Source organism: uncultured Muribaculum sp. (assembly GCF_910583865.1).
Taxonomy (GTDB): domain Bacteria; phylum Bacteroidota; class Bacteroidia; order Bacteroidales; family Muribaculaceae; genus Muribaculum.
Map to the genome: position 1 here is coordinate 1 of NZ_CAJTYX010000014.1, position 57,671 is coordinate 57,671.

The 57,671-nt window shown below is 53.6% G+C and carries 49 protein-coding genes and 1 tRNA gene (1 of these 50 running past the window's edge); 32 read left to right on the forward strand and 18 right to left on the reverse strand.

Translation table 11 applies throughout. The features are described from left to right. Positions 1 to 355: 355 nt before the first annotated feature. The 3 genes from QZ303_RS04525 to QZ303_RS04535 all read right to left on the reverse strand — a co-directional run bounded on the left by QZ303_RS04525 (position 356) and on the right by QZ303_RS04535 (position 1,180). Positions 356 to 434: transfer RNA gene (locus QZ303_RS04525), tRNA-OTHER, on the reverse strand. A gap of 90 nt (positions 435 to 524) precedes the next feature. Further along, positions 525 to 890: a hypothetical protein gene (locus tag QZ303_RS04530; RefSeq protein WP_295729733.1), complete on the reverse strand. Its 366-nt coding sequence runs from the start codon at positions 888 to 890 to the stop codon at positions 525 to 527. Between the two features lie 17 nt (positions 891 to 907). Further along, positions 908 to 1,180: a hypothetical protein gene (locus QZ303_RS04535; protein WP_295729736.1), complete on the reverse strand. Its 273-nt coding sequence runs from the start codon at positions 1,178 to 1,180 to the stop codon at positions 908 to 910. 170 nt (positions 1,181 to 1,350) lie between these two features. On the opposite strand from QZ303_RS04535, the gene QZ303_RS04540 reads away from it, so the two are divergent. The 4 genes from QZ303_RS04540 to QZ303_RS04555 all read left to right on the forward strand — a co-directional run bounded on the left by QZ303_RS04540 (position 1,351) and on the right by QZ303_RS04555 (position 3,258). Beyond that, positions 1,351 to 1,707 carry an XRE family transcriptional regulator gene (locus tag QZ303_RS04540; protein WP_295729739.1) on the forward strand — a complete coding sequence of 119 codons (357 nt, stop codon included), beginning with the start codon at positions 1,351 to 1,353 and terminating at the stop codon, positions 1,705 to 1,707. After that, the gene (locus QZ303_RS04545) at positions 1,704 to 2,135 is read left to right on the forward strand and encodes a hypothetical protein (RefSeq protein ID WP_295729742.1); all 432 of its coding nucleotides are present in this window, start codon (positions 1,704 to 1,706) and stop codon (positions 2,133 to 2,135) included. The genes QZ303_RS04540 and QZ303_RS04545 overlap by 4 nt, the downstream gene beginning before the upstream one ends. Positions 2,136 to 2,353: 218 nt before the next feature. After that, positions 2,354 to 2,779: a helix-turn-helix domain-containing protein gene (locus QZ303_RS04550; RefSeq protein WP_295729745.1), complete on the forward strand. Its 426-nt coding sequence runs from the start codon at positions 2,354 to 2,356 to the stop codon at positions 2,777 to 2,779. Between the two features lie 92 nt (positions 2,780 to 2,871). Next, positions 2,872 to 3,258: a DUF3127 domain-containing protein gene (locus QZ303_RS04555; RefSeq protein ID WP_295729748.1), complete on the forward strand. Its 387-nt coding sequence runs from the start codon at positions 2,872 to 2,874 to the stop codon at positions 3,256 to 3,258. A gap of 133 nt (positions 3,259 to 3,391) precedes the next feature. Here QZ303_RS04555 and QZ303_RS04560 read toward each other — a convergent pair whose 3' ends face one another. The 12 genes from QZ303_RS04560 to QZ303_RS04615 form a co-directional block, all read right to left on the reverse strand. Next, the gene (locus tag QZ303_RS04560; RefSeq protein ID WP_295729751.1) at positions 3,392 to 4,783 is read right to left on the reverse strand and encodes a DEAD/DEAH box helicase; all 1,392 of its coding nucleotides are present in this window, start codon (positions 4,781 to 4,783) and stop codon (positions 3,392 to 3,394) included. 616 nt (positions 4,784 to 5,399) lie between these two features. Further along, positions 5,400 to 6,836 carry an alpha-amylase family glycosyl hydrolase gene (locus QZ303_RS04565; RefSeq protein ID WP_295729754.1) on the reverse strand — a complete coding sequence of 479 codons (1,437 nt, stop codon included), beginning with the start codon at positions 6,834 to 6,836 and terminating at the stop codon, positions 5,400 to 5,402. A 97-nt stretch (positions 6,837 to 6,933) separates the two neighbouring features. Then, entirely contained in the window at positions 6,934 to 7,602 is a 669-nt protein-coding gene (locus tag QZ303_RS04570; protein WP_295729758.1) for a cell division ATP-binding protein FtsE, read from the reverse strand. Between the two features lie 15 nt (positions 7,603 to 7,617). Further along, on the reverse strand, positions 7,618 to 8,220 hold the full coding sequence (gene hisIE, locus QZ303_RS04575; RefSeq protein ID WP_295729761.1) for a bifunctional phosphoribosyl-AMP cyclohydrolase/phosphoribosyl-ATP diphosphatase HisIE: 603 nt from the start codon (positions 8,218 to 8,220) through the stop codon (positions 7,618 to 7,620). Next, positions 8,217 to 8,972, reverse strand: a complete 756-nt coding sequence (gene hisF / locus QZ303_RS04580; RefSeq protein ID WP_295729764.1) for an imidazole glycerol phosphate synthase subunit HisF — start codon at positions 8,970 to 8,972, stop codon at positions 8,217 to 8,219. The genes hisIE and hisF overlap by 4 nt, the downstream gene beginning before the upstream one ends. After that, positions 8,966 to 9,697: a 1-(5-phosphoribosyl)-5-[(5-phosphoribosylamino)methylideneamino] imidazole-4-carboxamide isomerase gene (locus tag QZ303_RS04585; protein WP_295729768.1), complete on the reverse strand. Its 732-nt coding sequence runs from the start codon at positions 9,695 to 9,697 to the stop codon at positions 8,966 to 8,968. Before QZ303_RS04585 ends, hisF begins: the two co-directional genes overlap by 7 nt. 6 nt (positions 9,698 to 9,703) lie before the next feature. Continuing rightward, positions 9,704 to 10,297 carry an imidazole glycerol phosphate synthase subunit HisH gene (hisH, locus tag QZ303_RS04590; RefSeq protein ID WP_295729888.1) on the reverse strand — a complete coding sequence of 198 codons (594 nt, stop codon included), beginning with the start codon at positions 10,295 to 10,297 and terminating at the stop codon, positions 9,704 to 9,706. 60 nt (positions 10,298 to 10,357) lie between these two features. Next, a complete protein-coding gene (gene purU, locus QZ303_RS04595; RefSeq protein ID WP_295729771.1) occupies positions 10,358 to 11,227 on the reverse strand; it encodes a formyltetrahydrofolate deformylase in 870 nt (289 codons plus the stop codon). Positions 11,228 to 11,322: 95 nt separating this feature from the next. Beyond that, positions 11,323 to 13,506 carry a DNA helicase RecQ gene (gene recQ / locus QZ303_RS04600; protein WP_295729774.1) on the reverse strand — a complete coding sequence of 728 codons (2,184 nt, stop codon included), beginning with the start codon at positions 13,504 to 13,506 and terminating at the stop codon, positions 11,323 to 11,325. A 91-nt stretch (positions 13,507 to 13,597) separates the two neighbouring features. Further along, a complete protein-coding gene (clpX, locus tag QZ303_RS04605) occupies positions 13,598 to 14,851 on the reverse strand; it encodes an ATP-dependent Clp protease ATP-binding subunit ClpX (RefSeq protein WP_295729777.1) in 1,254 nt (417 codons plus the stop codon). Between the two features lie 9 nt (positions 14,852 to 14,860). Continuing rightward, entirely contained in the window at positions 14,861 to 15,550 is a 690-nt protein-coding gene (gene clpP / locus QZ303_RS04610; protein ID WP_295729780.1) for an ATP-dependent Clp endopeptidase proteolytic subunit ClpP, read from the reverse strand. A 212-nt stretch (positions 15,551 to 15,762) separates the two neighbouring features. After that, the gene (locus QZ303_RS04615; RefSeq protein WP_295729782.1) at positions 15,763 to 17,124 is read right to left on the reverse strand and encodes a trigger factor; all 1,362 of its coding nucleotides are present in this window, start codon (positions 17,122 to 17,124) and stop codon (positions 15,763 to 15,765) included. A 471-nt stretch (positions 17,125 to 17,595) separates the two neighbouring features. Here QZ303_RS04615 and purL point away from each other — a divergent pair, with 471 nt between their 5' ends. The 28 genes from purL to QZ303_RS04755 all read left to right on the forward strand — a co-directional run bounded on the left by purL (position 17,596) and on the right by QZ303_RS04755 (position 52,661). Continuing rightward, a complete protein-coding gene (gene purL, locus QZ303_RS04620; protein ID WP_295729785.1) occupies positions 17,596 to 21,297 on the forward strand; it encodes a phosphoribosylformylglycinamidine synthase in 3,702 nt (1,233 codons plus the stop codon). Positions 21,298 to 21,323: 26 nt separating this feature from the next. After that, entirely contained in the window at positions 21,324 to 22,727 is a 1,404-nt protein-coding gene (locus QZ303_RS04625) for an amidophosphoribosyltransferase (RefSeq protein ID WP_295729787.1), read from the forward strand. Positions 22,728 to 22,770: 43 nt separating this feature from the next. Continuing rightward, positions 22,771 to 23,643, forward strand: coding sequence for an electron transfer flavoprotein subunit beta/FixA family protein (locus QZ303_RS04630; RefSeq protein WP_295729789.1), 873 nt, complete (start codon positions 22,771 to 22,773; stop codon positions 23,641 to 23,643). Positions 23,644 to 23,654: 11 nt separating this feature from the next. Next, entirely contained in the window at positions 23,655 to 24,683 is a 1,029-nt protein-coding gene (locus QZ303_RS04635) for an electron transfer flavoprotein subunit alpha/FixB family protein (RefSeq protein WP_295729791.1), read from the forward strand. After that, positions 24,683 to 26,389 carry an acyl-CoA dehydrogenase family protein gene (locus tag QZ303_RS04640; RefSeq protein ID WP_295729793.1) on the forward strand — a complete coding sequence of 569 codons (1,707 nt, stop codon included), beginning with the start codon at positions 24,683 to 24,685 and terminating at the stop codon, positions 26,387 to 26,389. Before QZ303_RS04635 ends, QZ303_RS04640 begins: the two co-directional genes overlap by 1 nt. Before the next feature lie 214 nt (positions 26,390 to 26,603). After that, positions 26,604 to 30,488: a pectinesterase family protein gene (locus QZ303_RS04645; RefSeq protein WP_295729796.1), complete on the forward strand. Its 3,885-nt coding sequence runs from the start codon at positions 26,604 to 26,606 to the stop codon at positions 30,486 to 30,488. Between the two features lie 160 nt (positions 30,489 to 30,648). Next, entirely contained in the window at positions 30,649 to 31,395 is a 747-nt protein-coding gene (locus tag QZ303_RS04650) for a nitroreductase family protein (protein ID WP_295729800.1), read from the forward strand. 120 nt (positions 31,396 to 31,515) lie between these two features. Continuing rightward, entirely contained in the window at positions 31,516 to 32,475 is a 960-nt protein-coding gene (locus QZ303_RS04655) for a DUF5119 domain-containing protein (protein ID WP_295729803.1), read from the forward strand. A gap of 105 nt (positions 32,476 to 32,580) precedes the next feature. Beyond that, on the forward strand, positions 32,581 to 33,621 hold the full coding sequence (locus tag QZ303_RS04660; protein WP_295729805.1) for a fimbrillin family protein: 1,041 nt from the start codon (positions 32,581 to 32,583) through the stop codon (positions 33,619 to 33,621). Between the two features lie 192 nt (positions 33,622 to 33,813). Further along, complete coding sequence (surE, locus tag QZ303_RS04665; RefSeq protein WP_295729807.1) at positions 33,814 to 34,596, forward strand: 5'/3'-nucleotidase SurE; 783 nt, start codon at positions 33,814 to 33,816, stop codon at positions 34,594 to 34,596. A gap of 114 nt (positions 34,597 to 34,710) precedes the next feature. After that, on the forward strand, positions 34,711 to 35,283 hold the full coding sequence (locus tag QZ303_RS04670) for a DUF4199 domain-containing protein (protein ID WP_295729809.1): 573 nt from the start codon (positions 34,711 to 34,713) through the stop codon (positions 35,281 to 35,283). 16 nt (positions 35,284 to 35,299) lie between these two features. Then, a complete protein-coding gene (locus QZ303_RS04675; protein WP_295729812.1) occupies positions 35,300 to 36,250 on the forward strand; it encodes a glycosyltransferase family 2 protein in 951 nt (316 codons plus the stop codon). A 53-nt stretch (positions 36,251 to 36,303) separates the two neighbouring features. After that, on the forward strand, positions 36,304 to 36,828 hold the full coding sequence (locus QZ303_RS04680; protein ID WP_295729814.1) for a nitroreductase family protein: 525 nt from the start codon (positions 36,304 to 36,306) through the stop codon (positions 36,826 to 36,828). After that, positions 36,813 to 37,418 (forward strand): DUF6452 family protein, encoded by a 606-nt coding sequence (locus tag QZ303_RS04685; protein ID WP_295729817.1) that lies wholly within the window; start codon positions 36,813 to 36,815, stop codon positions 37,416 to 37,418. Before QZ303_RS04680 ends, QZ303_RS04685 begins: the two co-directional genes overlap by 16 nt. Next, complete coding sequence (locus QZ303_RS04690; protein ID WP_295729820.1) at positions 37,415 to 38,329, forward strand: DUF6048 family protein; 915 nt, start codon at positions 37,415 to 37,417, stop codon at positions 38,327 to 38,329. Before QZ303_RS04685 ends, QZ303_RS04690 begins: the two co-directional genes overlap by 4 nt. Positions 38,330 to 38,416: 87 nt before the next feature. Then, positions 38,417 to 39,610: a pyridoxal phosphate-dependent aminotransferase gene (locus tag QZ303_RS04695; protein ID WP_295729889.1), complete on the forward strand. Its 1,194-nt coding sequence runs from the start codon at positions 38,417 to 38,419 to the stop codon at positions 39,608 to 39,610. 42 nt (positions 39,611 to 39,652) lie between these two features. Beyond that, entirely contained in the window at positions 39,653 to 40,390 is a 738-nt protein-coding gene (locus tag QZ303_RS04700; RefSeq protein WP_295729823.1) for a polyprenol monophosphomannose synthase, read from the forward strand. Next, on the forward strand, positions 40,387 to 41,736 hold the full coding sequence (locus QZ303_RS04705; RefSeq protein ID WP_295729826.1) for a dihydroorotase: 1,350 nt from the start codon (positions 40,387 to 40,389) through the stop codon (positions 41,734 to 41,736). Before QZ303_RS04700 ends, QZ303_RS04705 begins: the two co-directional genes overlap by 4 nt. Before the next feature lie 50 nt (positions 41,737 to 41,786). After that, positions 41,787 to 43,643: a 2-oxoacid:acceptor oxidoreductase subunit alpha gene (locus QZ303_RS04710; RefSeq protein WP_295729829.1), complete on the forward strand. Its 1,857-nt coding sequence runs from the start codon at positions 41,787 to 41,789 to the stop codon at positions 43,641 to 43,643. Positions 43,644 to 43,655: 12 nt separating this feature from the next. Then, complete coding sequence (locus QZ303_RS04715; RefSeq protein WP_295729831.1) at positions 43,656 to 44,669, forward strand: 2-oxoacid:ferredoxin oxidoreductase subunit beta; 1,014 nt, start codon at positions 43,656 to 43,658, stop codon at positions 44,667 to 44,669. 185 nt (positions 44,670 to 44,854) lie between these two features. Further along, positions 44,855 to 45,502, forward strand: coding sequence for a LysE family transporter (locus QZ303_RS04720; protein ID WP_295729833.1), 648 nt, complete (start codon positions 44,855 to 44,857; stop codon positions 45,500 to 45,502). Then, complete coding sequence (locus QZ303_RS04725) at positions 45,502 to 46,170, forward strand: carbohydrate-binding family 9-like protein (RefSeq protein ID WP_295729835.1); 669 nt, start codon at positions 45,502 to 45,504, stop codon at positions 46,168 to 46,170. The genes QZ303_RS04720 and QZ303_RS04725 overlap by 1 nt, the downstream gene beginning before the upstream one ends. 33 nt (positions 46,171 to 46,203) lie before the next feature. Then, complete coding sequence (locus tag QZ303_RS04730; RefSeq protein WP_295729838.1) at positions 46,204 to 46,890, forward strand: DUF4923 family protein; 687 nt, start codon at positions 46,204 to 46,206, stop codon at positions 46,888 to 46,890. A 109-nt stretch (positions 46,891 to 46,999) separates the two neighbouring features. Further along, entirely contained in the window at positions 47,000 to 47,671 is a 672-nt protein-coding gene (locus tag QZ303_RS04735; RefSeq protein ID WP_295729841.1) for an ABC transporter ATP-binding protein, read from the forward strand. Between the two features lie 14 nt (positions 47,672 to 47,685). Next, on the forward strand, positions 47,686 to 48,906 hold the full coding sequence (locus QZ303_RS04740; RefSeq protein ID WP_295729844.1) for an ABC transporter permease: 1,221 nt from the start codon (positions 47,686 to 47,688) through the stop codon (positions 48,904 to 48,906). A 27-nt stretch (positions 48,907 to 48,933) separates the two neighbouring features. After that, entirely contained in the window at positions 48,934 to 50,187 is a 1,254-nt protein-coding gene (locus tag QZ303_RS04745; protein WP_295729846.1) for an ABC transporter permease, read from the forward strand. 51 nt (positions 50,188 to 50,238) lie between these two features. After that, positions 50,239 to 51,339, forward strand: coding sequence for an efflux RND transporter periplasmic adaptor subunit (locus tag QZ303_RS04750; RefSeq protein WP_295729848.1), 1,101 nt, complete (start codon positions 50,239 to 50,241; stop codon positions 51,337 to 51,339). 11 nt (positions 51,340 to 51,350) lie between these two features. Beyond that, positions 51,351 to 52,661 (forward strand): TolC family protein, encoded by a 1,311-nt coding sequence (locus tag QZ303_RS04755; protein WP_295729852.1) that lies wholly within the window; start codon positions 51,351 to 51,353, stop codon positions 52,659 to 52,661. 110 nt (positions 52,662 to 52,771) lie between these two features. Here the strand turns inward: QZ303_RS04755 and QZ303_RS04760 are convergent, their stop codons facing one another. The 3 genes from QZ303_RS04760 to QZ303_RS04770 all read right to left on the reverse strand — a co-directional run. Next, positions 52,772 to 53,359 (reverse strand): YigZ family protein, encoded by a 588-nt coding sequence (locus QZ303_RS04760; RefSeq protein ID WP_295729854.1) that lies wholly within the window; start codon positions 53,357 to 53,359, stop codon positions 52,772 to 52,774. Positions 53,360 to 53,401: 42 nt separating this feature from the next. Continuing rightward, positions 53,402 to 55,831 (reverse strand): ferrous iron transport protein B, encoded by a 2,430-nt coding sequence (feoB, locus tag QZ303_RS04765; RefSeq protein WP_295729856.1) that lies wholly within the window; start codon positions 55,829 to 55,831, stop codon positions 53,402 to 53,404. 246 nt (positions 55,832 to 56,077) lie between these two features. After that, positions 56,078 to 57,671, reverse strand: partial view of a hypothetical protein gene (locus tag QZ303_RS04770; RefSeq protein WP_295729859.1) — the 3' portion only. The gene runs 998 nt beyond the window's last position; only the last 1,594 of its 2,592 coding nucleotides appear in the window; its start codon lies off the right edge, out of view — the gene reads right to left on this strand; the stop codon is at positions 56,078 to 56,080.

Sequence of the window (57,671 nt, forward strand, 5' to 3'; positions counted from 1 at the left end):
ACAAATTATTTCCAAGGGTCAAATCAACCTTGGCCCCAGGGGGCATCCGCGCCTGGGTTTTCCAATAAGCACGGAGAGCTCTTTCTTATCGCGGTACCGACCCGTCTCAATGTGGTTTTCGACCTTTCGGATCTACTCGCCTGCATATTTATCGGCTATCGCTCATCGCTGACTCTTCCGGTGGTCTCCCGTCCGGGCGGTATCAGCGGAATTTCCAGACTTGTCAAGGTACTCTTCTTTGGTTGCGAGAATGGCAGGAATCGAACCTGCACCTACCGGATCCTCGTTGCGCTACCATTAAGCTACATTCTCGGGGCTAAAGCCCTCGGCCTAATCGATGTCAGCCGTCCTTATGTGGGAGTAGCAGGAGTCGAACCTGCAGCCACTCGCTTTCGTTAGCGGGCCTCTACCAAATTGAGATTATCGATACTCCCGAATTGAACCCCTTTCGGGGCCGGGTCTCTCTTGACCCTCGGCATTGCTCACTCCTGAGCACCGTAGTTGGGTGGTTTGACTTTGGCGGATTAATCTTCAAAGAATTTTGCTACATATCCTTCGAGGGTTACAGCAACGGCAGCTTGTGCAACGGAGATTTCCTGCTTGTCATCAAGGTTGCCTTTGGTGCGCTGTTGGTAGGCGTGGAACCGGATATGGCCCTCCATACGCTTGAGCGGTTCTCCGCTGTCAACGGTAAATCCGTTGATTTTGCGGAGGTATCCGGCTACATAGCAGTTTAGACCGAATTGCCAGTTTGCTTGCTTATATTCTTCGGGAGATATATTCATCTTCTCCAGTTTGGCAAAAGCCTTTTCTGCACGGTTTACATGGTCATTGATGTCGTGCTCAAAAGCAGCACGGATATCATCAAGTTTTGTTTCTGTTGTTGCCATATAGGTACGATTTATTATTAGTCTGAAATTTCGTCAAGGGTCTCAGTAATCACATACCATTCATAGCGACAGCCTTTCAGTTGCTCGTCAGAGAGGGAGCAACAATGCTTGGTGGCGTAGAAATAGAGAGCTTTAGTTGTTGTGCCATCCTCGTTTTCAATGACCCCGAAAGAGCGGTCACGTTTTTTGAAACCGAGCTTTTTCAATTCCTCCCAAGTGGTCAGCAGCGCGGGGCGATGGCCTCCCCAAATGGGTGCGCTGATTTCTTTACCTTTGATTGATGTAGCCATATCTGGTCGTTTTTAGTTGATTATGTCCTTGTTACTCTCAATCAAAATCACTAATTTTGTAATGTTTGATTTAAGATATTGCAAAAGTAATCGTATTTACGTTTATATCCAAACGTAAATACGATTGTCAGTGTAGTTTTAAATATTATTAACGCTTTTACGTTCACAGCATGACTTCTCTCAACGCAAAAATTCGAGATATAATCTCTGCCTACAAATTGTCTGACAGACAGTTCGCAATTAAGATAGGGGTAACCCAGTCTGTCATTGGTTCAATGTTTCAAAAGGGTACAGAGCCATCATCCAAAGTAATCCGAAATACTTTGACTGCTTTCCCAGAAATTTCAGCCGATTGGTTTCTACGCGATTCGGGGGAGATGCTGAAATCTCAAAGCAAAGAGATTGAACGCATTAATTCTTTGCTTGATACTATAACCACTCTTCAACAAGCAATTAATGCAAAATCAGATACAATAGCAGCACTCAACGAACGTATCAAACAACTCGAAAACCAACTCAACAAATGAAGAATATCTTAACATTGACAACACTCATCTGTTGCTTACTTTTGACAGCCTGTAGCTCGGACGATGAGCCTCAAGCAGAATATACCGGCCCTTGGGTTGTGATATATTATGAATCATATCACGGCATGCACAATAACAGTGAAGAATTCATGGTGTGGTTTCAAAACCACATTGGCGATTTTGATGCAGCCATATTTGAGAAGTCAAACGGAGAGTCGTGGATTCTTCAAGCTTCCAACGATGATTGGATAGAGTTAAACGATTATGGCAATTGGTATAATGGAGAAATCCAATGGATTGAAACAATCGACAAAGCTTCAGAGGAAGATATTAAAACAAAGGCCGCTGAATTTGAATCATTCAGCATAACGGATGAAATAAGCAGACATTACGATTCTTTCAAAGCGCATTATCAAAGAATGAAGTAACTTCCAGCAAAACATTTCCGTATTATTGTCGGCACGGAATTAAAACCTATTGAAAGAACAAGTATTTCAGTCGACTACGCGGATATACGGCAAATTTTCGTTAATTTTACAGCGCAAAATTAGGTGAGAATCAGCGGCAAAGCAATAACTTACCGGTTGGTTTGACCCTTACCGAAAAGTTTGTTTTGCACAAAATCAATAAGTTCCGACATCGAGAAATGGCAAAAAAATTGGACTACGAATATTGCAAGGCTGCTCCCATGCTTGAATGGATGGGCAACAAATGGGCCTTGGTGGTGCTCCTGAAAGTTTCGGAGAATGAGCCTGCGCGGTTCAACGAACTTTATCGGACAATCCCGGCTATATCAGAAAAAGTCCTCTCGCAAGTCCTGCGCCAGTTATATACCGACGGTATTCTTGACCGTCAGCTCTATCCCGATGTACCTCCGAGGGTAGAATACTCAGTTTCCGATTTCGGCAAGACGTTGTTGCCGCTCGTTCAGAATCTTATTACTTGGGGTCAGGAGAATTTCGACACGATAATAAAGAATCGACAAGATAGAGAAATAATACTTAATCCGCCAAGCCGAAATAGTTTGCAATTTGTCGGCTCAAAATTTGTGGCTGGGAGCGAAATTGACTAACTTTGACAAGTTAAAGAGGCTCGAAAGGGTATCGCTTTAAATTTCCCATCTTTGAAGAACGTACATATATAATTGTCATACAATAAAATACAATGGAAGTAGAAGGTAAAATCATATTGGCTCTTCCCGAGCAGTCGGGTGTGTCGCGTGCCGGAAACAACTGGAAAAAACGTGAATACGTTTTGGAGACGCATGAGACTTATCCTAAGAAGGTGTTCTTTGTGCTTTTCGGTGACCGTGCCGACCAGTATCCTCTTAATGTAGGCGACGAGATACGTCTGAGCTTCGACATCAACAGCCGCGAGTATAATGGACGTTGGTTTACTTCGATCGACGGATGGAAGGTTGAGCCGGCCACCGCACCTGCGGCTCCCGGCGCTCCCGCGCCCCAGACTTACGCCCAGGCTCCCGCTTATGGCGCTCCTGCCGCTCCTGTGCCCGATCTCACTCCTGAACCCAACGACGATCTGCCGTTCTGATTTCGCACTTCGTGTCGTGCGGCGACATGACGCGGACATATATAAGCATATAGAAACAATGCGCCGAATCATGCGAGAGTCTGTAGATGACGATGCGTGATTCGGCGCAGTGTTTTACTGTGGCGTGCCGGGGCTATGACGCGGGTGTGCCGTCCGTGCGGTCTTTGGGGGAATCTGCTTTGTCTTTGCCTGAGGAGGGGCGGCGATGCTTGTAGCGCCGGTTTCCGTGTTTCTTGCCGGAGTTCCCCTTATCGGTTTCCTTTTCTGCGGTTTCTTTGTCGGTGGTCTCCGGTGCGGACGATGCATTCGGCGTGCCAGGGCGTGCGCCTTTCGGTGCATCTTGCTTCTTTTGTCGTCGTCGATCCTTGGTGGCGGAACGGTCACTACGTCCAGCGTCGGCTCCTGGGACTGCGTCCTCCAGGGGTATCTTTATTTTCAATGTGGATTCCACGCGTGAGAATGCACGTTTGTCGCGCGGCGACACGAGGGTGACGGCGGTGCCTTCGGCGTTGGCGCGACCGGTGCGCCCTACGCGGTGAACATAATCCTCCGGTTCGCGGGGAACGTCGTAATTGACCACCATGGATATGTCGTCTATGTCGATGCCTCGGGCGAGCAGGTCGGTGGCGACGAGCACGTCGAGGCGTTCTGCTCGGAAGTCGTGGATAGTGTCGTCGCGTTCTTTCTGTCCGAGGTCGGAGTGTATCTCTGCGGCTTTTATTCCGGATCGGCGCAGTGAGCGGGTGAGGTCGCGCACGCCGAGTTTCGAAGAGGCGAACACTATGACTTTCGAGCCGTGGCGCTCCTTCAGCAGGCGCAGCAGCACTCCATCTTTCTGGGCGTCACCGCACATTATGGCCGACTGGGCTATCTTTTCCACGGGGCGCGAGGGCGCGATTTTTATTTCCACGGGATCGCTGAGGATGTCCTTGGCGAGCTTTCGTATGCGAGGGGGCATTGTGGCCGAGAACAGCAGTGTCTGGCGTTCCGTAGGAAGTTGGGCGGCGATGCGCATGATATCGTCGTAGAATCCCATGTCGAGCATCCTGTCTGCCTCGTCGAGGATGAAGTATTTGACTTTTCCGAGATTGATGCCGCCCATCTGCAGGAGTGCCTGGAGGCGTCCGGGTGTGGCGATGACCACGTCGGCACCTTCGCGCATTGCACGTTGCTGGCGGGCGAAAGTGGCGCCGTCAGTGCCGCCGTAGATGGCGAGTGAGGAGATTGGGAGATAGTAGGAGAATCCGTCCATCTGCTGCTCGATTTGCTGTGCAAGCTCGCGGGTGGGGGCCATGACTATGCAGTTGACCCCGGCATCCGGCGCGGGAAGGTCCGCGAGGAGGTCAATCACCGGGAGGAGGTAGGCGGCGGTCTTGCCTGTGCCGGTCTGGGCTATGGCTATGAGGTCGCGTCCTTGCAGTACGATCGGGATGGCTTGTTCCTGTATAGGAGTGCACTCGTCGAAGTGCATCGCGTAGATAGCGTCGAGTATATCGTCGCTTAAATCAAGATCTTCAAAATGCATATCGCAAATTTAACAAATATATACGGATTGCGCAACCTGTGGCGTTGCATTTGGGGTAGGGGGATAAAAAAATAAGACTACCTCACGGCACCCTTATTTCTCGCTTGTTGCTTGTTGAATATCTATTCTGTCTTTATTGGAAAGTTACGTATGAAAAAGTATTCTGTTTACCTTTGTATTTGTTGTTGGTGTTGTTTCGGTGGTTGTCAGATTTCTTAGATTAGCTAAGAAGATTTCTTGTCAAGCGGGGGTCTTTGTTTCCCTCTTGCGTTGCAAAGGTAATAATTTGTTTTGTACTGTCAATGGGATGTGGTACATGTTTAATAACATGTTTTGTCGAAATATCGGGAACCGGAGCGTCATGGCACTTGAATATAATAATAATTATGCTTCAAATGTTGAAAAGTTATTATAAAAGCGAGAATTGTAAAAGATGTAAAATATTTAAAATGTGTTAAAATTAAAGTTAGCGTGAATTTATGTCAGATATGCGCCTCCGGGAGCATTCCGAAAGGCGCATATCTGGCATTTTGCTATTAAATCTTGCCTTTGGCGATGGTGATAATTTTGAAGTCGTTGTCTCGAAATCATACAGCCATCTTCAGGAAAGATTTTTTCATTGCTGATATATGATATATGAGGAGAGTGGGGCCAGCGTGCCGGAGATCTTTCCTTCGGCTATCTCGAAATCGGAATGGTGGACGGCGTCGGTGTATCTGCCTTTCTTTAGGGATGAGGGGAGACTCAGTGTTTGCGTATCGGTGGAGATATTGATGAGAGCCACTCCTTTGATGCCGCGTTCCACGGCAATCACGGCCCCGTTGTCGCTTACGTTGATCTGTTCGGGCTGTCCGTGCATCTCATGGCGGAATCTATTGACAGCTACTACCTCGGGATTGAAGAACTCGTCGTTGCCACGTGCGCCTATGCGGTTGTTGCCCCAATAGTTTTGCCGCGTGGAACCCATCGGGCGGCTGAAGAATAGCGGAGTGCCGAAGCGGCGTGCTGCGAGGAACACGTAGCCTTCGCGTACCTGTGCATCCTCAAGGTCGGCCGATTCATGTTCGTTGGCATACGTGTCGTGCGACTCCACCCATGTGACAAGTTTTTCGGCGGGAGCGGGATGCTGCCAGTCGGCGAGACTATCGGCATAGTATGAACCTTCTTGGAGCGCATTGCGCAGGGCGTGGCCGTAGTTGCTGGCCGTGAGCGACATGTAGGCGGCGTAGTCGGCCTCGCGCACGTTCTTGTCCTGAAGCACTTCGCCGTAGATAAATAGGCTGTCGGCTGGGAGGGCGAGTGAGAGTCCCTGAACGCTTTCACGCCCTGTGGCTATATCCCAGAAATTGTTGCGCTGCGAGAGCGAGTCGCGCGGGTCGTCGGGCAGGCCTATGTGCTTGGCTGTGTCGTAGCGGAATCCACGTGCGCCGCATGCTATGAGGTCGTTGACATACTGTAGATAGTAATGCTGGAAGCCGGAATTCTCAGTGTTGACATCCGGCAGGCCTCCCATCATGCCTGTGGTGCACTCGTAGCGGTCGTTCCATTCGGTGATGTTGTTGAATCCGTTAGCATGAAAAAGCTTGTCGTGACCGCCTGCGGCGCTGTCGAGGGCGGCGGTGACGGCTGTGTGGTCGACAGCCGTATGGTTGGGGAGCACGTCTACTATCACTTTGACACCGTATTTGGTGGCGCTGTCGCACATGGCTTTGAACTGGTCGCGTGTGCCGAGGAGGTGGTTGCCGATTTTCCAGTCGATTGGCTGATAGTAGTAGTACCACTTGCCTTTCACTGAATCGCCTTCTTCGCTGAACAGCGCCATGCCGCCATCTTCACCGACGAAACATGTGTTGGCCGGTGATGTCTGCACGAAGTCGAAGCCTGCATCGGCAATAGTTTTCATGTTGGCTGCAATTGTGTCGAATGACCATGACCACGCGTGGAGGATGGCACTGTCGTTTGTCGGCACTTCGGGCTGCTTCGGGTTGCATGCGCCCAGGATCGCTCCGATGGCGATGCCTGTTACGGGAAGTAAAATGTAGTTTTTCATCATTCTTTGTAAATATCTTTAGAATACAATGTTTATGCGGTGTTTTAGAATCGGGGTTATAGGTGGTGGTCGGCCGGGTCGTGGCGACAGACGCATAGTGTCAGAACGAGGTAATGCGCTTGTCGTGGCAGCGCAGTAACCTTGCCGGGAATTGCTCCAGGAGGTTGAGGTTGTGGGTGGCCATTATCACGGCGGTACCTTCCTTGGCTATCTGGTGGAGGTAGGCCACGATCTGTTCGCCGGTGGCGGGATCGAGGTTGCCGGTAGGCTCGTCGGCGAGGATGAGGCGCGGGCGATTGAGGAGCGCACGCGCTATGACGATGCGTTGTTGCTCTCCGCCCGAAAGCTCGTGGGGCATCTTGTAGCTTTTGTTGAGCATCCCGACCTCTTTGAGTACCTCCTCGATACGCTCGTCCATGTCGGCCTTCGACTTCCACCCCGTGGCTTCAAGCACGAAGAGCAGGTTGTTGTAGACCGAGCGGTCGGTAAGCAGCTGGAAATCCTGGAACACGATACCTATCTCCCGTCGGAGCATCGGCACCTCCTTGCGCTTTATAGCGGAGAGGTCGTAGCCGAGCACGTCGGCCTTTCCGGCGATTACGGGGATGTCGGCATACATCGATTTCATAAGGCTGCTTTTCCCGCTTCCGACTTTTCCGATTATATACAGGAACTCTCCGGCTTCGACCCTAAGGTCGACGTCCTTGAGCACAATCAGCTCTTTGCGGTGGAGTTCCACTCCCTGATAGTCTACTAATGGCGCTTCCATGGCAGGATAGGTGGCTCATTCCTTGTGGCGTTTCTGAAGCTCGGCGGCAAGATCCTCGATGCGCAGACCTTGCGATGTGAGCAGCACTATGAGGTGGTAGATAAGGTCGGACGCTTCATAGATGAAGCCGTCGCGAGTGCCGTTGGTCGCTTCTATCACAGTCTCTACCGCTTCCTCGCCTACTTTCTGCGCCATGCGGTTGACACCCTTCTTGAACAGCGAAGTGGTATAGGAGCCTTCGGGCATCTCTGTGTGGCGGCGGTCGATGAAGTCCTGGAGATAGCGCAGAAACTCCACCCCCATCGTGTTTTCCGTGCCGAAGCATGTGTCAGTACCTTTGTGACACACCGGACCCACAGGCTTTACTTTCACGAGGAGCGTGTCGCGGTCGCAGTCCTCCTCAATGCTTACCACATTGAGGAAGTTACCGCTCTCCTCACCCTTTGTCCATAGGCGTCCTTTCGTGCGGCTGTAGAATGTAACCTTGCCTGTCTCTATGGTCTTGAGATAGGCTTCCTCGTTCATGAATCCGAGCATCAGGACGTTTTTCGTCGTGTCATCCTGTATGATGGCGGGTATGAGACCACCCATTTTATCGTAGTCAAGTAGTGTTGTCATAATCTTACGGGTATGTCGTTAAGTGATAAATAGCTTTTCAATTCCCGGAGGTTGATTTCACCGAAGTGGAATATACTTGCCGCCAGGGCGGCATCGGCATGGCCGTGTTTGAACACGTCGATGAAATGGTTCATCCGTCCGGCCCCTCCGGAGGCTATGACGGGTATTGACAGGCGTTCCGAGAGTTCGGCAAGGGCCTCGCAGGCGAACCCGGCCTTCACACCGTCGTGGTCCATCGAGGTGAACAGGATCTCTCCGGCGCCGCGTTCCTGAGCCTCGTGCGCCCATTCGAGGAGCGTGCATCCTACGGGTTTGCGTCCGCCGTTGATGTAGCAGCGCCAGATGCCGTCGTCATGGCGCGCATCGATTGCCACCACACACACCTGCGCCCCGTAGCGCGAGGCGATCCCGTCGATGAGGGCCGGTGAGCGCAGCGCGGCGGAATTGACCGACACCTTGTCGGCCCCGGCGTCGAGGAGTCGCGCCACGTCATCGACTTCACTTATCCCGCCTCCTACGGTGAAGGGTATGCTGATATTCTCGGCCACGCGCCTTACGAGGTCGATGAATGTTCCGCGTCCTTCGTGGGATGCCGTGATGTCGAGGTAGACCAGCTCGTCGGCTCCCTGATCGCTATATTGCCGGCCAAGTTCCACGGGATCTCCGGCATCGCGGAAATTTACGAAGTTGACACCTTTGACGGTTTTGCCGTCCTTGACATCGAGGCAGGGTATGATGCGCTTTGCTAACATTGTGAACGGTTGATGCGTGAGATATCTTCAATTGAGATGCGCCCCTCGTAGATTGCTTTCCCGACTATCACGGCGGGGACTGCGGCCTCGTCGAGAAGCTCTATGTCGGCCATTGAGCCGACACCTCCGCTTGCCACGAGCCATAGCCCGGGACACCTGTCGAGAATCCTGCGGTAAAGCTCTACGGCCGGCCCGGCGAGTGTGCCGTCGACACCGATCTCGGTGGATATGACCTTGGATACGCCGACCTCGGCGTATCCGGCGATGAATGGCACTATGTCGTTGTCGGACGTGGATGTCCACCCCTCCGACGCTATCTTTCCGTGGCGCGCGTCGGCACCGAGGATGATACGCTCCGGGCCGTATTTGTCGAGCCAATGGAGAAACCTGTCACGGTTGCGGAGCGCTATGCTTCCGCCTGTCACCATCGCCGCTCCGCATTCGAAAGCGATGCGCAGGTCGTCATCGCTTTTGAGGCCGCCTCCGAAGTCTATCACGAGTGGAGTGCGTGCGGCCACACGTTCGAGTGTACGGTAGTTCACGATGTGGCTGGCGCGTGCACCGTCGAGGTCCACGAGGTGGAGTCGCCGGCATCCGGCATCGGCGAAGCGCATCGCCATGTCGACGGGATCGTCGGAATATACCTTTGACGTGCCGTAGTCGCCTCGTGTCAGTCTTACGCATTTGCCGTCGATGATGTCGATGGCGGGTATGATCTCAATCATGATTTTTCAGAGTGCAAGGAAGTGCGACAATAGCGTGCTCCCGTCTGCACCGCTTTTTTCGGGATGGAACTGCACGGCATGGAAGTTGTCGTGGCGCATTGCCGCGCTCCATGTACCGCAATATTCTGTTACGGCGGCGGTATGTCGGCATACCGGCACGGCGTAGCTGTGAACGTAGTAAAAGTAATGGCCGTCAAGACCGGTAGGGACCGGGCCGTCGGGCGAAGTGAGCGCTACGGTGTCCCATCCGGTGTGGGGCACCTTGAATTCCGGTGACGGAGGTATCAGGCGCTTCACGTTGGCATCGAATATTCCGAGGCCGTCGACATCTCCCTCTTCAGAGTGTCGGCACATGAGCTGCTGGCCTATGCATATGCCAAGCACGGGGGCGGTCAGCGAGCGTATCACCCGGTCGAGTCCGGTGGCGCGCAGATGGTGCATGGCGGCGGCAGCCTCCCCCACGCCGGGGAATATCACGCGGTCGGCTTTTGCGAGCACGCTTTCATTGTCGGTGACGACGAATTCCGCGCCAAGCCTCCGGAGCGCGCATTCCACGGAAAACACGTTTCCGGCATTATATCTAACCACTGCTATCATAATCGCGGGGTTGGGTTGGACGATGACGTCAGATGCGGGCCATTGCCGTACAGGCAGGGCATGTCAGCTGAACACTACCGTCTTGTTCTTATAGGTCAGAATCTTTCGTTGTATATGTTTCTCCACCGCCCGCGAGAGGACTATCTTTTCCAGGTCGCGGCCTTTCTTTACCAGGTCGTCGATTGTGTCCTTGTGGGTGATGCGGGTAATGTCCTGTTCGATGATGGGGCCGGCATCAAGTTCGGTGGTGACGTAGTGCGACGTGGCGCCGATTAATTTTACGCCTCGGTCGTAGGCGGCATGATACGGTTTTGCTCCGACAAAGGCCGGGAGGAATGAATGGTGGATATTGATGATATGGTGCGGATACTGTCCGATAAACTCAGGCGAGAGTACCTGCATGTAGCGTGCGAGCACGATGAAGTCCACGTTGAGTTCGCGCAACAGCGCCATCTCGGCGGCTTCCATCTCGGCTTTGTTTTCCTTCGTGATGTGGAACACCTCGTAGCGTATGCCGAACTGGCTGGCCACTTTTTCCATATCGGGATGGTTGGATATGATGACGGGAATCTCGACCTCCCATTCTCCGGCCACCACGCGAGCGAGTATGTCGTAGAGGCAGTGCGACATCTTGCTGACGAAGATGGCCATGCGCTGCTTCTGTGAGGAGAATTTCAGCGAATAGCTAAGGTCGTAGCGGCAGGCGTAGAGGGTGTGGAAATAGTCGCGGATCTTCTCCTTAGGGATGATGAATCCTGCCAGATCCCACTCGACGCGCATGTAGAATATGCCGTTTGCCTTGTCGACATATTGGTCGAGGTACATGATGTTGCCGCCGTTGACGGTGATGAATTCGGTGATCACCGCTATTATCCCGGGCTGGTCGGGACAGTGCATGAGGAGTATCGCTGTATCTTTTTCTTTCTTTTCCACGATTTTTGTTCTTCTTTGACGGCAAAGTTACGTATTTTATATCAAAAAGCAAATAGGCGGCAATGCCATGCCGCCTATTTGACATTATGCGATGATCAGTTGCCGAGTTCGGAGAGGAATTTTATGCGCACGAGGCGTATCTCTTCCTCGCTGTATTCGTTTCCAAGCTCCTCGATGGCGGCTTCAAGGTCGTCGCTCTCGCTCTCCTTGAAGTAGTCGAAGATGTCGGCCTGACGGTCATCGTCCATTATCTCGTCGAGGAAATAGTTTATGTTGATTTTAGTGCCGGAATACACTATAGCCTCCACTTCGTCGAGAAGTTCGGAGAATTCGAGCCCCTTGCTCTCGGCCAGAGAGTCAAGTCCGATCTTACGGTCGATGCCCTGTATGATTGATATCTTGAGCTTGCTCTTGTTGGCCACGCTTCTTACGCGCAGGTCCTCGGGTCGCTCGATCTCGTTCTCCTCCACATGAGCCTTTATCACCTTGAGAAATTCTTCACCGTATCTCTTCGCCTTTCCGGCTCCGACCCCTGGAATGTTCTGAAGCTCGTCGATGGTAATGGGGTAGGTGGTGGCCATCGCTTCAAGCGACGGATCCTGGAATATGACGTAGGGGGGCAGTTCGAGGCGCTTCGCCATTTTCTTGCGAAGGTCTTTCAGGATATTGTAAAGCTCTGGATCGACGGCACATGCGGCGCCGCTTTTCATCACCTGTTCTTCTTCGTCCTCGCTGAAGTCGTTGTCCTCGACGACCTTGAAGGATGTCGGTTTCTTGTAATACGCTTTCCCTTTGGGTGTGAGCTTCAATATGCCGAAGTTTTCGATGTCGCGGTCGAGGTATCCGGCAATCTGGGCCTGGCGTATGATGGTTGACAGTGTGCGTGAATCGCTCCCTTGCAGACAGCCGAACACTTCCAGCTCGTCCTGGGCATAGGTCTTTACGGTAGGCGTGTTTTTACCGAGCATGACGTCGATGATCTGCTCGGGCTTGAATTTCTCTTTCAGTGCGCTGACTGTTTCAATTATGGCGCACAATTCATCTTTTGCTTCCACGAGTTTCTTTGGGTTTAAACAGTTATCACAGTTCCCGCAGTTTTCCTCGGTGTATGACTCACCGAAGTAGTGCAACAACAGTTTCCTTCTGCACAGTGAGGATTCGGCATAAGCCGCTGTCTCAAGGAGCAGCTGGCGTCCGATTTCCTGTTCTGCCGGCGGTTTTCCCTGCATGAATTTCTCCATTTTTTGGAGATCCTTGTGCATGTAGAATGCAATGCATCGGCCTTCGCCCCCGTCGCGGCCGGCGCGGCCGGTCTCCTGGTAATATCCTTCGAGTGATTTGGGTATGTCGTAGTGGATCACGAATCGCACGTCGGGCTTGTCGATACCCATGCCGAAAGCTATTGTCGCTACGATCACATCGACTTTCTCAAGGAGGAATGCGTCCTGGTTGGCGGCACGGGTGTTCTGATCAAGACCTGCATGATAGGGTAGGGCGCGAATGTCGTTCAGCCGGAGGATTTCGGCGAGTTCCTCTACCTTCTTACGGCTGAGGCAGTATATGATGCCGCTCTTGCCTTCCTGCTGCTTGATGAACCGGATTATGTCGCGGTCGATCGTAGATGTCTTTGGACGCACCTCATAGTAGAGGTTGGTGCGGTTGAACGACGACTTGAAGAGCATGGCGTTCTGCATGCCGAGGTTCTTCTGTATGTCGTGCTGCACCTTAGGTGTGGCCGTGGCAGTCAACGCGATCACCGGACGTGGCGAGATCTCGTTTATTATCGGTCGGATGCGCCGGTATTCAGGGCGGAAGTCATGCCCCCATTCGGATATGCAGTGGGCTTCGTCCACTGCGTAGAAGGAAATGGGTACTGTCTTTAGAAATTCTATATTGTCCTCTTTTGTAAGCGACTCCGGGGCCACGTAGAGCAGTTTGGTCTTTCCCGACATGATGTCGGCCTTCACCTCCTCGATTGCCGCCTTGGTGAGCGATGAGTTGAGGAAATGTGCGATCGCATCGACCTCACTGAAGCTGCGCATTGCATCGACCTGATTCTTCATGAGGGCGATGAGCGGAGATATCACGATTGCCGTGCCGGGCATGAGAAGCGCCGGGAGCTGGTAGCATAGCGACTTTCCCCCTCCTGTAGGCATGAGCACGAAAGTGTCGTTCCCATCCATGAGGGAGGTTATGATGGCTTCCTGGTTGCCTTTGAATGTGTCAAATCCGAAATGCTTTTTCAGCTCTTCGGTGAGGAGGATCGACTTGTCTGGCATGGTAGTGATCGTGATTAACGTGCCGGTGTCGCGGCGGAATTAATGATTGTTGCTTAATGTCGTTTATTGTTGACCGGACTCAACGGTCCGGTCATTTGGAATCGGAATTGTTGGTGTCGAAGTTGGCTTTATCGAGTTTCTCCAACGCATATTCGCGAGTGACGGTGAATGTGCGCTTACGTGTGGATGGAATCTCGAACATGCTGTCGATCATGATGGTCTCCACTATCGAGCGCAGTCCGCGCGCGCCGAGCTTGTACTCGATGGCCTTGTCGACAATCAGGTCGAGCGCGTCGTCGGCGAATGTCAGCTTCACTCCGTCCATCGCGAAAAGCTTCTCGTACTGTCGTACGATGGCGTTTTTCGGTTCGGTTAGCACCCTGCGCAGGGCCTCACGGTCGAGAGGCTCAAGGTTTGTCAGGATCGGGAGTCGGCCGATGATTTCCGGGATGAGTCCGAACGATTTCAAGTCCTGAGGCATCACATACTTCAGATAGTTGTCGCGCTTGATGCGCTGGCGCGCCTGGTCGGTGGAGTATCCCACTACGTGGGTGTTGAGGCGATGGGCTATCTTCTGCTCTATGCCGTCGAAAGCACCTCCGCAGATGAAGAGGATGTTTTTCGTGTTGACGGGTATCATCCTCTGCTCGGGATGCTTGCGGCCACCTTGCGGGGGCACGTTGACAACCGATCCTTCGAGCAGCTTCAAAAGACCCTGCTGCACGCCCTCGCCGCTCACGTCGCGGGTGATTGAAGGGTTGTCGCCTTTTCTGGCTATCTTGTCGATCTCGTCGATGAACACAATGCCCTTTTCGGCCTTTGCCACATCGTAGTCGGCCACCTGGAGCAGGCGTGTGAGCAGGCTCTCGATGTCCTCGCCGACGTAGCCGGCCTGAGTTAGTACGGTGGCGTCGACGATGGTGAACGGCACGTTGAGCAAACGTGCTATCGTCTTTGCTAACAAGGTCTTGCCTGTGCCTGTCGGGCCTACGAGTATTATGTTGCTCTTCTCGATGTCAACATCGTCGGAGTCCTGCGCCAGACGCTTGTAGTGGTTGTAAACGGCTACGGAGAGATATTTCTTGGCATCGTCCTGACCTATCACGTATTGGTCGAGAAACGCGCATATTTCCTTCGGCTTGGGGATGTCGGAGAGGCTGGTCGTGCTGTCGGAACTGTCGGCCTGCCGCGACTCGTTGCGCACCTCCTTGAGCATCTGCTCCATAGCGTCCACGCAATCGGTGCAGATGTATGTGCCGTTGTTGGTGGCCGAAGGGATCATCCCTTCGGCCATGTCTGCGGGGCGTCCGCAGAAAGAGCATACCGGTGTCGTTTTCTTTGCCATTGTCAGGAATCAGTGTTTGGCTTTTACAAGCACCTGATCGATCATGCCGTATTCCTTTGCTTCTTCGGCGGTCATCCAGTAGTCGCGGTCGGAGTCGCGCTCCACTTTCTCGAACGGCTGTCCGGAATGGTCGGCGATGATGGTGTAGAGTTCTTTCTTGAGTTTTTGGATTTCGCGTGCTGTGATCTCGATGTCGCTTGCCTGTCCTTGAGCGCCACCCATTGGCTGGTGTATCATGACGCGTGAGTGCTTGAGAGCGAAGCGCTTTCCGGCGGTGCCCGACACGAGGAGCACGGCTGCCATCGAAGCAGCGATGCCTGTACATATGGTGGCTACGTCCGATGATATGTACTGCATAGTGTCGTATATCCCCAGGCCGGCATATACCGAGCCGCCGGGAGAGTTGATGTAGATTGACACATCCTTGCCGGGATCGGCCGAGTCGAGGTAGAGCAGCTGAGCCTGGATCACGTTGGCGGTATAGTCGTTGACTTCAGTGCCGAGAAAGATGATGCGGTCCATCATAAGGCGGGAGAACACATCCATCTGGGCCACGTTGAGCTGGCGTTCCTCGATGATGGTGGGGGAGATGTAGCTGGAAGTTATGTTGGCGGAGTTGGTGGCGGCGACATACTGGTCGAGCGCGAGGCCATTGAGTCCGCAATGCTTTACAGCGTAGTTTCTAAAGTCGTTGTTCATGTTTTCTGTATGAATGGAGACGCCTTCCGGCATTTCCGGAAATTATTTATTCAAAGATAGTGAATTTTTATGATATTCCAAAAATATCGTGTGGCATATGCTTTTTTCCCCGTTTTTTTCTTGTTTTTCCGGAGGATGCATAGGAAAGGGCGATGTCGCACATGCCGTGCACATCGCCCTGTGGTGTGTATCTATTGTTCGGACGGAATTTCTCAGGCCTTCTGTGCGATCTCCTTGAATTCGTCGAGCGATACTGTCTTTTCGTCGAGCGACACCTTGGCCTCTACGGCGTTGAAGAGCTTCATGTCGCCTACTTCCTCTATCAGGCGCGGGCGATAGTTCTTGTCGGAGAGGATGCGCTTTGCATACTCTTCGAGGGTGTCGTCGGGCACGTTGGTCATGCCGTACTGGGCGAACTGCTGTCGGGCGATAAGTTTGGCGAAGTCGAGGAGGTCGTTCTCTTCGATCTTGATCTCGCAGAGCTCGGCCATGCGCTCCTTGATGAGCTGCCATTTGAGCGAGGGGAGCATCTTTTCGAATTCGGCATCGACATTCTCTTCGGTGATACCATCGTTGGATGCCACGAGCCACTTCTTGAGGGTCTCGGCGGGTATCTCCATGTCACCGTACTTGTCGGTCATGTACTTCTGCACGTCGGCGCGGAAGAGGTACTTGCTGTTCTGCTCAAGGTCGCGCTCTATCATGGCCTTCACGCCTGCGAGGTACTGAGACTCGTCGGTGGCGGCATCCTTGCCGAGCACGTTGTCGAACAGTTCCTGGTTGAGTTCGGCCGGACGCACGACGATAATCTCCGATATCGTCATTTCGAAATCGCCCTTGACGTCGGCAGCCTTATCCTTGTCTATGCCGAGCATAGAGGAAAGTTCGGCGACATTGCCTTCGCATGTTTTCCAGGGGTTGAACACCACCTTGTCGTCGACCTTCTTGCCTGCGAACTTCTCGGCCTCTTCCTTGTCTTTAAAATACATCGGGGCCACGATGCCGTTGATCATCTGTATGGCCGACTCGTCTGTCTTTACGTTGCCTTCGGAGTCATGCTCCATGATCGAGCCTTTGACAAGGGCGTTAGGCTCGACGGTATCGCCGGGCACCTGTGCGCCGAAGCGTTCGCGGAACTTGTCGCTCTGCTCGTTGACCATTTCGTCGGTCACATTAATCTTATAGTATGGCATGTGGATTTCCTTGTCGAGCACCACGTTGATTTCGGGCACGAGAGCCAGCAGATACTGGAATTGGAAATCCTTCTGGTTGTCGAGGTCGAGTTCCTTCACATCGACGGGAACGGGCTGGCCGAGCACTGCGAGCTTGTTGTCGCGGATGTAATTAACTACAGCATTGTATACTATATCGTTTATGGCGTCGGAAGTAGCCTGCTTTCCGAAACGCTTCTGTATCATGCCTGCGGGTACGTGACCTTTGCGGAATCCGGGTATGTTGGCGTTACGGGCGATTTCCTTGAGCTTCTTCTCTACTTCGGGCTTGTAGTCGTTTTCTTCAATCGACACGTTGAGCACGGCGCTCACGTTGTCTGTCTTGTCGAGTGTAACGTTCATTGCGTTGACTGTATTTATATTGTGATTATTTTTGCTGACATCGGATAATGCCGTGGAGAGGCTGGGGCGTATGTGCGCCATGTTAGACAAATCGGGCACAAATTTAGTGCTAAAAATGTCAAATCTGCAAATTTCCTCCGAATCTTTTTTGCAGGTGCTCCGGCGCATGCCGCATTTGCGGCTATAGTCGGCTATATGTCATAATGCAAATTGTGTGCCAAAGTTCTGGTGGCCTCCGCAAGATTATGGATTATTTGCATTGATGTGGGATAATATGACAGAAATTGGCTTTTTTGCGCCATGTTCCGGCTGGCGGCGGCATTTCTGTGGGCTGTAATCAGGACGAATCCCAACTTTTTGGCCAAATATCACGCAAATGAGCCGAAAATTTGTAATTTTGCACCCTATAGAGCGTATGCCCGCAGGGGACGTTACTCATAAACCAGTCATCAACATTTAGGAAACAGTTATATGGTTGTATTCTTCAAGAAAGGCGCCAATCTCATGATTGCTGTCGAAACCACCCACAAGCCCGATGCCAAAGAGGCTGAAAAGTTGTCGTGGTTGTTCGGGGGAGCTGTGATGCTTGCCTCCACAAGCCTGAAAGGCCGTTTTGTCGGCCCGCGACGCGAAATGATAACACCGTGGAGCACCAACGCCGTGGAGATAACCCAGAACATGGGTCTCGAAGGGATAACCCGCATCGAGGAGTTCGTGCGCACGTCGGATGAGAACCCCCGCTACGACAAGATGCTGCAGCGCGTCTATGAAGGGCTTAACAGCCGCATCTTCACTGTCGCAAAGACTCCCGACCCGATAGTCTATATAAATGACATTTCGGAATACAACAAGGCCGAGGGCCTCGCTCTCAGTCCTGATGAGGAACAGTATCTGCGCGATCTTGCCAAGAAACTCGGTCGCCCTCTTACCGACAGCGAGGTGTTCGGATTCTCGCAGGTTAACTCCGAGCATTGCCGCCATAAGATTTTCAACGGCACTTTCGTCATCGACGGGGAGGAGAAGCCTTCGTCGCTCTTCAAGCTTATAAAGAAAACTTCACAGGTCAACCCCAACAAGCTCGTCTCGGCATACAAGGACAATGTAGCCTTTGTCGACGGCCCTAAGGTTGACCAATTTTATCCTGTCAATCCGGACCGCCCCGATTATTTCGAGGTCAAGGATCTTGACACCGTGATCTCGCTGAAAGCCGAGACTCACAATTTCCCCACCACCGTGGAGCCTTTCAACGGCGCGGCCACAGGCACCGGCGGTGAAATCCGCGACCGTCTTGGCGGCGGCAAGGCCTCCCTGCCAATCGCCGGCATCGCCGTCTACATGACCTCTTATCCGCGCATGTCTCCCGAGCACCGTTGGGAACTGATGATGAATCCGCGCGTGTGGCTCTATCAGACCCCGTGTGACATCCTTATAAAGGCTTCCAATGGAGCCAGCGACTTCGGCAACAAGTTTGGACAGCCGCTTATCTGCGGTTCGCTGCTCACGTTCGAGCATGAAGAGAATGGCAAGAAGTATGCCTACGACAAGGTGATAATGCTTGCCGGCGGTGTTGGTTTCGCGGCTAAGAAAGACGCTTTGAAAGGTCATCCCGTAGCCGACGAGAAGGTGGTGGTGATGGGCGGTGACAACTACCGCATAGGTATGGGCGGTGGCGCAGTCTCTTCAGTGGAGACCGGACAGTATGCCAATGCTATCGAGCTTAACGCCGTGCAGCGTGCCAATCCGGAGATGCAGAAGCGCGTAAGCAACGTGATACGCGCTCTTGCCGAGAGCGACAACAACCCCATCGTCTCAATCCACGACCATGGCGCCGGTGGCCACCTCAACGCTCTTTCTGAGCTTGTCGAGGAGACCGGAGGCAAGATTCATATCGACGCGCTCCCCGTGGGCGACAAGACGCTTTCCGCGAAGGAGATTGTCGGCAACGAGAGCCAGGAACGCATGGGCCTTGTGATCGAGGAGAAGGATATTGATTACGTGCGCACGATTGCCGAGCGCGAGCGTGCGCCTCTCTATGTGGTCGGTGAGACCACCGGCGACGACCGTTTCGTGTTCGAGCAGGCCGACGGCGTTAAGCCCATCGACCTCGGCATGGCTGACATGTTCGGCAACTCGCCCAAGACCGTGCTTACCGACACCACGCAGGTGGCCACATACAAGGACGCCGCATATGATGAGAGCCGTATCGACGAATACCTCACCGACGTGCTTTCGCTCGAAGCCGTGGCCTGCAAGGACTGGCTTACCAACAAGGTCGACCGCTCAGTCACCGGCAAGATCGCCCGTCAGCAGTGCCAGGGTGAGATTCAGCTACCGTTGAGCGACTGCGGTGTGGTGGCTCTCGACTATCGCGGAAAGGCCGGCATAGCCACTTCCATCGGCCATGCTCCCCAGGTGGCGCTCATCGATGCCGCCAAGGGTTCGGTGATGGCCGTTGCAGAAGCTCTCACAAATATCGTGGGTGCTCCGATGGCCGAAGGTCTCAAGAGCGTTTCTCTAAGCGCCAACTGGATGTGGCCGTGCAAGAATCCCGGCGAGGACGCTTCTCTTTACCGTGCCGTAGAGGCGTGCTCCGACTTCGTGTGTGCGCTCGGCATCAACATCCCCACCGGCAAGGACTCCCTGTCGATGACACAGAAATATGGCGATGACAAGGTGTATGCCCCCGGTACAGTAATTATCTCTGCCGCCGGCGAGGTGAGCGATGTGCGCCGCACCCTTACTCCGGTTCTTCAAGACAAACCATCTACATTATATTATATAGATTTCTCCGGCACTCCGCTCTCGCTGGGCGGCTCGGCATTCGCGCAGTCGCTCAATGCGGTCGGAAGCGAAGCCCCGACGGTGGCCGATGCAGCACGCTTCGCCGCCACATTCAACGCCGTGCAGGCGCTTGTGAAGAAAGGTTGGCTTCTCGGCGGCCATGACGTTGCCGCAGGTGGTCTGGTGACTACGCTCCTTGAGATGGCTTTCGCCAACTGCGAGGGTGGTATGGACTTCAATACCGACGGTTTCATGGCCGACGGGGAGAAGGACCTCGTGAAGATACTTTTCGCTGAGAATCCCGCGTTGGTGGTGCAGGTGGCCGACGACAAGTGTCAGCGCGTGGAGGATGCCCTTGCCGCAGCAGGTGTGCGTTTCTTCCCCATAGGCGCGCCCTCAGCCGAACGCATGCTCACCGTCACACACGACGGCGCCGACCATATATTCTTCATCGATCATCTGCGCGATGTATGGTTCCGCTCGTCATATCTTATGGATGCCGTCCAGAGCGGCGAGAAATGTGCCGCCGAGCGCTTCGAGAACTACAAGAAGCAGCCCATACGCTATCGTTTCCCGTCGGGCTTCAAAGGCTCGCTCGCTTCGCGCGGTCTTTCGCTGCGTCGCGACGGCAAGTCTGGTGTGCGTGCCGCCATCATCCGCGAGAAGGGTGTGAACGGCGACCGTGAGATGGCTTATTCACTCTATCTCGCAGGGTTCGACGTGAAGGACGTGCACATGACCGACCTCATGTCAGGCCGCGAGACTCTGGAGGATGTCAACATGATCGTGTTCTGCGGAGGATTCTCCAACTCCGACGTGCTCGGTTCTGCCAAGGGCTGGGCCGGGGGATTCCTGTGGAACGACAAGGCCAAGGCAGCCCTGGAGGCATACTACAAGCGCACCGACACGCTGAGCCTTGGCATATGCAACGGATGCCAGCTGATGATTGAACTGAATCTCATCAACCCCGAGCATAAGCGCAAGACGACGATGGAGCACAACGTGAGCCACAAGTTCGAGTCGCAGTTCCTCGGGCTGACCATCCCTAAGAACGATTCCGTGATGTTCGGTTCGCTTTCCGGCTCGAAGCTCGGCATATGGGTGGCCCACGGCGAAGGGCGCTTCAACCTGCCCGAGCCGCTGTCGAGCTACAACATCGTGGCCAAGTACAACTACAATTCCTATCCCGCCAATCCCAACGGCAGCCGTGGCGCCGTGGCCGGCATCGCTTCGGCCGACGGCCGTCATCTCGCGATGATGCCCCATCTGGAACGTGCCATTTTCCCGTGGCAGTGCGGATATTATCCCGCCACTCGCCGTCAGGAGGATGTCACTCCATGGATAGATGCCTTCGTCAATGCCCGCCGATGGATTGAGGAAAAGACGAAATAATACGATTCACTTATCAGAAACTACTTATGGGTGGCTTTTTCGGCGTTGCAAAACGCACTGAATGCATCAATGAACTTTTCTACGGAGTTGACTACAACTCCCACATGGGAACCAAACGTGCCGGCATAGCCACGTGCAACAACGGCGTGTTTACCCGCTCGATCCACAACATCGAGAACAGCTATTTCCGCTCGAAGTTCGAGCCGGACCTGAAAGACTTCACGGGTAATGTCGGTGTCGGTGTCATCAGCGACACCGACGCGCAGCCCATCATCGTCAACTGCCATCTCGGTAAGTTCGCGATTGTCACGGTGGGACGCATCAACAACATTTCCCAGCTGGAGAAGGAGCTGCTTGCAAAGGGACACCACTTCTGCGAGCACTCCTACGACATCATCAATCCAACGGAGATGGTGGCCGCCCTCATATGCGAGGGAAATGACTATGTGAGCGGGATAGAGAATGTCTACAAGCGGCTGAAAGGTTCCTGCTCGATGCTCCTCTTGACAGAGAACAGCATAATCGCGGCCCGTGACCGCCTCGGACGCACTCCTATAATAATAGGAAAGAAAGAGGGATCGCACGCTTTGACAAGCGAGACATGCGCGTTTCCCAACCTTGGCTACGAGGTGTGCTACAATCTCGGACCTGCCGAAATTGTGGAGGTCAAGGCCGACGGGTTCCGTCAGCTCAAGGCCCCGGGCGAGGAGATGCAGGTGTGTGCATTCCTGTGGACATACTATGGCTATCCCGTGTGTGAGTACGAGGGGCGTAATGTCGACGAGATGCGCTATGAGGCCGGTATGGAGATGGGACGCAACGACGACCAGGAGGTTGATTTCGTGAGCGCCGTGCCCGATTCCGGAATCGGTATGGCTCTTGGATATGCCGAAGGCAAGGGTGTGCCTTACCGTCGCGGCATAGTCAAGTACACCCCGACATGGCCCAGAAGCTTCACTCCGTCAACCCAGGAACGCCGTGAGCTTGTGGCCCGCATGAAGCTTATCCCCAACGGGGCGTTGCTCTACAACAAGAGGGCTATATTCTGCGACGATTCGATCGTGCGCGGCACACAGCTCCGCGACAATGTGAAGGATCTGTTCGACTGTGGAGCCAAGGAGGTGCATGTGCGCATCAGCTGTCCGCCGCTTATCTACCCTTGCAAGTTCATCAACTTCACCGCTTCGAAGAGCGACATGGAGCTGATCACGCGCCGTGTGATAAAGGAGCTGGAGGGAAATCCCGACAAGGATCTCGAAAAGTATGCTACCACCGGCTCGCCGCAGTATAATGCCATGGTGGAGAAGATACGTGAACAACTCGGACTGACATCGTTGAAATTCAGCTCGGTGGAGACTGTCGTAAAGGCAATAGGATTGCCTAAGTGCAAGGTCTGCACCCATTGTTTCGACGGTACGAGCTACGAGTGAACCGATAGAATTCAATCAATACAATATTTATAACCTTAAAAGTATGAGTCTTAACATCATCGTGCTCGCCAAGCAGGTGCCCGACACCCGCAATGTGGGCAAAGATGCCATGAAGGCCGACGGTACGATTAACCGTGCCGCCCTTCCGGCAATCTTCAATCCGGAGGACTTGAACGCATTGGAGCAGGCGCTCCGTCTCAAGGATGCTAATCCGGGTTCTACGGTGACCCTCCTTACGATGGGTCTACCTCGTGCTGCTGAAATCATCCGTGAGGCCATGTACCGTGGCGCTGACACAGGCATAGTGCTTACCGACCGCGCTCTCGGAGGCGCCGACACACTGGCCACTTCCTATTCTCTGGCCCAGGCTGTGAAGAAGTTCGGTAATTATGATATCATTCTCGGCGGACGTCAGGCCATCGACGGCGACACCGCCCAGGTAGGCCCGCAGATTGCCGAGAAGCTTGGCATTCCGCAGGTTACTTATGCCGAGGAGATCCTTGACCTCAAGGATGGCAAGGTGACTGTGAAACGCCGTATCGAGGGCGGCGTGGAGACCGTAGTGGCTCCGCTCCCTTGCGTGGTGACTGTCAATGGTTCTGCAGCCGAGTGCCGTCCGCGCAATGCAAAGCGAGTGCAGAAATTCAAATATGCCGTGTCGCCTTCCGAGAAGGGCAACCTTGCTCCGGAGCTTCAGGCACTTGTTGATGCGCGTCCCTACCTTTCCCTCCAGGAGTGGAGCGCCGCATACGTAGATGCCGATCCCGCGCAGATCGGTCTGGCCGGTTCGCCAACAAAGGTGAAGGCCATTGAAAACGTAGTGTTCACCGCCAAGGAGAGCCGCACGCTCACAGACGACGACACTCAAATCGAGGATCTTATCAAGGAGCTTATCGTCAACCACACCATCGGCTAATTTTTAGAATCATGAACGACAACAACAATCTCATAGTATATTGCGAGTATGAGCATGGCAAGGTAGCCGACGTGAGCCTTGAACTTCTTACCAAGGGCCGTGTGCTCGCCGACAAGCTCGGTGTGAAACTCGAGGCGCTGGTAGTTGGCGACAAGCTCAACGGCATAGAGGACTCGCTTTTCCCTTACGGAGTAGACGTGGTTTACAAGGTGGAGGACGCGCGCCTCTATCCATATACCTCCAATCCCCATGCGGCTGTCCTCATCAACCTTTTCAAGGAAATCAAGCCCCAGATATGCCTCATGGGTGCGACATGCATAGGCCGCGACCTCGGCCCGCGCGTAAGCTCATGCCTCCACAGTGGTCTCACCGCCGACTGTACTTCGCTTGAGATCGGTGACCACACCGACCCCAAGACAGGCAAGAGCTATACCGACCTTCTCTATCAGATACGCCCGGCTTTCGGCGGCAACATCGTGGCTACGATCGTCAACCCCGACCATCGTCCTCAGATGGCTACCGTGCGCGAAGGCGTCATGAAGAAGGAGATCAAGGATCCCGCCTACAAGGGTACGGTGGTAAATCTCGATGCCTCGAAATATGTGAAGCCCGAGGATTTCGTCGTGGAGATCATCGACCGTCATATCGAGAAATCGAAGATCAACATCAAGAATTCGCCCATCATCGTTGCCGGCGGCTACGGAATGGGTTCGAAGGAGGGTTTCGACATGCTGTTCGACCTTGCCGCCACTCTCGGCGCCGAGGTTGGAGCGTCGCGTGCCGCTGTAGATGCCGGTTTTGCAGAGCATGACCGTCAGATCGGCCAGACCGGAGTCACCGTGCGTCCGAAGCTCTACATAGCCTGCGGCATATCCGGCCAGATCCAGCATATTGCCGGCATGCAGGAAAGCTCCATAATCATTTCGGTCAACAACGACCCCAACGCACCTATCAATACCATCGCCGACTATGTGATTACCGGCAATGTGGAGGATGTCGTGCCTAAACTCATTAAGTATTACAAGAAAAACTCGAAGTAATGGCAAATTTTTATAACGACAATCCGGTGCTCAAGCACCACCTTACCCATCCGCTGATGGGTAAGATTGTCGCACTGAAGGAACGCGATTTTTCCGAAGCTGACAAGTATGACTATGCTCCGTTCAACTTCGACGATGCCATGGATTCCTACGACAAGGTGCTCGATATCGTAGGTGAGATCACAGGCAACATCATAGCCCCCAATGCTGAGGATGTCGACCATCAGGGCCCGCAGGTGATCGATGGCCACGTGAAGTATGCCGACGCCACTTCCGTCAATCTCGATGCGTGCCGCAAGGCCGGACTGATGGGTATGGCGATGCCCCGTCGTTTCGGCGGTCTCAACTTCCCCATCACCCCCTACATCATGGCCGCTGACATTGTTAGCCGCGCGGATGCCGGATTCGAGAACTTGTGGGGGCTTCAGGATTGTGCCGAGACTATCTACGAGTTTGCCGACGAGGAGCAGAAAAAGCGTTTCATTACCCGCGTGTGCGAGGGTGAGACTATGTCGATGGACCTTACCGAGCCTGATGCCGGTTCCGACCTGCAGTCCGTGATGCTCAAGGCCACCGAGCAGCCCGACGGCACATGGCGTCTCAACGGTGTGAAGCGATTCATCACCAACGGCGACAGCGACATCCATCTGGTGCTTGCCCGTTCGGAGGATGGCACAAAGGATGGCCGAGGCCTTTCCATGTTCATCTACGACAAGCGCGACGGCGGTGTCACCGTGCGACGCATAGAGAACAAGATGGGCATCAAGGGATCGCCCACATGCGAGCTGGTCTATCGCAATGCCAAAGCCGAGCTGTGCGGCTCGCGCAAGCTTGGTCTTATCAAGTATGTGATGGCACTGATGAACGGTGCGCGTCTCGGCATCGCCGCCCAGTCGGTCGGCATCTCGGAGGCAGCCTACCGTGAGGCTCTCTCGTATGCACGCGACCGCAAGCAGTTCGGCAAGGCAATCATTGAGTTCCCTGCCGTCTACGAGATCCTTTCAGTGATGAAGGCCAAGCTTGAGGCTTCGCGTTCGCTTCTCTACGAGTGCTCCCGTTTCGTCGACATCTACAAGATCTACGACGATATCGCTAAGGAACGTCCCCTCACCCCGGAGGAACGCAAGGAAGCCAAGTACTACAGTAAGTTTGCCGATGCCTGCACTCCCCTTGTGAAGGGTTTGGGAAGCGAATATGCCAACCAGAATGCTTACGACGCCATACAGATCCACGGCGGCTCGGGCTTCATGAAGGATTATGCCTGCGAGCGCATCTACCGCGACGCACGCATCACATCCATCTATGAAGGCACGACTCAGCTCCAGGTAGTGGCTGCAATCCGCCACGTCACCACCGGTACCTACCTCAACCTCATCCGCACCTACGAGGCCCAGGAGATAGGGCATACCTACAAGCCTCTGCGCGACGAGCTGGCCAAGCTCACAGCCACCTACGAGGAGTGTGTGAAGAAGGTCACCGAGGCCAAAGATCCCGCATATCTCGACTTCATGGCACGTCGTCTGGTGGAGATGGCAGGAAACATCATCATGAGTCACCTGCTCATACTCGATGCCTCGCGCAATGCCGAGCTGTTTGATGCGAGCGCACGCGTTTACTTCAACCTCGCCCAGGCCGAAGTGACCAAGCATGCCGACTTCATCGGCCGCTTCAATCCCGCCGAGACCTCCATCTACAAGCAGGCCTGACCGAAAGGTTGTCCTTGATATACTGCGCCCTGCCTCGCATTTGTTTGCGAGGCAGGGCGCAGTCGTGACATGCAGGGAGGGCTGTCGGGTGGGATTACGTCAAAAATTACCCCTTATTTCAGCATGAAATGCCCCGTGGAGAGGGACTGCAATGTCTAAATTTGCATATTCCATATCCATATTCGTGAATATAATCTTAAATCCACATAACGGCATGAAATCAACCTCGTGTTTGTGCGCCATTTTCGCTATGGCGCTTGTCCCGGTCAATGCAGGTGCTGCAATAGAAGGTTCGCTCGATCCGGCTTCGGTCGTGGAGCAGTGGAGCGACGAGTCGGCCTATCCGAAGGTGATAGATATCAATTTCAGTGATGAATGTTGGCCGTCGACATGGCAGAAAGAGACGGGCCGCGACTGTCCTGAGTGGGCCGACGGCGGATATGTCAACGCAGTGCTCTCCACCCCGGCCAACGGGGGAGCCGATGTGACCTATCCTGTCCTGTTCCACAATTGCACTTTTGCCAACTGCAAGTCGTATAACGGACGCGCGGGTGTCACCGCCGCTTTCGCCCGACAGTATTATCTTGGCGAGAAATGTTCTGGCAACAGCGCCGCCTACTACAACAACTGGACAGTAAAAGGACACACGCATTATCTTGAGGACAACATCACGTATGGCGCCGACGGAAAGCCAAACTATGGCGAGGCCGGATTCGTGCAGATGTGCCGCAACGCCGCCATCGATGGCGAATCGATGCATGGCTGGATGGAGATAGACCATATCCCCTATGTCGAACGCGTGCAGTGGTCGTGGTCGTCGACATCGTGGGGACGCGGCATAAAGTGCGACTACAAGGTCGGTGACGGCGAGTGGAAACCGCTGGTATGGATGGGTTCCGAGCGTCAGAAAAACGGATGGACCTCTTTCTCCGACCAGGGATACTTTATGGAGAACGTCATCAACGCCTCCGACGTGTCGCTGCGTTGGCGCGTGTGGGACGGTGAAATCCAGGGCGCACCCGTACAGAGTGACGTGTTCAACCAGTATGTCGACCCTATGGCGCAGCGCCAGGCACCCCGTGTGCATAAGATACGTGTTTTCGGCAATGAGATCACGGCGGAACAGGCTGCCTATGCGAGAGAGCATCCGCTGGCCGATGTCGGCACGCTTTCCGACCTCGGCGACTACGGCTTCTCCGGCGAGACGGTTACCAAACCTGCGCCCGATGCGGATGCCCCTGTGGTAGTGTACACTGTCGGCATCGACGGAAAGTCGGATTACTCCACAGTGCAGCAGGCGATAGATGCTGTGCCTGCCGATACGCGCGGCATTATATACATAGCCCCCGGTGTGTATGAGGAGAACATCTATGCCGGGCGCAAAGGCGGAACGAGAAAATATATAAGCCTCATCGGCGAGAATCCGGACGTCACCATATTGACCTCATCGGTAGACCGCAGTGGATCGAATTCAGGTAATTCCTATCTTGACTGTGCCGCCCTTAACGTATTCTCCGAACGTTTTTATGCGGAGGGAATCACCATACGCAACACTTCCGGCAATGTCGGGCAGGCAGAGGCGCTCTATACGGCAGGAGACGCGCATATATTCAACAGGTGCGTGATTTCGGGCTATCAGGATACATACAAGGCCAACGTCGGCGCACGTGGCTATTTCAACGAATGTGTGCTCGCCGGTGCTGTCGACTTCATCTACGACGGAGGTCTGGAGTGGTTTGACAATTGCGAGATACGTAGCGTGAAGGGTGGGGGGTATATCACCGCCCCTGCCGAGAGCGGTATGCCTATGACACGCGTGCTCTACCCCGAACTGGGCGCCGAACGCTTCTATCCGGGCCTGTTCTTCCGCAGTTGCAGGCTTACTGCCGATGAAGGTGTCCCCAATGGTGCCTATACTCTCGGCCGTCCCTGGAAAGAGACGTGCGGTGCCATGTTCATGTGCTGCACGCTCGGCGAGCATATAAGCCGCGCCGGGTGGAGCGCATGGGACGGCACGGAAAACAATGCCTCTCTCTATGAATACAGGAATGTAGATGAGGAGGGCAATCCTGTGGACGTGTCCGGTCGTGCGTCGTTCAGCCGTCAGGCCACCGACGGGGAGGTCCAGGCTTACATGACTCCGGAGTTCATGTTCGGCAAACAGTCCGATGTGGAGTTCGACTTCAAATCGATACTGCGTGGATGCGCCGCTCCACACGATTTCGAGATTACCCCCGACGGCATATATTGGGAGGCCGATGACAATGCCGTCGCTTTCATAGTGTACAAGAACGGGGCTTTCGAAGCGATAGTCACTATGCCGGAGTTTACTTCTGGCTATGAAGATAGCGCCGACTATGCCGTGCGGTCTGTGTCGTGTCATGGTGTCATGTCGCCAAAGTCCGATGTGTCCGCTTCCCGCTCGCTCCTTGCTTTCCCTACAGCCGAGGGTTTCGGTAAGTACGCTACCGGCGGACGTGGGGGCAAGGTCGTCACGGTCACTTCGCTTGCCGATGACGGCTCGGAAGGAACTCTGCGATGGGCGTTCGCCCAGCATAAGGGATTTCCGCTCACCATAGTGTTTGCCGTGAGCGGCAACATAGAGCTTCAGAGCGAGCTGAGGGTGAACCGTTCAGACTGGACCCTTGCGGGACAGACCGCTCCGGGCGAAGGAATCCTCATAAGCCGAAACAAGGTTAACTTCGGCGGTTCGCAGAATTTCATCGTGCGCAACGTGCGTTTCCGCATAGGTCAGAAAAACATGTCCGGCGAAATCATTGCCGATAATGCATGCGGCGCCGAGAATTGTGCCCAGTTCATCTTCGACCATTGCGCGTTCGGATGGTCGGTAGAGGAGAACATGAACACCGCCGACAGCCATTTCCTCACGGTGCAGCATTCGATAGTGCATGAGGGCCTTTATAATGCAGGCCATTCCAAGGGGTCGCGCGGCTACGGTTGCCAGTGGGGAGGCTCGCCTGCCACATACCACCACAATCTTCTTGCCCACAACAATTCCCGTTCTCCGCGTTTCAACGGCGCACGTGGTGAGGATTATGTAGTGTTCATCGAGTATGCCAACAATGTCAACTACAATTACGGCACGCGCGGCGGCTGCTATGGAGGCGAAAACACCGCCGGTATAGAGTCGTACAACGGTCTTAACTCGGCTCATGAATGCAATTTCATGAACAACTACTATAAGCCCGGCACTAATTCGAGCAAGACCGAGCTGTGGTTTGTCAACTCAAGCTACGCACGCGAAGGCGCTACATCATGGGCGCCGGCGAAATGGTGGGTCGACGGCAACTTCGCGGAAGGATTCGCCGACGCCAGCGCCGACAACTGGAAAGGGATGAATGCCGAGGGGTATTCCCTTGACAAGATACGTGCCGACGAGCGCATAGTGCCGGCAAATCCTTACTACAAGTACACACTTGCAGGTGCGGTGGGTACATACGTACCTCAGCGCTACATGCTCTCGGGCTATCACACCGCCTCCGGGGCCTACGACTACGTGCTGGAACATGCCGGTACCGTCAACCGTGACAAGGTCGAGCGCCGTGTCGCCGAGGAGGCCCGTAGCGGTAAGAACAGTTTTGGCGGTTCGCTCGGATTCAAACGCGGTATCATCGACAAAGAGACAGATGCCGAGGGATTCTATCAGTATGCTACCGACTATTCCGTGCCTGTAGATACCGACGGTGACGGTATGCCCGACAAGTGGGAGGCCTCTGTTGGACTTGACAGCAACGTCGCCGACAATAATCGCCGCAATGCCGACGGTTATACCGCGCTGGAGGTTTATCTTGCCGCGCTCATGGGTGAAAGCATGTCATCCGATTTCTCCACGTCGTCAATCGAGGGGACAGTCGTTGCCACAGACATTTTATATGATGCCGTTACAGGAATCCTTACGACAGGCCCTGAGGCGATAGGGGCTATTGTGGCAGTATATGCGGTAGACGGACGTCTGTTGCGTACACAGACGATTGCATCTACGACTACCGGGCTATCTCTACCGGCAGGAGTCTATCTATTGCAACTGCACGGTAATAGCATTACGCCACGCGTGCTTAAAGTGGCCGGCAGGCTATAATGTTACTTTGTAATATATCGTTAAAGTCGCTGTCCTTGATTAAGGATAGTGACTTTTTTATTGCATCATGAACAATTGAAACGCTTCGGGTGTTATAGCCGCAGAGAATCTCAACAGATTGCCTTATTTAACACCAACTATTATACATAATTGCCACGAAATGAAAGATGTGAAATCTACCTTGCTTGATCGTCGCAGCATCCGGCGTTATGAGCGTGAAGATATCCCGGCCGATACGATGAATTTTATCTACGAGGCCATACGCAATACTCCTACAAGCTACAATGGCCAGCAGTTTTCGGTGATAGACATAGACGACCAGCCGACCAAGGAGAAGCTTTATGAGCTTACAGGCCAGAAGCAGATAAAGACATGCCGTCATTTCATGCTTTTCTGTGCCGATTACAACAAGATATCTCTCGTTGCCGAGGCAAAGGGCATTGATATGCCTGAATTCGCCCATACGGCGGATGGCGTTATCGTGGGAATCGTAGATGCCACACTTGCAATGATGAGCGCCCTTACCGCAGCCGAATCGGAAGGACTCGGAACCTGTCCTATAGGATATGCCCGCACTGCCGCTCCCGAGGCTATAGCCAGGCTTATGAAGCTGCCGCCAAAGGTGTTCGTGGTGTGTGGGCTCGCTCTTGGAATACCCCGGGAAATGCCTGACATCAAACCCAAGCAGCCGACTGACCTTGTCATATTCCATAATATGTACCGTCAGGATAATATCGTGCCTGAGATGATTGAATATGATGCCAATGTGAAGGATTACAATGCCACACGTAGTGGCACTAAAAGCGACAATGACTGGGTCGCCCACATCATATCCTACTATAAAGAGGCCATGGACTATCATACTCTTGATGCTCTGCGCCGTCGTGGTTTCGATATATGCCGGTGAACTGTCGTTACTCTTCGTGGGTTTATAGAGTCGGATACTACTTGGAATAGTTTGCGGAATACCTTTACATATTACATATATAGTGCGATTCCGGCCCTTTTGGGGGTCGGAGTCGCACTTATGTTTACCGGATGTTCGCTCATCTATGAGGATTACTCTCATTGTACGTGGGACAAGGCAAACGCAGACTTAGTCATCGATGTAGATTGGATGTATGATTCCGGTGCTGATCCGGAGGGTATGGCATATATTTTTTTCCCATGCGGAGGGTATGGCGACATCTGGAGATTCGATATCCCCGGAAAGAATGGCGGAACGGTCTCGGTCGCCGACGGGAGCTACCGTGTGGTCTGCATAAACGATGACACGTCGGGCATACTGTTTCGTGGCGAGGACAGCTACCACCGTTTTTCATGCTACTGCCGAGAAGGTGGGCTTTATGACGGATTGGGAGGCACGATAGATCATCCTTTAGGTCCTTCCGTGACACCTTCCGGGGAATCTGTCGAGATATGTCCCGACATGATATGGTGCGGAAGTGTATGGGAATTGGAACTTGAGGATGACGGGGAATGGGTGACTACAGAGGAGAATGCCGAAAGTGTGTATTCGCCACAAAGAGGTGTGAGGCTGTATCCACGTCCGGCCGTAGCTCATTACAGTTTTATAATAAACGATGTTAAGAACCTGGCAGGTGTTAGGCGCATGTGCGCATCTCTCAGCGGTATGGCTTCCGAAGTGTATCCGGCCACGTTGAAACGAGGCACCGAGGTTGTCACGTTGCCTCTGTCGGCACATGTGCTCGGTGATGATCGCATCGGAGGAGATTTTCTTACATTCGGATTGCCTCAAGACAGTACTACGCCAAATAAGCTGATGTTGTATGTATGGCTCACTGACGGCAGGAAGTTCAGTTATGAATTTGATGTTACATTGCAGGTGCGGAATGCTGCCGATCCTATGAGAGTGACCATTGCTGTCGGTGGAATCTCACTTCCCGTTTCGGATCCTGCGGGGGAAGGTGCTTTCGATGTCAGTATCGACGGCTGGATTACCGAGGTCATCGACATTGTGTCATGATTATGACTGCGGTCTGATATAAGGGTTTGTTGAAAACTAAAATGTTTTTTGGGTGTTATTATTATATAATTATTTGGCCTGTTAGGTTATTTAAGATTCGTAAACATGAATAAAAAGATTTTTTCAGCGTGCTGCATCGCACTATCCGGCATTATGGCCTCATGTTCGTCCGGAGATGAGACTGATATCCCGATGGTGGATAAGGCTGACAACGCCATCGCATTCAATGCAATGGTTCCGAAAGCGCCTCGTGCTGCATCTACCACTACTGCTACGATAAAAGAGTTCTACGTCTATGCTTTTACTGCCGGGAAGCCCTACATGGAGCGTGTTGCTGTCAGGCGCAACGGTTCGTCATGGACATATACCCCTGTCATGTATTGGCCTGACACGCCGGTGAACTTCTATGCGTATAGCCCGAACATCTCCAATTCGCCCGTGATTGGTGACGATGCCATAGGCGATATACCGGCCTATACCTGCGACGGCCAGACCGATCTGCTGTATGCCGTCAATATTGGTGAGACGGCACAGGCGTCTCCTGTCAACATGAACTTCCGTCATGCTCTCTCGAGGGTAAGTGTCATGCTGAGCAGTTCCAATGCCAATATAAGGGTTCATGTACGCTATGTAGTGCTTCATGATCTTTATCATACGGCTACATTCTATTTCCCGGATGCCACTACCTCGGCCTCAAGTCCGGGCATCATCGGTAACTGGCAGGATTTCAGCCTCAATGCCGATGTCGCGCTCTTCTATGCCATGGGCGACGAGGACAATATCGACCTTACCACGACACCTGTCGATATCACAGAGAACAACCTCAATGTAAGTTTCTTTATTCCACAGAAACTTAACAAGATGTCGTTGGAAGGCTCCAACTATACAGGCAATTATATAGAGGTCGATTGCGAGATTTTCGACAGCACTTCGGGAGTCAAGATATGGCCTACATCTTCCACTCCGCCATCGCAGCTTGTGCCAGAGACACCTGCCGGACGACTTGTATTCCCTCTGACCACCTCCACCATAGACCAATGGAAGATCGGCCATGCCTATATCTACAACATCAAAATCGACAATCCCACCGTACTCCAGCCTATTGACTTCAATGTAACCGTCGACGACTACGAGATAGGCGAATGACTAAGAGGTTGTTTTTAAACAACCTCTTAAATTAGGATAGCTTATATAAAGACCGGGTGCTGAACATAAGATATGGTTTAGCACCCGGCTTCTATATTGTTAAGGGTGAGGGTTAAAGGGTGATGAGGATTATTAAATCCATTCAATCTCTGAAAAAATTGCTATATTCGCAGAAAAATAGTAAGCGATACGATGATGAATGACAATCACACAGACGGGAGACCGGTGATACTGGTGTCCAACGACGACGGTATAAACGCGCCGGGCATACACCGGCTGATTGATTATGTGGCAGGACGCGGACGCATCGTGGCGGTCGCTCCCGACGGGGCGCGCAGCGGGCAGTCGTCGGCGCTCACCGTCAATAGCCCGCTCCGCATCACACGTCTGCCCGACTACAATGCCGCCGAGATGTACAGCGTCAACGGCACTCCTGTCGACTGCGTGAAACTCGGCGTGCATGTGGTGCTCGGCGACCGTTGTCCCGACCTGATGCTCGCGGGAATCAACCATGGCTCCAATTCAGCCATAAACGCCTTGTATTCCGGCACTATGGGCGCCGTGTTCGAAGGATGCCTGCTCGGTGCGCCGGCGATAGGATTCTCATATCACAGCCATGACGAAGGCGCGTCGCTCGACGCATGTGCCCCCGTGGTCGATGAGGTGGTGGGCCGCGTGCTGTCGGAAGGCCTCCCTGTCGGCGTGTGTCTCAACGTCAACATACCCAAGTGTGACAAGGTATCGGGCATAAAAGTGGTGCGGGCTGCCGAAGGCTATTGGACGGAGGAATTTGCCGCCTATACCGATCCGCACGGACATCCGTATTACTGGCTTACGGGACATTTTCACAATATGGAGCCGGATGCCGACGATACCGACCTCTACTGGACCGACAGGGGGTATGCATCCGTGGTCCCATGCCGTCCGGATCAGACAGCTTACGCCGATCTTTCGGCGATTAAGAGACTGTTTTAAACAACGACCTCTAAGTACATTATCGGCGGCTGAATGACAAATTCCCCGGCTGGGGAGGTAAAGTTGCATGCTATGTTACGTGCGTATCGATAAAATGAGTAACTTTGTGCCTGTATGGACTCTTCACTGCTCAAATCACGATCGCCATATAAGCGCGGCGCCGATTGGGGTGCGATTTTCGGCATATATCTCTCGGTGCTGTTCTTCGCCACATCCTATTCGGTGAGCAATCCCTGGTGTGCGCTTGCTTCCCTGTTGCTCATTGTCGGTGTGCCGGTGTGCATCTTCATCATGCTCCGCCGGAGCTATGTGTCCGACAACGGTACCACCATCTTCTCGTCGCTATGGATGGAGGGTATAGCCATATTCTTCTTCGGAGGGCTTATCGCGTCAATCGTGGCGATGGTGTATATGCGCTGGATCGCGCCCACGTTTTTCGAGGACAGGATCGACCTGCTCATCGAAATGTATGACTCGATGGACGGTATGCCGCGCGCCAAGGAGGCCGCCGAGATGTTACACGCCGCACGCGACCAGAAACTGCTGCCGAAGCCAGTGGAACTGACGGTCGACATGTTGTGGCTGATAGTGTTCAGCGGCTCGATACTGTCGATGGTCATGTCATGGCTCGTACAGCTAATAAAGGTGAAAGGGGCAGTGCACGGTTCTGGAAACAAATCAAGATAAGTAACTCATCAAAGCTATGGACATATCTGTCGTAGTACCTCTATATAATGAAGCGGAGTCTCTTCCGGAACTGGAAGCGTGGATCGACCGCGTGATGAAGGCCAACGGTTTCTCCTATGAGATACTGTTTATCAACGACGGTTCCACCGACGACTCATGGGAGGTGATCAGCCGTTTGTCGGAGAAGAACCCGTCTGTGCACGGGGTATGCTTCCGCCGCAACTACGGGAAGTCGCCTGCGCTCAACACCGGATTCGCCCGCGCCAAAGGTGATGTCGTGATCACTATGGACGCCGACCTTCAGGACAGCCCCGACGAGATTCCGGAGCTTTACCGCATGATCACCGCCGAGGGCTACGACCTCGTTAGCGGATGGAAGCAGAAACGCTATGACCCGCTGTCAAAGACCATACCTACCAAATTGTTCAACGCCACGGCCCGTAAGGTGAGCGGCATACACAACCTCCATGATTTCAACTGCGGCCTGAAGGCCTACCGCTCGAAGGTGGTGAAGCACATAGAGGTCTACGGCGACATGCACCGCTACATACCTTATCTGGCCAAGAATGCCGGATTCAAGAAGATAGGGGAGAAGGTTGTGCACCATCAGGCCCGCAAATACGGCAGCTCGAAGTTCGGTCTCGACCGTTTCGTCAACGGCTATCTCGACCTTGCCACGCTATGGTTTACCTCCAAGTTCGGTGTCAAGCCCATGCATCTGTTCGGCCTTCTTGGCTCGCTGATGTTCCTTCTCGGGTTCGTGGCTGTGGCTGTGGTGGGCTTTACCAAACTCTACAACATGCACCACGGTCTCGACTACAGGCTCGTGACCGATTCACCTTACTTCTATCTCGCCCTTACTCTGATGATATTGGGGTCGCAGCTGTTCCTTGCCGGTTTTGTCGGCGAACTGGTGGTGCGCAACGCTCCCGGCCGTAACCATTATGAGATTGAAGAGGAAATATGAATCCGTAATCTCTTGCCGTATACACATTAAAGATTCCTAAATAACCGATTGTAATGTATCCTCAGCTATATAATCTTATAGAGCAGCGCTACAGCTGCCGCCGATACCTTGACAGACCTGTCGACCGCGACCTTGTGTCAGCCATACTTGACGCCGCACGTCTTGCGCCCTCGGCATGCAACCGCCAGCCGTGGGAGTTCCTTGTGATCGACACCGACCCGTTGCGCGGAAAGGTGATCGACAGCTACGGGCGTGACTGGGTGAAGAACGTGCCGACATTCATAGTGGCGCTCGGACTGCACCACGAGGCGTGGGTGCGTCCTTCCGACGGCAAGGACCACACCGACATAGATGTCGCCATAGCCGTCGAGCACATATGCCTCGCCGCTACTTCGATGGGTCTCGGCACATGCTGGATATGCAATTTCGACGTGACTCGGCTTGCCGCCGACCTGGCTCTTCCCGAAGGTGTCGAGCCGATAGCCATCATACCGGTTGGCTATCCTGATCCCGAAGCTGCTGTGCCGACCAAAAACCGCAAGACATTCGACCAGATAGTGAAATGGGGAGCTTATTGAGAGATAAGGTAAGGGTTGCCGTTGCCGTATGCGTGGTGATGGCGATTGCCATGTTGCCGGGATGCAATTCCTCCGGATGCACCGACAACAAGAGTTCCATACCCCTTGCCGGATTCTATTCGTATGAGACACTTGCCGCCATTTCTGTCAACAAGATTTCGATAGGTGGCGTGGATGCCCCTGACGATTCGCTGATTGTAAACAACTCTTCGGCGTCGGAGGTGTACCTTCCGTTTCGTGCCGAATATGACGAGACGCGCTTTTACATCCACTATCATCAGCGCGGCATCGACGATCCGGCTTATAACGATACTCTCACGTTCCGTTACGACCGCGTGCCGTATTTCGCCTCGGAAGAGTGTGGCGCGATGTATAAGTACGAGATCACGGATTTTACGTCGACCTATCATCTCATTGACTCCGTTGCACTCCTTGACGTTGTGATCACCAACGCCGACAGGGAGAAGATAAGGATATACTTCCGCACTTACGAGGAGCCTCCGGTCGAGGAGCCCGACATTCCGGTCGATCCCGACAAACCGGTAGATCCTGACGATTCGGACCCTGAATCAAACATCGAGACAGCATGAGCATGATACGCCGCATATTGATGATATCCATTTGCGCTGTGGCCGCCGTGACGGTCATGGCGCAACGACGCATCACGCCCGTCGCCAATCCCGACAACAAAAAGCCTGAGACTGAAGTACCTGCCGTCAAGGAGGTGAAGCCCGGTGAGACTCCGCCCAGGCCTGCGAGCGTGGTCGAAAAGCGTGACATGGAGGGGCGTGTGGTGCTTGTCGACACTATATCCGGTGTGGAATACCACGACACCATCACTGTAAAAGCCCCGCGTACGATTTATCCGCGCTTCACCTCGGTGTCGGCTGGTGTCAACGTATGGGACGCGCTCGCACGCATCGCCGGACAGCAATACGGAGTAGGGGGCATATGGGCCGAACTGAGCATCCACAACTGGTTCAAGCCAATCGTGGAGTTTGGATTCGGTATGGCCGACTACATGCCTAAGGATGAGAGCTACCGCTATAAGTCGGGCTTCGCCCCATATTTCAAGATAGGACTCAATTACAACTTCCTGTACAATTCCACCCCCGACTATTCCGTATATCTCGGCCTGCGCTATGGCATCACTTCGTTCAGCTACCGGGTAGAGGATGTCATCTCCAACAACGGCTATTGGGACGAATCGACATCATTGAGCGTGCCGTCGCAGCATGCCACGGCAGGTTATCTCGAATTCCTTTTCGGACTCAGGGTAAAGATATGGCGAGACATATCGCTCGGATGGGAGCTGCGTGTCCACAAGATGCTACATCAGGGCGCACATCCTTACGGCGATCCATGGTACGTCCCCGGGTTCGGCACCAAGGGGTCGCTCTTCTCCGGCGCGTTTTCCATAAGCTATACCCTGCCGTTGACGCGCAAAGGCGGGAAATCGCTTCCGGAGATGCCTGAAATGATGGAAAATCCGCCTAAATGATTGCAAAATGTTGGAATTGGTCGTTGTATTTTGTATTTTTGCAGCATAAAACACAACTTGGATAGAAAAATAAACAATAGATATATGATGGAACATATTTCAGACCGTGTCAACGCACTTGCGCCTTCGCAGACTCTCGCCATGTCGCAGAAGAGCCAGGAACTGAAGGCGCAGGGAATCGATGTAATCAACCTTTCTGTCGGTGAACCGGACTTCAACACACCGGACCATATAAAGGCAGCCGCAGTAAAGGCTATCGAAGGGAACTTTTCGTTTTATAGCCCGGTTCCCGGCTACATGTCGCTGAGAAAGGCCATTTCCGAGACATTGAAGAAGGAGAACGGTATTGATTTCGCTCCCGAACAGATTGTAGTCAGCGGCGGTGCCAAGCAGTCGCTCTGCAACGTGGTGCTTACCGTCATCAATCCCGGCGACGAGGTGATAATCCCCACTCCGGCATGGGTTAGCTATGTCGAGATGGTGAATCTCGCAGGAGGTAAGAGCGTGGAGGTTCCGGCCACCATCGAGCATGACTTCAAGATCACTCCCGAGCAGCTTCGTGCGGCCATAACTCCGCGCACACGTCTGATCATGTTCAATTCGCCGAGCAATCCCACCGGGAGCGTCTATACCCGCGAAGAGCTGCAGGCACTTGTCGACGTGCTGGCCGACTATCCCGGCATACTCGTGCTCTCCGACGAAATTTACGAGCATATCAATTTCACAGGCTCCTTCACCTCCATGGCTTCCTTCCCCGCAATCGCCGACCGTACGGCTGTGGTCAACGGTGTGTCGAAGGCATATGCCATGACAGGCTGGCGTATAGGCTTCCTGGCTGCTCCGTTGTGGCTCGCCAAAGCCACTTCAAAGCTCCAGAGCCAGTACACATCGGGAGCCAGCTCCATAGCCCAGAAGGCCGCAGAGGCGGCATATACCGGCCCGCAGGAGTGTGTCGAGGATATGCGACGGGCGTTTGAGCGCCGCCGCGATCTTATCGTAGGGCTTGCGCGCACCATCCCCGGATGGAAGGTCAATGAGCCGCAGGGCGCGTTTTACCTTTTCCCTGAGGTGTCGAGCTATTTCGGAAAGCGCAACGGTGACTTTGTGATAGGTGACGATTCCGATCTTGCCATGTACCTTCTTCAGCAGGCACATGTGGCCACAGTGGCAGGTTCGGCATTCTGCGCTCCCGGCTACCTCCGCATGAGCTACGCCACTTCCGACTCCAATATCGTGGAGGCTATGAGGCGCATCAACGAGGCACTCTCGCTTCTGGTGTGACCCCACTTGATTTTTCATTCGACAGCAAACGTAATCACTGCAATGTCAGAATCAAAGTCGGTAGTCATCATCCCTACCTACAACGAGTGTGAGAACGTCGCCGCCATCATCGAGGCGGTGCTCGCCTTGTCTACTCCAATGGACGTGCTCGTGGTCGATGACGGTTCGCCTGACGGCACTGCCGCCATCGTCAAGGAGAAACAGGCCATGCATCCCGGGCGTGTACACCTTATAGAGAGGTCGGGCAAGCTCGGGCTTGGTACGGCATATCTCACCGGATTCCGCCGGGCGCTCGATCATGGATATGACTACATATTCGAGATGGATGCCGACTTTTCCCACAATCCGCTTGATCTTGAGAAGCTGTATGCCGCATGTGAGGGCGGCGCGGATGTCGCCGTCGGATCCCGCTATATCACCGGGGTCAATGTGGTCAACTGGCCCATGAGCCGCGTGCTCATGTCATATTTCGCGTCCAAGTATGTAAGGTTCGTCACCCGCATGCCGGTGCAGGACACCACTGCCGGTTTCGTGTGCTACCGTCGCCGCGTGCTGGAGGCTATGGAACTTGACAAGATCCGTTTCAAGGGCTACGCGTTCCAGATCGAGATGAAGTTTACGGCCTATAAGATGGGATTCCTTATCAAGGAGGTGCCTATAATATTCGTCAACCGCGTGCTTGGCACTAGCAAGATGAATTCCGGCATATTCTCCGAGGCAGTTTTCGGAGTGATACGTCTAAAGCTCGACAGTTGGTTCAGAAAATATCCACGCCGATGAACTATACGATAATATACAACGGTGTCATTGTGAATGATGGCCGTAGCTTCAAAGGATATATCCTTTTCGATGAGGAGGGCGAGATAAGGGCTGTGCGCCGGGGCATGCCGACACGTGGATTGGTCGACAGCTGTTCCGGCAGTTACGATGCCGAAGGGTGTCTCGTGCTTCCCGGCGTGATTGACGACCAGGTACATTTTCGTGATCCCGGGCTGACACATAAGGGCGACATAGCCACCGAGTCTCGTGCCGCCGCCGCCGGTGGCGTCACCTCGTTCATGGACATGCCCAATACTAAGCCACCCACGGTGACAGCCGAAGCCCTGCGCCACAAGCTTGAGCATGCGTGTGAGGTGTCGGCGGTCAACTATTCGTTCTTCATCGGGGCCACCAACGACAATCTCCACACTCTGCTTGCCACCGACTTCACGCGCTGTCCGGGGGTGAAGCTGTTCCTCGGCTCGTCTACGGGCAACATGCTTGTCGATGAGGAGAAAGCCTTGAACGACATATTCTCGCGTGTGCCGGCAATCATAGCGGTGCATTCGGAGGATGAGGCCACCATACGCGCAAACCGTGAGCGCATCTCCTCGGAACATCCCGAAGGTGTTCCTGTGGAGCTGCATCCCGCCATACGTTCGCGCGAGGCATGCGTGCTCAGTACAGCCAGGGCGATAAAACGTGCGCGGAAGTATGGCACGCGACTGCACGTGCTGCATCTGAGCACCGCCGAGGAGGCGCGCATGTTCTCCGGACGTCCGCTTTGCGCCAAGAGGATCACGTCGGAAGTGTCTGTGCATCATCTCTGGTTTTGCGACGAGGATTATGCACGCCTCGGCACGCGCATAAAGATGAATCCGGCGATAAAGAGCGCCGCCGACCGCGATGCGTTGCGCAAGGCGCTATGCGACGGGCGGATAGACATAGTGGCTACCGACCATGCCCCGCATCTCCTTTCCGAGAAGGAGGGCGATGCGCTCGTCGCTGCTTCAGGAGCCCCGATGGTGCAGTTCTCGCTGCCGCTCATGCTTGAGATGGCCGACATGGGCATCTTCACCCGTGAGCTTGTGGTAGAGAAGATGTGTCATGCTCCGGCTCGGCTTTTCGGCATACGCAAGCGCGGATTCCTGCGCAAGGGATATGCAGCCGACATAGCCGTGGTGCGTACCGACGCGCCATATACAGTGACCGACGACATGGCGCAGAGCCGCTGCGGCTGGACTCCTCTCGCAGGGACCACGCTTCACAACCGCGTGGTGGCCACATGGGTCGACGGCAAAGCCGTATGGCGCGACGGAGCTATCGACTGCGACGTGCGCGGAAAAGCCCTCCGTTTCGACAAGTGATATGTCACCTAAGTTTTGAAAATTAAACAAACACGCAATAATAGACCATCATGTTAGAAAAAGCTGATGTAAAGACCATCGACAAGGTGGTAGTAAGATTTTCCGGCGACTCCGGCGACGGCATGCAGCTTGCCGGCAACATTTTCACCAATGTGTCGGCCGGAGTGGGCAACCAGGTGTCCACGTTCCCCGACTATCCGGCCGAGGTGCGTGCCCCCCAGGGATCGCTCAGCGGAGTGTCGGGATTTCAGGTGAATCTCGGCGTCGGAGTCCATACTCCCGGCGACAAGGCCGATGTACTTATTGCTATGAATCCTGCTGCGTTGAAGCAGAATGTGAAGCATCTCAAGAAAGGTGGTGTCGCCATTGTCGATATCGACTCTTTCAAGGAGAACGACCTGAAGAAAGCGCAGTTCGCCACTTCCGATCCATATACCGAACTCGACCTCAAGGCGCAGGTCGTGGAAGTTCCCGTTACTTCAATGACAAAAGCAGCCCTCGCCGATTCCGGGCTTGACAATAAGGCTGTGCTTAAATGTCGCAACATATTTGCCCTTGGTCTCGTGTGCTGGCTGTTCGATCGTCCGCTTGAGGCGGCCATACATCATCTTCACAACAAGTTTGCCAAGAAGCCTGCCGTGTTTGAAGCCAATGCCAAGGTGATACGCGCCGGCTACGATTACGGCGCCAACATACATGCCGGCGTGTCGACCTACCGTATTGAGTCGGAGGCCGTGCGTCCGGGAGTCTATACCGACATCAACGGCAATACCGCCGTGGCCTGGGGACTCATACTCGCTTCAGAGAAAGCCGGTCGTCCGCTCTTCCTCGGCAGCTACCCCATTACTCCCGCCACCGACATCCTTCATGAGCTTGCAAAGCGTCGCGACCTCGGCGTGAAGGCCATACAGATGGAGGATGAGATTGGCGGTGTATGTGCCGCTATCGGCGCCTCTTTTGCCGGAAACATCGGAGTGACTTCCACTTCCGGGCCGGGACTCGCTCTGAAGAGCGAGGGTATCGGACTTGCCGTCATGGCCGAACTGCCTCTGGTGGTAATCGACGTGCAGCGCGGAGGACCTTCCACGGGACTCCCTACAAAGACCGAGCAGACCGACCTCATGCAGGCCCTTTACGGACGCAACGGCGAGTCGCCTGTAGTAGTTCTTGCTCCCGCGTCACCCACCGATTGCTTCACCATGGCTTTCGAGGCCGCACGCATCGCTATCGAGCATATGACTCCGGTGATCCTTCTTTCCGATGCGTTTATCGGCAACGGTTCGAGTGCCTGGCGTGTGCCTGAAGCCGGCGATTTCCCCGAGATACATCCGCGTTATGTCCCCGAGGAGTTGCGGGAGACATGGCGTCCGTATATGCGCGACGAGGCTACATTGGCTCGTTATTGGGCCATTCCGGGCACTCCTGGCCTTACGCACCGTCTCGGCGGCCTGGAGAAGGATTACAATACAGGCGCTATATCCATCGATCCCGTCAACCACGAGAAGATGGTCTATGCCCGACTGGAGAAAGTGGAGCGCATAGCCGATGACATTCCGCAGCTCGACGTGATAGGCAGCGGTGATGCCGATACGCTCCTCATAGGGTGGGGCGGTACTTACGGACATCTGCGCACCGCCGCCGAGGAACTTGTGAAAGAGGGCGTGAAGGTCGACTTCGCCCATTTCCGCTACATCAATCCTCTCCCCGCTAACACGATGGATGTGATTCTTCGCTACAAGAAGGTGATTTGCGCCGAACTCAACACCGGCCAGTTCGCCGACTTCCTCCAGAGCCGTATTCCTGCTCCCGGCGTGCAGATCCGTCGCATAAACAAGGTACAGGGACAACCGTTCCTCGTAAGCGAGGTTGTCGACAGCGTGAAAAGGATTATCGCGGATAATTTTTAAAGACTACTCACAATGGATACCATAAAATATACTTCAGCCGACTATAAAAGCGATCAATCGGTTCGCTGGTGCCCCGGATGCGGCGACCATGCCATTCTCAACGTGCTCCACAAGGCTATGGCCGAGATTGGAGTGCCACCACACATGACTGCGGTGATATCAGGCATCGGGTGCAGCTCCCGTCTGCCCTATTATATGAACACCTACGGTTTTCACACCATCCACGGACGTGCGGCAGCCATAGCCACTGGCTTCAAGGTGGCGAATCCGGAGATGACAGTCTGGCAGATTTCCGGTGACGGCGACGGCCTTGCCATCGGTGGAAACCACTTCATACATGCCGTGCGACGAAATGTCGACATCAACCTGTTGCTGCTCAACAATAAAATTTACGGCCTGACAAAGGGGCAGTATTCCCCGACCTCCGACCGTGGGTTCGTCAGCAAGTCATCGCCCTATGGCACTACCGAGGATCCGTTCATACCGGCTGAACTTGTGTTTGGCGCGCGAGGCACTTTCTTCGGGCGTTCCATCGATGTGGAACTCGCCACGTCGCAGGAGGTGATGGTAGCTGCCGGACGCCATCGTGGCACGTCGGTCGTGGAGCTGCTGCAGAACTGCGTGATTTTCAACAACGGCATACACAACCATATCACCGACCGCGAGTATCGTGCCGACCGCACCATCCATTTGCGCCACGGTGAGAAGATGCTTTTCGGCAAGGATATGAATTTCGGTCTTGTGCGTGACGGTTTCTATCTCAAGGCGGTAGAGATCGGGAAGGACGGCTACACTATCGATGATGTGCTCGTGCACGACGCACACACACCGTCCAACTTCCTCCACCAGCAGCTGGCTATGATGGATGGCCACGAACTGCCGTTGGCCATCGGTGTGATACGTGATGTCGAAGCTCCCGTCTACAATGAGGAGATTGATGCGCAGATAGCCGACGTGCGTTCACGCAAGGGTTTCGACTCGCTCCGTTCCATGATACTTGCAGGCGAGCACTGGACCGTGGGTTAAGATGTTGTTAAAAAACTCCTATTGATGTCGTGACGAGACAATAATATATTTCCCGGCAGCCAATGCATGGTTCAAAGGCATTGGTTGCCGGTTTTGTAAACACCGTTAAAATTTAGTTAACGCGTTTCGTTTATTCGCTCAATTGCCTTAACTTTGAATGTTATTAACACTATTCCGGTCAGTCAATGGGTTCGTTGCTCTACATAATGGTCAGAGGGCTTGCCATAGGCGTGCTGATATCGGCTCCGATGGGTCCGATCGGAATGTTGTGCATACAGCGTACCCTCAACAAGGGAAGGTGGCCGGCATTCTTCACCGGCGTAGGAGCGGCATTGAGCGATTTGATATACTGTCTGCTTACAGGACTGTGCATGTCGTTCATCACCGATTTCATAGAGACCAATCAGCTGATTCTACAGATTCTCGGCTCGGTGGTGCTCGGGGTGTTCGCGGTGGTGCTTTTCAGGCAGAATCCCGCACGAGGGCTGTCGACTCCCGCCGATGTGCCCAATACCTATTGGACTGATTTTGGCAGCGGATTTCTGCTTACATTCTCGAATCCTCTGATTCTGTTCTTTATCATAGGTCTTTTTGCCCGTTTCAACTTCCTTCTGCCGGAATTCCGCTATTATCACTATATAGCAGGCTATGCTTCCATATTCGGGGGCGCGCTGCTATGGTGGTATTTCATAACATATTTCGTAAACAAAGTCCGTACACATTTCAATGTGCGTTCCCTCTGGCTCTTCAACCGTATCATAGGTGGCATCCTCATGCTGATGGGCATAGTGGGTATCGTGATGGGTGTGAAAGATTACATATCGATTAACTGATGACACTTCAAGACAATAATACCGACATCCTTGCCGTGCCGTGCATAAGTGAGCTTGACGACCTGTCGGCCGACAATCTCATCACCACGCTCGACGACCGTGGGGTGCGGCGTACCATAGAGTTTGTGACCGACCCAAAGTTCCCTTATCGTCCGCTTACCACCTTCTCGATGGCTCATTCCGACAGGTATATCTATATAGATTTTTTTGTACGGTGCAATTTCCTGCGGGCGGTCAACTACGAGACCAACACAGCCGTCTATGAAGATTCGGCGGTGGCAGCGATGATACAGCCAAACACAAACGATCCGACATTCTATATCTTCACCTTTAACTGTATAGGCACAATGTCGGGATATGTGGTACGTCCCGGTTGTGAGCCGGAACTGATGGATTGCGCCGTTCTCGACCACATACAGCGCACGGCTTCATGCGGCTCGCGTCCTTTCCAGGAACTGGAGGGTCTGTTCACATGGAATATCCTTGTGGCCATCCCTCTTGATATAATGGGTATCTGCGGCAAATCGTGGCCGCTTGAGATAAAAGGCAACTTCTTCAAGTGTGCAACCGGCACATCGCAGCCCCATTTCCTGAGCTGGCTTCCTGTCGACGGGAACTTCCCCTCTGCAATGCAGCCTGAAAAGTTCGGCCGCATCATCCTGGACTGACACAACGTATGTTAACGTATAATATTGGGAATTATGAGAAGAATATACATATTACTATTTCTTGCCTTGTCAGGCATTCTCGGGGCTTCCGCCCAAAAAACCGATTTAGGATCCATCCTCAGCAAACTCTCGTCGGCCGGTGCTGCGAAGGACAGCACGTCGACCGGCACATCCGCGCAGACCTCTGGTCTCGGCGGTGTGCTTGGAAGCCTTCTGTCGAATGTGCTCGGCAACGATAAGATTGCTACTGACGATATGGTGGGGAGCTGGACCTATTCATCGCCGGCTGTCGCATTCAAGAGCGATGACCTCCTGAAGAAAGCCGGAGGTGCGGCTGCTTCAGCCGCAGTAGAGCAGAAGCTCGCCGAGTACTACAAGATAATCGGTTTTACGGGGATGACGCTGACCGTCGGCGATGACAAGAGTTTCACGATGAAGAGTTCGCGCCTGTCGCTCTCCGGCACCATAGAGCAGGGCGCCGAGCCGGGTGAAATCATATTCAGTTTCAAGGCTCTGAAGAAGATTCCTCTTGGCAGCTACACGGCACATGTATCGATAGTGGCAGGACGAATGACCGTAACTTTTGACACCACAAAGCTAATGAGTCTTGTAAACACTGTCGCCAAGTTTGCCGGAAGCAAATCCTTGTCGGCCATGAACTCTATTTTGCAGCAGTTCGACGGTATGGAAGCAGGTTTCGCCATGACAAAGAATAAATGACGATGTACTTTCTTTGTTTTCACCATTTTAACATTTGATTTTTAAAATATTCAAAAAAAGGTTGCACTTTTGTGCAACCTTTTGCATTGTTGCCGCATCTATCAGACGTATGATACATTTAAAAGACGTACATAAGACATATCCAGGAGCCGTGCCTCTGCACGTGCTGAAAGGGATCAATCTCGACATCGACCGTGGCGAGCTTGTGAGCATAATGGGTGCTTCCGGATCGGGCAAGTCGACCCTGCTAAATATTCTCGGTATTCTTGACAACTATGATTCCGGTGAATACATACTCGACGGACGCCTCATACGTGATCTCGGAGAGAATGCGGCTGCCGACCTGCGTAACCATCTTATCGGATTCGTGTTCCAGTCGTTCAATCTGATCAGCTATAAGGATGCGGTGGAGAATGTAGCGTTGCCGCTGTTCTATCAAGGTGTGTCGCGACGTAAGCGTAATGCCATGGCTCTCGAGCAACTCGACCGCATGGGACTTCGGGAGTGGGCCCACCATCTTCCCGGCGAGCTGTCGGGTGGACAGAAGCAACGTGTGGCGATAGCACGCGCCCTTATCACCAATCCGGCCATAATACTCGCCGATGAGCCGACAGGCGCTCTCGACAGCAAGACTTCCGTAGAGGTGATGAAGATATTCCGACAGCTTAACGACGAGGGTATGACTACTGTGATAGTGACACATGATCCGGGGGTGGGAGCACAGACCAACCGCATCATACGTATCTCCGACGGACTTATCCTCCCCGATAATCCGCGATAATCCGACAGACGGCTATGTTCGATCTTCTCAATGAAATATGGCAGACCATGCGCACCAACAAGCTGCGCACGATTCTTACCGGCATCGCCGTGGCATGGGGCATATTCATGCTCATAGTGCTTCTCGGACTTGCCAAGGGTGTGCGCACCGGCTTCGAGTCGTCGCCGATGGGCAACACCCGCAACGTGATACAGCTATGGGCCGGCAATACTTCGATGCCGTTCAACGGACTGAAGGAGGGCCGCTCCATATCTTTGCGCGAGCGTGACATGAAGGCGCTCCGTCATGACATAAAGGAGAATGTCTCGGATGTGTCGGGAATCCTTGAGGGGAGCAATGTAGTGATGCGTAGCGACAGCACGCACATTTCATCGACATACTCGGGAGTGTTCCCGGTGATGCGTGATGAAGAGCAGCTGAAGATGACCCACGGTCGTTTCATCTCCGACCGCGACGTATCACAATGCGAGAAGGTAGTGGTGCTTGAGGAGCGCAATGCCACAACGCTTTATGGCTCTCCCGACCGTGCTGTGGGAAGGTTGCTTGACATCAATGGTATCGCTTTCAAGGTGATAGGCGTGTACAAACACAATTGGTTCAATTCGGTGTTCATCCCTTATAGCGTGGCCAAGGCTATAAGCGGCTTTTCTGACACACTCGGCACGATACGCGTGAAAGTGGAAGGTATGTCGACTATGGATGAGGCCCAGGAGATAGAAAAGGAGATACGCAGGTCGGTAGGGCGCACGGAATCGTTCCATCCCGATGACAGCAGTGCCATATGGATCTGGAACCGTTTCGCCAATTACCTGAGCAACCAGACCGCCATGAGCGTGCTCAACTGGGTGATGTGGGCAATAGGACTGCTTACCTTGATTACCGGCATAGTGGGTGTGAGCAACATAATGTTTGTCAGTGTGCGCGAGCGCACGCATGAGATAGGCATCCGCAGGGCCATAGGCGCGCGTCCGCGCTACATACTCATACAGATAATCCTCGAAGGTGTGGTGATAACCACTCTGTTCGGATACATAGGTATAGTGCTCGGTACGGTGGCCGGAGAACTCATGGCTCATGCTTTCGCCGACACCATGTTTGTCAAGGATCCGCGTGTCGATGTCGGATTGGCAGTGCAGGTGACCGCTCTCCTTGTCGTGGCCGGGGCTTTGGCCGGGTTGTTCCCTGCCATGCGTGCCTTGAAGATACGTCCCGTGGAAGCCCTGCGCACAGAATGATACTATTCCGACCAATCAATCAAGTCAATGAAAAATCCTGTTTTCGACATAGACAACTGGCGTGAGATTACGGCCACGCTGTCGCGCAACAAGACGCGCACCTTTCTCACGGCCTTCGGCATATTCTGGGGCACGGCTATGCTCGCAATGCTGATCGGAGGCGCACAGGGTGTGCGTGGACTGATGATGCGCAACTTTGCCGGCTTCGCCACCAACTCGGCGTTTGTGTTCTCAAACAACACCACCCGCGCCTACAAGGGCTATCAGAAAGGCCGTGGATGGAATCTTACGCAGGGCGACGTCGATGCCATACGCAAGGCCGTTCCGGAAATCGAGTCGATATCCGGCGTCACGCAGAATGCCGGTGCGGTGTCCTACGGCGCCAAGTCTTATGCCAACGGGCGTGTGCAAGGGTTCACTCCCGACTATTACGGAATCATGTCGCCTCTTTTGCTTGAAGGACGCCTGCTGAATGAGAGCGACGAACAGATGAAGCGCAAGAATTGCCTCATAGGGTCGCGCGTGGCTTCGGAACTTTTCGGCACGGAATCGCCGGTAGGTAAATTCGTGCAGGTAAACAACATATACTACCGTGTGGTGGGTATGGTGAAGCAGCGCAACGACAATATCAATATCGGAGGGAGCATGGAGGAGGCCGTGATTATACCTTTGGCCGTGATGCGTCATAACTATAATCTCGGCGACAGGGTGTATTTCATCGCGTTTAACGTGAAACCGGGACATACACCGGCTGAATTACGCGACCGTATACGGAGAGTAATCCGTACCCGACACTCCATATCCCCTTACGACGATGACGCTGTGCCATTCTGGGACATTTCGGAGGAATTCGAGCAGGTCGACGGCCTTTTCAAGGGGATGGATCTCCTTGCTCTGTTCGTGGGGTTCGGATCGCTTCTGGCCGGTATAATCGGAGTGGGCAACATCATGTGGATAATCGTCAAGGAACGTACACAGGAGATAGGCATCCGCAGAGCCATAGGTGCGCGTCCACGTGACATCATAACGCAGATTCTATCCGAGGCGGTAGTGCTCACCACCGTGGCCGGTATCGGAGGGATATGTTTCGCCGTGCTTGTGCTGACGGTAGCCGGAAAGCTCACGGCGGGTGCTGACGGGACTGATGTAGGATTCCAGCTGGCATTCTCTTCCGCTGTGGCAATCCTTGTCGTGTTCCTTGTGCTCGGCACTGCCGCAGGAATAATCCCCGCGCTAAAGGCCATGCGCATAAAGCCGATCGAGGCGTTGAACGACAATTGATTTTTCAAGTAAGCAACTGTAAAAAAATATCACATTTAATAACCTACTGCAATGAGGAAAGCCTCACGTATCATTCTTTGGACAATAATCGGCCTACTGTTTGTTGGCACGTTCGTCTACCTTTTCTTGAATTCCCGCGAGAAGCCTGTCAGCTATGAACTGGTGTCACCTTCGACAGGCAACATAAGCCGTACTACCGTGCTCACCGGCAAGATCGAGCCACGCGACGAGATTGAGATCAAGCCGCAGATATCGGGCATCATAGCCGAAATCAATGTGGAAGCCGGCGATATGGTGCACGCCGGCGACGTGATAGCGCGCATAAAGGTCATCCCGGAGGAGTCGCAGCTCTCGTCGGCCCAGTCGAGAGTGTCGACGGCCAAAATCTCCCTCGACCAGGCCCGGATGGAGTATGAGCGTACGCGTAGCCTCTACGAGCGCAAGTTCGTGGCACGCGAGGAGTATGAGAAGTCGGAGACAGAGTATAAGAAGGCCACACAGGAACTTGAATCGGCGGAGGACGCGCTGCGTATCGTGCGTGAGGGTGTCAGCTCCTACAACGCCAAGGAATCCAATACCCTCGTGCGTGCCACTATCGACGGTCAGGTGCTGGAGGTACCTGTCAAAGTCGGTACTTCGGTGATTCAGGCCAATACGATGAACGACGGCACTACGGTGGCCAAGATAGCCGATATGCGCAACCTGATATTCAAAGGAAAAGCAGATGAGACCGAGGTCGGACTGATCAAGGTAGGAATGGCGACGGCGATAGCCATAGGCGCCCTTCCGGAGGTGTCGCCTACCGCTGTGATCGAATATATAGCCCCGAAGTCGACCGAGGATAACGGCTCAAATACCTTCGAGATAAAAGCCGCCCTTGAGATGCCCGATTCCGTTAATCTTCGTGCTGGCTACAGCGCCAATGCCACCATTACGCTTGCGCGTGCCGACTCGGTGATGACTGTGCCCGAATCCGTGATAGAGTGGGGCGGCGATTCGGCATTCGTCTATCGTCTTACCGACACCGTGCCGGAGTACAAGTTTGAACGTATCCCTGTGGGCACAGGCCTTTCCGATGGAATCAACATCCAGATCAAGGATGGCGTTACAGCCACCGACCGTCTGCGAGGCAATGAAATTTCAGATAAATAAACCTGCGAGTCATGAAGAACCTTGCATTATTCACCATCTTTCTCTTCGTGGGTGTCAATGCCGATGCCGCTGTGTGGAGTCTTGATTCATGTATAAACCATGCCGTGGAGCATTCGTTGCAGGTGCGTCAGCGCATAATCGACGTGCGTCAAGGCAATGTCGAGGTGTCCTCCGCCAAGTCGGGCTATCTGCCGTCACTGAACGCGCAGGTATCGCAGGGGTGGAATATCGGTCGAGGCCTGACTTCTGAAAATACCTATGCCGACCGTAATACCTCCAACACGCAGTGGGGTGTGAATCTTTCCGTGCCTTTGTTTGACGGACTCAGCACTCCGCGGCAGGTGGCCTATGCGAAGGCGTCTCTTGCTGCGTCGCTCCAGCAGCTTGAGGCTGTCAAGGACGATGTGACTCTAAACGTCATCGCAGCCTACCTCCAGGTGCTGTACCAGAAGGAGCTTCATCAGGAAGCACTGCATCAGGAAGAGCTGTCGGCCTACGAGCTTACGCGCCGTCAGGCGCTTCTGGACGCAGGAAAGATTCCGGAGGTGGACATGCTTGAGGCGCAGTCGCAGTTGGCGCAGGACCGGCTGTCGGTGGCCACGACCGAGAATGACACCCGTATGGCGCTCGTGGACCTTGCGCAGCTCCTTTATATAAACGATGACATAGAGGATTTCGACATCGAGCCTGTCGAGGAGGCTCTTCCTACAGAGCCGATGGCTCCTCTTGCCGAGCTTTACACCCGTGCGGTGGGCCGCAGCCATAACGTAAGTGCCGCCCGGGCCAATATCACCGCCGCACAGCGCGGCATCGATGCGGCACGTACGGGGTATATACCGCGCTTGTCGTTCAACGCCGGTATCGGTTCGAGCTACTATACGGTGAGTGGTTTTCCCAACGAACCGTTCGGACGCCAGATGAGGAACAATTATTCGACTTCCATGGGCTTTTCTCTGTCAATCCCGATATTCGACGGCTTGCAGACGCGCAATCAGGTAAACCGGGCGAAGGTGCAGAAAGTCAATGCGGAGCTGATGCTCGACCAGGCCGAGCAGGAGCTTATGCGCCAGGTACAGCAGGCATATTATCAGGCCGACGGTGCGCGCCGTCGTCTTGCTGCAGGAGAGATTGCGCGCAATGCGGCCGACAAGGCTTTTGAGGCGATGCAGGAGAAATATAGTGTGGGCCGCGCGACTCCCACCGACTATGAGCAAGCCAAATCCAAGGCGCTCACAGCTACAACACAGGCCATACAGGCGCGCTACGAGTTGATATTGCGCACACGTGTCCTCGATTTCCTCACTGATCCCTCCATTCGTTGAATCTATATCCACAGTCAAGGAATCACATAGGGAAAACGTGAAGAGCACAGAATCCGCGATGATGAAAATCCCATCAGGACTCTGTGCTCTTTGTATGTTTCTTGCCCGTATTACCTGATTGAAGTACCGTCGATGTCATTGAGGCGAGCGGAGAATGCGGGGATGTTGTCGGCCGGCATTGATACTGTCATGGCGCATGAGTTGTCAAATTCCTGGCCTGTTATTTTTACGGCACTATCCTTTACAAGGCGCATGACGTCGTTCATCGACAGGTAGGGGAATGTGAACGACAGTTCGGCCATCTCGCTACGTTCGACTATGTATCCGGCTTCAATCGCCTCTCGCGCCGCTTCACGGTAAGCGGAAATAAGTCCGGAGGTGCCGAGTTTGATGCCTCCGAAGTAGCGCACCACCACAATCACCACATCGGTAAGATTGAATGAGTTGATCTGTCCGAGTATTGGCTTTCCGGCTGTGCCCGACGGCTCGCCGTTGTCGGTGCTCTGGTAGTCGAGCCTTTTCGCCCCGAGCATGTAGGCCCAACATACATGGCGCGCGTCGTGATACCTGCGGGAATATTCCGCAATTATTCCTTTGGCTTCGTCGACAGTCGCCGCCGGATGGGCAAAGGCGAGAAACCTGCTCATTTTTTCGGTATATTTCGCCTCGGAAGGTGCGGCGAGTGTCAGATAGTCCATCGGTGTTGCCTTGGTCTTGGTGATGTTTTTTGAAAATATTTTTCAGGCGAGCAATGTAGCGATCTGATATACGATGAACGCCGCAATCCATGCCACCAGAGTGTTGTAGGTCACGGAGAATGCTCCGTAGCGCCATGACCCTGTCTCCCGCACTATGGCTACGACCGTTGCCATGCATGGGAAATAAAGCAGCACGAACACCATAAGGCTCAATGCGTTTGCAGGGTTGAAATCCGGTTTGCCTGTGGCAGGATTGGGTGTCGTGAGGCGCGTGGAGAGTGCGGAGTCGTCGATATCCTCGTCGCCGGTGTAAAGTACCCCGAGTGTCGACACGACTATCTCCTTTGCCGGTGCGCCCGCTATGGCGGCCACGGTAGAGCGCCAATGGAATCCGAGCGGTTCCATGACGGGATTTATGGCCTTTCCGATCATCTGAAGATAGGAATCACGTTCTGGATTTATCCTGGAATCTTCCTCGGGTGTGAGCCGTGATGACGTCACGCTTGAATCCTCGTCGTGCAGAGGGAAATAGTTGAGTGCCCACACGATTATACTTGCCACAAGGATTATTCCACCCATTTTTTTTAGGTACTGTTCGCCCTTGCCCCACATGTGGCGCAACGACGACTTGAATGTCGGCAGGCGATAGGGCGGGAGTTCCATCACGAAAGGAGTCTCGTCCTTCTTGAACCAGAATCGTCGCAGCATGCGCGCCGTGATCACGGCAACCAGTATGCCGAGCAGGTAGAGCGACAGGAACACGACGGCTGCGTGGCGCGAGAAGAAAGTGCCCACGAGCAGCACGTAGACCGGCAGACGGGCCGAGCATGACATGAACGGGTTTATCAGCACTGTGATTATGCGGCTCGAACGGCTTTCTATGGCGCGGGATGCCATTATGGCCGGCACGTTGCAGCCGAATCCCATCACAAGAGGTATGAACGATTTGCCATGAAGTCCGATCTTGTGCATGAGACGATCCATGATGAATGCCGCGCGAGCCATATAGCCCGAATCCTCCATGAATGAGATGAAGAAATACAATATGAGGATATTCGGCAGGAACACTATCACGCCTCCAACGCCTCCGATTATGCCGTCGGCCACAAGGTCCTTGAGCGGTCCTTCCGGCACGTAGGTCTCCACGAGGCGGGCTATCCATGCCACCGCGCTCTCGATCCATTCCATCGGGTAGGAGCCGATCTCGAACGTACACCAGAATATGAACAGCATTATGGCGAGGAATATCGGAAAACCGAAGAGCCTGTTGGTGACGAATGCATCGATTATGTGTGTGGTCTTGGCTTTCTCCTTGGTCGAGTCGACGAACGTCTCGGCGAGCGCACCGTGGATAAAACCGTACTTCTCGCTTGCGATGATTGCCGACACGTCGTCGCCGGTGCGTTTCTCGATGAGTGAGTCGCAATTGTCACGCAACTGCAGGAGTCTCTTGTGGTCGGGCGATTCCTTTACGATGGATTCTACCTCGGGATCGTGCTCAAGGAGTTTTATGGCAAGATAACGAGGCGAGAAGTGCACGCCTATCGCGGGGTCAGCCTTTATGGCATCCTTCACCGTGGTAACGCTCGGTTCTATCTCCGGGCCAAGATTCACGTGGACGTGACGCACCGCCTGCTCCCTTCCTTCATACACCCTTATGATAGTGTCGAAGAGAGCATTCAGGCCTTCGCCGGTACGTGATATCGTAGGAACGACAGGGACACCTATCATCTCGCCGAGTGTCTTGTAGTCGAGTGTGGCTCCGGAGCGTTCCAGCTCGTCATACATGTTCAGGGCTATCACCATCGATCTGTCCATGTCGATAAGCTCCGTGGTAAGGTACAGATTGCGTTCGAGATTCGAGGCTACCACCACATTGACCACCACGTCGGGCATCTCGTCGCGGAGATAGCGGCGCACATAAAGCTCCTCTGGGGAATAGCATGCGAGGGAATATGTGCCCGGGAGGTCTACGATGTTGAAGCGGTAGCCACCATAGGTGAAATGTCCGTATTTGGCATCGACTGTGACTCCACTGTAATTTCCGACATGCTCCTTTGAGCCAGAGGCGACATTGAAAAGAGAGGTTTTTCCGCAGTTTGGGTTGCCTACGAGAGCTATGTTGATGGTGCGTTGGGTGCGGCGTGCATGTTCGCGCGGATCGATGATTTCGGCCTCGGCGTCATCTTGTGCAGAGGCTGCCGGGACATCGGCATGAATGGGTGAATCGTTCGCATTGCCATGGTCGTTGATTCTGACCACTTCCACAAGATTGGCTTCGCTGCGCCGTAGCGACAGCTCGTAGCCCATTATGCTGTATTTTATGGGGTCGTTGAGCGGGGCGTTGAGTAGCGATTTTATCTCCTGCCCCTTGACAAAGCCCATTTCCATGACGCGCTTGCGGAATGCGCCATGGCCTAATATCTTTACTATCACGCCGGTCTCTCCGGTCTTTAATTCAGATAGTCTCATATCTCTCGTTTTTCAGGCACCGGACTCCTCTCGGACTCCCTGCTGGATGAAATTTACTGCAAATTTCCGAAATTCATTTTAATTCTCATTCCCGATGTGTGATATTATTTAGAGAGGGTTTAAATAATAACATTATTTAACTATGCGTTTATCATAAAAAATGTGTCGTCGCAACCTTGCGGCTACAGCGACACATTTCCATAGTGCCAATAGATATTTTCAAGCCGATTTATTGGCGGTGACGCATCACTTTATCAGCAGTTTTGTGACTGTATCGCCGCTTCTGACGATGTAGATTCCTGCGGGCACGACAGCACATTCACCGGCTGCCACGCAGGTTACCAAACGGCCGGACAAATCGTAGATACTTAGCGACTTATTGGCGTATATGGTGTTGCTCTCGATATGATAGGCCTTTTGGGTTGATTCCACGTTCTCCTCGATGCCGGAAGTTGTCGCTTTCAGGGCTGAGCCTTCAAATGTGAGCGAGATATCCGAATACATGAAGTATGCAGCAATCAGATAGCGTCCCGGCTCTGGTATGGCCTTGCCGCTCATGCCGTAATAACGGTTGGTGTAGGATGTATCCCAGAAGCTTGATGCATAAAACTTATAGGTCGATGTAGTGTAATTGTTATCTTCTCTTTCCTGATAGAAATAGAAAGATACGGAGCTTTTGGAATATATCGACAGGTCTCCTTCCTTCAGGTCGATGGAATACCATCGTGCGCTTGTGAATCCTTTTGGATTGGCCTCCATGGAGTATTCAAACGGAACCGATGACGATGTGATAGGGATGGCCACGGCCGGAGTCTCGCCCGGATCCAGGTCGGTAATCTCCAATGTGACGGTTTTGCCGACCTGTTCGCTCACGGAGGATACCTGAATGAGGTATTTCTTGCCTTCGTCGACATTGTACGTGGCCTGATTGAAGGTCTCGGCGGTAAGATCCGCCGCAAGCGATGCGAGTACATTGCCGCTCTCGTCGGAATACAGTTTCACGGAGTTCTCGCGTGTCGGCGAACTTACCACATCATATTTGAAGTCGGTCGAGATATGCAGTTTACCGTTGCGTTCCGGTTTATAGCTCCACCAATAGACTCCCGGCGTTTCCGGTATGCTTATCGAAGAGCCTTCGGCCTTGAAAGGATTGTCGCGCGATTCGCCCTGCGCATAGTCGGGAGTAGAGAAATCGAAAGATGTAGCCGCCTTGACTTTGGTGAAACGCAGCAGATAGCTGTGGCCGGTCTCGGCCTCGAACCGATATGCGTCACCATGGCGCAGTATAGTCACATTCTGCTCTGAAGTGCTCAGTTCGCTCTTTATGCGTTTGACCGTAGGAGCATTGATTGACATGTCGGCGGGAGTGACTATTACCCATGAACTCTTCGTAGCCTTATATAGATAATACTTGGCATCTCCGTCAGGCAGGTTGTTGTTGCCGATGTTTACATCGAACGGATTGCTTGCACCGTCGCCTTGCTGTAGATTCAGCAGACTTACGTTCAATGTGTTGCGTTTGTCATTCTCAACGGTAGTCACCTGGATGATATATTCCTTGGAGGCCTCGACCTCGCAATATATATCCGGTTCGCCGATATAGAGCGGTGTAGAAGAACTTTCGGGCTTGAAAAGACGTAAGTCGGATTTATCGCCGGTAAATGGATTCCCTGGGGCGGCTTTCAGGATATACGCACCTTCCGAAGGCGTTTTTATTCGGTAATAGTATGTGCCGGGATAGGGTGGCAATTTGACTTCCGCGCCGGATGCGATTTCCGCTCCGTTGTAGAAACTGTCGTAGGGCTGTGCGGTCTCGAAACGGACATTGAATTTCTGCGGT

Excerpts from the sequence above, each read along its gene's own strand:
- QZ303_RS04740 (WP_295729844.1), top strand. The coding sequence starts at position 47,686 with ATGTTCGATCTTCTCAATGAAATATGGCAGACCATGCGCACCAACAAG.
- purL (WP_295729785.1), top strand. The coding sequence starts at position 17,596 with ATGGTTGTATTCTTCAAGAAAGGCGCCAATCTCATGATTGCTGTCGAA.
- QZ303_RS04695 (WP_295729889.1), top strand. The coding sequence starts at position 38,417 with ATGGAACATATTTCAGACCGTGTCAACGCACTTGCGCCTTCGCAGACT.
- QZ303_RS04540 (WP_295729739.1), top strand. The coding sequence starts at position 1,351 with ATGACTTCTCTCAACGCAAAAATTCGAGATATAATCTCTGCCTACAAA.
- QZ303_RS04735 (WP_295729841.1), top strand. The coding sequence starts at position 47,000 with ATGATACATTTAAAAGACGTACATAAGACATATCCAGGAGCCGTGCCT.
- surE (WP_295729807.1), top strand. The coding sequence starts at position 33,814 with ATGATGAATGACAATCACACAGACGGGAGACCGGTGATACTGGTGTCC.
- QZ303_RS04675 (WP_295729812.1), top strand. The coding sequence starts at position 35,300 with ATGGACATATCTGTCGTAGTACCTCTATATAATGAAGCGGAGTCTCTT.
- QZ303_RS04680 (WP_295729814.1), top strand. The coding sequence starts at position 36,304 with ATGTATCCTCAGCTATATAATCTTATAGAGCAGCGCTACAGCTGCCGC.
- QZ303_RS04730 (WP_295729838.1), top strand. The coding sequence starts at position 46,204 with ATGAGAAGAATATACATATTACTATTTCTTGCCTTGTCAGGCATTCTC.
- hisF (WP_295729764.1), bottom strand. The coding sequence starts at position 8,972 with ATGTTAGCAAAGCGCATCATACCCTGCCTCGATGTCAAGGACGGCAAA.
- QZ303_RS04725 (WP_295729835.1), top strand. The coding sequence starts at position 45,502 with ATGACACTTCAAGACAATAATACCGACATCCTTGCCGTGCCGTGCATA.
- QZ303_RS04615 (WP_295729782.1), bottom strand. The coding sequence starts at position 17,124 with ATGAACGTTACACTCGACAAGACAGACAACGTGAGCGCCGTGCTCAAC.
- QZ303_RS04630 (WP_295729789.1), top strand. The coding sequence starts at position 22,771 with ATGAGTCTTAACATCATCGTGCTCGCCAAGCAGGTGCCCGACACCCGC.
- clpX (WP_295729777.1), bottom strand. The coding sequence starts at position 14,851 with ATGGCAAAGAAAACGACACCGGTATGCTCTTTCTGCGGACGCCCCGCA.
- QZ303_RS04705 (WP_295729826.1), top strand. The coding sequence starts at position 40,387 with ATGAACTATACGATAATATACAACGGTGTCATTGTGAATGATGGCCGT.
- QZ303_RS04645 (WP_295729796.1), top strand. The coding sequence starts at position 26,604 with ATGAAATCAACCTCGTGTTTGTGCGCCATTTTCGCTATGGCGCTTGTC.
- QZ303_RS04545 (WP_295729742.1), top strand. The coding sequence starts at position 1,704 with ATGAAGAATATCTTAACATTGACAACACTCATCTGTTGCTTACTTTTG.
- QZ303_RS04650 (WP_295729800.1), top strand. The coding sequence starts at position 30,649 with ATGAAAGATGTGAAATCTACCTTGCTTGATCGTCGCAGCATCCGGCGT.
- QZ303_RS04745 (WP_295729846.1), top strand. The coding sequence starts at position 48,934 with ATGAAAAATCCTGTTTTCGACATAGACAACTGGCGTGAGATTACGGCC.
- QZ303_RS04585 (WP_295729768.1), bottom strand. The coding sequence starts at position 9,697 with ATGATTGAGATCATACCCGCCATCGACATCATCGACGGCAAATGCGTA.
- QZ303_RS04550 (WP_295729745.1), top strand. The coding sequence starts at position 2,354 with ATGGCAAAAAAATTGGACTACGAATATTGCAAGGCTGCTCCCATGCTT.
- QZ303_RS04535 (WP_295729736.1), bottom strand. The coding sequence starts at position 1,180 with ATGGCTACATCAATCAAAGGTAAAGAAATCAGCGCACCCATTTGGGGA.
- QZ303_RS04715 (WP_295729831.1), top strand. The coding sequence starts at position 43,656 with ATGGATACCATAAAATATACTTCAGCCGACTATAAAAGCGATCAATCG.
- feoB (WP_295729856.1), bottom strand. The coding sequence starts at position 55,831 with ATGAGACTATCTGAATTAAAGACCGGAGAGACCGGCGTGATAGTAAAG.
- QZ303_RS04560 (WP_295729751.1), bottom strand. The coding sequence starts at position 4,783 with ATGCATTTTGAAGATCTTGATTTAAGCGACGATATACTCGACGCTATC.
- QZ303_RS04720 (WP_295729833.1), top strand. The coding sequence starts at position 44,855 with ATGGGTTCGTTGCTCTACATAATGGTCAGAGGGCTTGCCATAGGCGTG.
- QZ303_RS04700 (WP_295729823.1), top strand. The coding sequence starts at position 39,653 with ATGTCAGAATCAAAGTCGGTAGTCATCATCCCTACCTACAACGAGTGT.
- QZ303_RS04625 (WP_295729787.1), top strand. The coding sequence starts at position 21,324 with ATGGGTGGCTTTTTCGGCGTTGCAAAACGCACTGAATGCATCAATGAA.
- QZ303_RS04755 (WP_295729852.1), top strand. The coding sequence starts at position 51,351 with ATGAAGAACCTTGCATTATTCACCATCTTTCTCTTCGTGGGTGTCAAT.
- QZ303_RS04640 (WP_295729793.1), top strand. The coding sequence starts at position 24,683 with ATGGCAAATTTTTATAACGACAATCCGGTGCTCAAGCACCACCTTACC.
- QZ303_RS04685 (WP_295729817.1), top strand. The coding sequence starts at position 36,813 with ATGGGGAGCTTATTGAGAGATAAGGTAAGGGTTGCCGTTGCCGTATGC.
- QZ303_RS04570 (WP_295729758.1), bottom strand. The coding sequence starts at position 7,602 with ATGGAAGCGCCATTAGTAGACTATCAGGGAGTGGAACTCCACCGCAAA.
- QZ303_RS04635 (WP_295729791.1), top strand. The coding sequence starts at position 23,655 with ATGAACGACAACAACAATCTCATAGTATATTGCGAGTATGAGCATGGC.
- recQ (WP_295729774.1), bottom strand. The coding sequence starts at position 13,506 with ATGCCAGACAAGTCGATCCTCCTCACCGAAGAGCTGAAAAAGCATTTC.
- QZ303_RS04655 (WP_295729803.1), top strand. The coding sequence starts at position 31,516 with ATGTTTACCGGATGTTCGCTCATCTATGAGGATTACTCTCATTGTACG.
- clpP (WP_295729780.1), bottom strand. The coding sequence starts at position 15,550 with ATGAACAACGACTTTAGAAACTACGCTGTAAAGCATTGCGGACTCAAT.
- QZ303_RS04670 (WP_295729809.1), top strand. The coding sequence starts at position 34,711 with ATGGACTCTTCACTGCTCAAATCACGATCGCCATATAAGCGCGGCGCC.
- QZ303_RS04760 (WP_295729854.1), bottom strand. The coding sequence starts at position 53,359 with ATGGACTATCTGACACTCGCCGCACCTTCCGAGGCGAAATATACCGAA.
- hisIE (WP_295729761.1), bottom strand. The coding sequence starts at position 8,220 with ATGACAACACTACTTGACTACGATAAAATGGGTGGTCTCATACCCGCC.
- QZ303_RS04660 (WP_295729805.1), top strand. The coding sequence starts at position 32,581 with ATGAATAAAAAGATTTTTTCAGCGTGCTGCATCGCACTATCCGGCATT.
- QZ303_RS04710 (WP_295729829.1), top strand. The coding sequence starts at position 41,787 with ATGTTAGAAAAAGCTGATGTAAAGACCATCGACAAGGTGGTAGTAAGA.
- QZ303_RS04690 (WP_295729820.1), top strand. The coding sequence starts at position 37,415 with ATGAGCATGATACGCCGCATATTGATGATATCCATTTGCGCTGTGGCC.
- QZ303_RS04530 (WP_295729733.1), bottom strand. The coding sequence starts at position 890 with ATGGCAACAACAGAAACAAAACTTGATGATATCCGTGCTGCTTTTGAG.
- QZ303_RS04555 (WP_295729748.1), top strand. The coding sequence starts at position 2,872 with ATGGAAGTAGAAGGTAAAATCATATTGGCTCTTCCCGAGCAGTCGGGT.
- QZ303_RS04565 (WP_295729754.1), bottom strand. The coding sequence starts at position 6,836 with ATGATGAAAAACTACATTTTACTTCCCGTAACAGGCATCGCCATCGGA.
- QZ303_RS04750 (WP_295729848.1), top strand. The coding sequence starts at position 50,239 with ATGAGGAAAGCCTCACGTATCATTCTTTGGACAATAATCGGCCTACTG.